This is a genomic window from Roseobacter sp. MH60115 (genome assembly GCF_015644665.1).
Taxonomy (GTDB): domain Bacteria; phylum Pseudomonadota; class Alphaproteobacteria; order Rhodobacterales; family Rhodobacteraceae; genus Roseobacter.
Genome location: NZ_JADOBQ010000004.1, coordinates 118,635 through 175,282, shown reverse-complemented (window position 1 = coordinate 175,282; position 56,648 = coordinate 118,635). Strand labels below are relative to the sequence as shown.

General features: G+C 61.3%; 56 protein-coding genes (3 of these 56 running past the window's edge). 15 read left to right on the top strand and 41 right to left on the bottom strand.

Going from position 1 to position 56,648, the window contains the following annotated elements; translation table 11 throughout:
• Positions 1-395 carry the final stretch of a caspase family protein gene (locus tag ISX84_RS13910; protein WP_195820980.1) on the top strand. Its footprint begins 853 nt before the window's first position, so the window shows 395 of its 1,248 coding nt (coding positions 854-1,248); its start codon lies off the left edge, out of view; its stop codon occupies positions 393-395.
• Positions 396-538: 143 nt separating this feature from the next.
• A complete protein-coding gene (locus tag ISX84_RS13905; RefSeq protein ID WP_195820979.1) occupies positions 539-1,393 on the top strand; it encodes an NAD(P)-dependent oxidoreductase in 855 nt (284 codons plus the stop codon).
• Between the two features lie 3 nt (positions 1,394-1,396).
• Here ISX84_RS13905 and ISX84_RS13900 read toward each other — a convergent pair whose 3' ends face one another.
• On the bottom strand, positions 1,397-2,221 hold the full coding sequence (locus ISX84_RS13900) for an ABC transporter permease (protein WP_195821317.1): 825 nt from the start codon (positions 2,219-2,221) through the stop codon (positions 1,397-1,399).
• A 118-nt stretch (positions 2,222-2,339) separates the two neighbouring features.
• On the opposite strand from ISX84_RS13900, the gene cysQ reads away from it, so the two are divergent.
• From cysQ to ISX84_RS13870, 6 genes are all read left to right on the top strand, one after another.
• Complete coding sequence (gene cysQ / locus ISX84_RS13895) at positions 2,340-3,137, top strand: 3'(2'),5'-bisphosphate nucleotidase CysQ (protein WP_195820978.1); 798 nt, start codon at positions 2,340-2,342, stop codon at positions 3,135-3,137.
• Complete coding sequence (locus ISX84_RS13890; protein WP_195820977.1) at positions 3,137-3,937, top strand: 3-deoxy-manno-octulosonate cytidylyltransferase; 801 nt, start codon at positions 3,137-3,139, stop codon at positions 3,935-3,937. The genes cysQ and ISX84_RS13890 overlap by 1 nt, the downstream gene beginning before the upstream one ends.
• 256 nt (positions 3,938-4,193) lie before the next feature.
• Positions 4,194-5,087, top strand: coding sequence for a UTP--glucose-1-phosphate uridylyltransferase (locus tag ISX84_RS13885; protein WP_195820976.1), 894 nt, complete (start codon positions 4,194-4,196; stop codon positions 5,085-5,087).
• A 164-nt stretch (positions 5,088-5,251) separates the two neighbouring features.
• On the top strand, positions 5,252-6,322 hold the full coding sequence (locus ISX84_RS13880) for a glycosyltransferase family 2 protein (protein ID WP_326838739.1): 1,071 nt from the start codon (positions 5,252-5,254) through the stop codon (positions 6,320-6,322).
• A 204-nt stretch (positions 6,323-6,526) separates the two neighbouring features.
• Positions 6,527-7,513 carry a glycosyltransferase family 2 protein gene (locus ISX84_RS13875; RefSeq protein ID WP_195820975.1) on the top strand — a complete coding sequence of 329 codons (987 nt, stop codon included), beginning with the start codon at positions 6,527-6,529 and terminating at the stop codon, positions 7,511-7,513.
• A complete protein-coding gene (locus ISX84_RS13870) occupies positions 7,510-9,210 on the top strand; it encodes a DUF5927 domain-containing protein (RefSeq protein ID WP_326838738.1) in 1,701 nt (566 codons plus the stop codon). Before ISX84_RS13875 ends, ISX84_RS13870 begins: the two co-directional genes overlap by 4 nt.
• Before the next feature lie 20 nt (positions 9,211-9,230).
• Here ISX84_RS13870 and ISX84_RS13865 read toward each other — a convergent pair whose 3' ends face one another.
• The 34 genes from ISX84_RS13865 to ISX84_RS13700 all read right to left on the bottom strand — a co-directional run bounded on the left by ISX84_RS13865 (position 9,231) and on the right by ISX84_RS13700 (position 39,403).
• The gene (locus ISX84_RS13865; RefSeq protein ID WP_195820974.1) at positions 9,231-9,695 is read right to left on the bottom strand and encodes a PTS sugar transporter subunit IIA; all 465 of its coding nucleotides are present in this window, start codon (positions 9,693-9,695) and stop codon (positions 9,231-9,233) included.
• Between the two features lie 42 nt (positions 9,696-9,737).
• Positions 9,738-10,304, bottom strand: coding sequence for a ribosome hibernation-promoting factor, HPF/YfiA family (gene hpf, locus ISX84_RS13860; protein ID WP_195820973.1), 567 nt, complete (start codon positions 10,302-10,304; stop codon positions 9,738-9,740).
• A 251-nt stretch (positions 10,305-10,555) separates the two neighbouring features.
• Positions 10,556-11,314: an LPS export ABC transporter ATP-binding protein gene (lptB, locus tag ISX84_RS13855; RefSeq protein ID WP_195820972.1), complete on the bottom strand. Its 759-nt coding sequence runs from the start codon at positions 11,312-11,314 to the stop codon at positions 10,556-10,558.
• Positions 11,315-11,806, bottom strand: coding sequence for an LptA/OstA family protein (locus ISX84_RS13850; RefSeq protein WP_195820971.1), 492 nt, complete (start codon positions 11,804-11,806; stop codon positions 11,315-11,317).
• Positions 11,807-11,809: 3 nt separating this feature from the next.
• Positions 11,810-12,418, bottom strand: coding sequence for an LPS export ABC transporter periplasmic protein LptC (lptC, locus tag ISX84_RS13845; RefSeq protein ID WP_195820970.1), 609 nt, complete (start codon positions 12,416-12,418; stop codon positions 11,810-11,812).
• Between the two features lie 6 nt (positions 12,419-12,424).
• Positions 12,425-13,387, bottom strand: coding sequence for a KpsF/GutQ family sugar-phosphate isomerase (locus tag ISX84_RS13840; protein ID WP_195820969.1), 963 nt, complete (start codon positions 13,385-13,387; stop codon positions 12,425-12,427).
• Positions 13,384-13,998, bottom strand: coding sequence for a ribonuclease D (locus tag ISX84_RS13835; protein ID WP_195820968.1), 615 nt, complete (start codon positions 13,996-13,998; stop codon positions 13,384-13,386). Before ISX84_RS13835 ends, ISX84_RS13840 begins: the two co-directional genes overlap by 4 nt.
• Before the next feature lie 42 nt (positions 13,999-14,040).
• Entirely contained in the window at positions 14,041-14,817 is a 777-nt protein-coding gene (locus ISX84_RS13830; protein WP_195820967.1) for a PaaX family transcriptional regulator C-terminal domain-containing protein, read from the bottom strand.
• The gene (gene paaZ / locus ISX84_RS13825) at positions 14,807-16,837 is read right to left on the bottom strand and encodes a phenylacetic acid degradation bifunctional protein PaaZ (protein ID WP_195821314.1); all 2,031 of its coding nucleotides are present in this window, start codon (positions 16,835-16,837) and stop codon (positions 14,807-14,809) included. The genes ISX84_RS13830 and paaZ overlap by 11 nt, the downstream gene beginning before the upstream one ends.
• A gap of 21 nt (positions 16,838-16,858) precedes the next feature.
• Positions 16,859-17,923, bottom strand: a complete 1,065-nt coding sequence (locus ISX84_RS13820) for a 2Fe-2S iron-sulfur cluster-binding protein (protein ID WP_195820966.1) — start codon at positions 17,921-17,923, stop codon at positions 16,859-16,861.
• Positions 17,923-18,390 (bottom strand): 1,2-phenylacetyl-CoA epoxidase subunit PaaD, encoded by a 468-nt coding sequence (gene paaD, locus ISX84_RS13815; protein ID WP_195820965.1) that lies wholly within the window; start codon positions 18,388-18,390, stop codon positions 17,923-17,925. The genes ISX84_RS13820 and paaD overlap by 1 nt, the downstream gene beginning before the upstream one ends.
• On the bottom strand, positions 18,384-19,106 hold the full coding sequence (gene paaC / locus ISX84_RS13810; RefSeq protein WP_195821313.1) for a 1,2-phenylacetyl-CoA epoxidase subunit PaaC: 723 nt from the start codon (positions 19,104-19,106) through the stop codon (positions 18,384-18,386). The genes paaD and paaC overlap by 7 nt, the downstream gene beginning before the upstream one ends.
• A 29-nt stretch (positions 19,107-19,135) precedes the next feature.
• Positions 19,136-19,480 carry a 1,2-phenylacetyl-CoA epoxidase subunit PaaB gene (gene paaB, locus ISX84_RS13805; RefSeq protein ID WP_195820964.1) on the bottom strand — a complete coding sequence of 115 codons (345 nt, stop codon included), beginning with the start codon at positions 19,478-19,480 and terminating at the stop codon, positions 19,136-19,138.
• Positions 19,481-19,485: 5 nt separating this feature from the next.
• Positions 19,486-20,478 carry a 1,2-phenylacetyl-CoA epoxidase subunit PaaA gene (paaA, locus tag ISX84_RS13800; RefSeq protein ID WP_195820963.1) on the bottom strand — a complete coding sequence of 331 codons (993 nt, stop codon included), beginning with the start codon at positions 20,476-20,478 and terminating at the stop codon, positions 19,486-19,488.
• A gap of 3 nt (positions 20,479-20,481) precedes the next feature.
• Positions 20,482-21,684, bottom strand: a complete 1,203-nt coding sequence (gene pcaF, locus ISX84_RS13795; protein ID WP_195820962.1) for a 3-oxoadipyl-CoA thiolase — start codon at positions 21,682-21,684, stop codon at positions 20,482-20,484.
• 106 nt (positions 21,685-21,790) lie between these two features.
• Positions 21,791-22,525, bottom strand: coding sequence for a PAS domain-containing protein (locus tag ISX84_RS13790; RefSeq protein WP_195820961.1), 735 nt, complete (start codon positions 22,523-22,525; stop codon positions 21,791-21,793).
• A 190-nt stretch (positions 22,526-22,715) separates the two neighbouring features.
• The gene (locus tag ISX84_RS13785; protein WP_195820960.1) at positions 22,716-23,852 is read right to left on the bottom strand and encodes a Gfo/Idh/MocA family protein; all 1,137 of its coding nucleotides are present in this window, start codon (positions 23,850-23,852) and stop codon (positions 22,716-22,718) included.
• A 92-nt stretch (positions 23,853-23,944) separates the two neighbouring features.
• Positions 23,945-25,000, bottom strand: a complete 1,056-nt coding sequence (locus ISX84_RS13780; protein ID WP_195820959.1) for a sugar phosphate isomerase/epimerase family protein — start codon at positions 24,998-25,000, stop codon at positions 23,945-23,947.
• A 1-nt stretch (position 25,001) separates the two neighbouring features.
• Complete coding sequence (locus ISX84_RS13775; RefSeq protein ID WP_229884319.1) at positions 25,002-26,078, bottom strand: LacI family DNA-binding transcriptional regulator; 1,077 nt, start codon at positions 26,076-26,078, stop codon at positions 25,002-25,004.
• Positions 26,079-26,088: 10 nt separating this feature from the next.
• Positions 26,089-27,720: a dihydroxyacetone kinase subunit DhaK gene (locus ISX84_RS13770; protein WP_195820958.1), complete on the bottom strand. Its 1,632-nt coding sequence runs from the start codon at positions 27,718-27,720 to the stop codon at positions 26,089-26,091.
• A gap of 13 nt (positions 27,721-27,733) precedes the next feature.
• Positions 27,734-28,729, bottom strand: coding sequence for an ABC transporter ATP-binding protein (locus ISX84_RS13765; protein ID WP_195820957.1), 996 nt, complete (start codon positions 28,727-28,729; stop codon positions 27,734-27,736).
• A complete protein-coding gene (locus ISX84_RS13760) occupies positions 28,722-29,819 on the bottom strand; it encodes an ABC transporter ATP-binding protein (protein WP_195820956.1) in 1,098 nt (365 codons plus the stop codon). The genes ISX84_RS13765 and ISX84_RS13760 overlap by 8 nt, the downstream gene beginning before the upstream one ends.
• Positions 29,812-30,183 (bottom strand): bleomycin resistance protein, encoded by a 372-nt coding sequence (locus tag ISX84_RS13755; protein WP_195820955.1) that lies wholly within the window; start codon positions 30,181-30,183, stop codon positions 29,812-29,814. Before ISX84_RS13755 ends, ISX84_RS13760 begins: the two co-directional genes overlap by 8 nt.
• Positions 30,183-30,377 (bottom strand): hypothetical protein, encoded by a 195-nt coding sequence (locus tag ISX84_RS13750; protein ID WP_195820954.1) that lies wholly within the window; start codon positions 30,375-30,377, stop codon positions 30,183-30,185. The genes ISX84_RS13755 and ISX84_RS13750 overlap by 1 nt, the downstream gene beginning before the upstream one ends.
• A 277-nt stretch (positions 30,378-30,654) precedes the next feature.
• A complete protein-coding gene (locus ISX84_RS13745) occupies positions 30,655-31,593 on the bottom strand; it encodes a carbohydrate ABC transporter permease (RefSeq protein ID WP_195820953.1) in 939 nt (312 codons plus the stop codon).
• On the bottom strand, positions 31,590-31,775 hold the full coding sequence (locus ISX84_RS13740; protein WP_195820952.1) for a hypothetical protein: 186 nt from the start codon (positions 31,773-31,775) through the stop codon (positions 31,590-31,592). The genes ISX84_RS13745 and ISX84_RS13740 overlap by 4 nt, the downstream gene beginning before the upstream one ends.
• A complete protein-coding gene (locus ISX84_RS13735) occupies positions 31,775-32,722 on the bottom strand; it encodes a carbohydrate ABC transporter permease (RefSeq protein WP_195820951.1) in 948 nt (315 codons plus the stop codon). The genes ISX84_RS13740 and ISX84_RS13735 overlap by 1 nt, the downstream gene beginning before the upstream one ends.
• Positions 32,723-32,811: 89 nt before the next feature.
• The gene (locus tag ISX84_RS13730; RefSeq protein WP_195820950.1) at positions 32,812-34,131 is read right to left on the bottom strand and encodes an ABC transporter substrate-binding protein; all 1,320 of its coding nucleotides are present in this window, start codon (positions 34,129-34,131) and stop codon (positions 32,812-32,814) included.
• A gap of 288 nt (positions 34,132-34,419) precedes the next feature.
• A complete protein-coding gene (gene arfB, locus ISX84_RS13725) occupies positions 34,420-34,842 on the bottom strand; it encodes an alternative ribosome rescue aminoacyl-tRNA hydrolase ArfB (protein WP_195820949.1) in 423 nt (140 codons plus the stop codon).
• Between the two features lie 7 nt (positions 34,843-34,849).
• Positions 34,850-35,212 (bottom strand): VOC family protein, encoded by a 363-nt coding sequence (locus ISX84_RS13720; protein WP_195820948.1) that lies wholly within the window; start codon positions 35,210-35,212, stop codon positions 34,850-34,852.
• A 326-nt stretch (positions 35,213-35,538) separates the two neighbouring features.
• Positions 35,539-36,159 carry a queuosine precursor transporter gene (locus ISX84_RS13715; RefSeq protein WP_195820947.1) on the bottom strand — a complete coding sequence of 207 codons (621 nt, stop codon included), beginning with the start codon at positions 36,157-36,159 and terminating at the stop codon, positions 35,539-35,541.
• Between the two features lie 90 nt (positions 36,160-36,249).
• Positions 36,250-37,167 carry an esterase-like activity of phytase family protein gene (locus ISX84_RS13710; protein ID WP_195820946.1) on the bottom strand — a complete coding sequence of 306 codons (918 nt, stop codon included), beginning with the start codon at positions 37,165-37,167 and terminating at the stop codon, positions 36,250-36,252.
• Positions 37,146-38,075, bottom strand: coding sequence for a penicillin-insensitive murein endopeptidase (gene mepA, locus ISX84_RS13705; protein ID WP_195820945.1), 930 nt, complete (start codon positions 38,073-38,075; stop codon positions 37,146-37,148). The genes ISX84_RS13710 and mepA overlap by 22 nt, the downstream gene beginning before the upstream one ends.
• Positions 38,072-39,403 (bottom strand): MFS transporter, encoded by a 1,332-nt coding sequence (locus ISX84_RS13700; RefSeq protein WP_195820944.1) that lies wholly within the window; start codon positions 39,401-39,403, stop codon positions 38,072-38,074. The genes mepA and ISX84_RS13700 overlap by 4 nt, the downstream gene beginning before the upstream one ends.
• A gap of 153 nt (positions 39,404-39,556) precedes the next feature.
• Here ISX84_RS13700 and ISX84_RS13695 point away from each other — a divergent pair, with 153 nt between their 5' ends.
• The 3 genes from ISX84_RS13695 (at position 39,557) to yaaA (ending at position 42,831) form a co-directional block, all read left to right on the top strand.
• Complete coding sequence (locus ISX84_RS13695; protein ID WP_195820943.1) at positions 39,557-39,844, top strand: YggT family protein; 288 nt, start codon at positions 39,557-39,559, stop codon at positions 39,842-39,844.
• A gap of 111 nt (positions 39,845-39,955) precedes the next feature.
• Positions 39,956-42,001 carry a DNA helicase RecQ gene (gene recQ, locus ISX84_RS13690; RefSeq protein WP_195820942.1) on the top strand — a complete coding sequence of 682 codons (2,046 nt, stop codon included), beginning with the start codon at positions 39,956-39,958 and terminating at the stop codon, positions 41,999-42,001.
• 50 nt (positions 42,002-42,051) lie between these two features.
• On the top strand, positions 42,052-42,831 hold the full coding sequence (gene yaaA / locus ISX84_RS13685) for a peroxide stress protein YaaA (RefSeq protein WP_195820941.1): 780 nt from the start codon (positions 42,052-42,054) through the stop codon (positions 42,829-42,831).
• Here the strand turns inward: yaaA and ISX84_RS13680 are convergent.
• From ISX84_RS13680 to ISX84_RS13660, 5 genes are all read right to left on the bottom strand, one after another.
• Positions 42,816-45,092: a response regulator gene (locus tag ISX84_RS13680; RefSeq protein ID WP_195820940.1), complete on the bottom strand. Its 2,277-nt coding sequence runs from the start codon at positions 45,090-45,092 to the stop codon at positions 42,816-42,818. The genes yaaA and ISX84_RS13680 overlap by 16 nt on opposite strands.
• 135 nt (positions 45,093-45,227) lie before the next feature.
• Entirely contained in the window at positions 45,228-47,270 is a 2,043-nt protein-coding gene (locus tag ISX84_RS13675) for a glutamine amidotransferase (protein ID WP_195820939.1), read from the bottom strand.
• Positions 47,267-50,044 (bottom strand): DUF4159 domain-containing protein, encoded by a 2,778-nt coding sequence (locus tag ISX84_RS13670; RefSeq protein ID WP_195820938.1) that lies wholly within the window; start codon positions 50,042-50,044, stop codon positions 47,267-47,269. Before ISX84_RS13670 ends, ISX84_RS13675 begins: the two co-directional genes overlap by 4 nt.
• Entirely contained in the window at positions 50,041-50,919 is an 879-nt protein-coding gene (locus ISX84_RS13665; protein WP_195821311.1) for a DUF58 domain-containing protein, read from the bottom strand. Before ISX84_RS13665 ends, ISX84_RS13670 begins: the two co-directional genes overlap by 4 nt.
• Positions 50,920-50,942: 23 nt before the next feature.
• A complete protein-coding gene (locus ISX84_RS13660) occupies positions 50,943-51,950 on the bottom strand; it encodes an AAA family ATPase (protein ID WP_195820937.1) in 1,008 nt (335 codons plus the stop codon).
• 69 nt (positions 51,951-52,019) lie between these two features.
• On the opposite strand from ISX84_RS13660, the gene ISX84_RS13655 reads away from it, so the two are divergent.
• The 3 genes from ISX84_RS13655 to ISX84_RS13645 all read left to right on the top strand — a co-directional run bounded on the left by ISX84_RS13655 (position 52,020) and on the right by ISX84_RS13645 (position 53,731).
• Positions 52,020-52,595, top strand: coding sequence for a DUF1285 domain-containing protein (locus tag ISX84_RS13655; RefSeq protein ID WP_195820936.1), 576 nt, complete (start codon positions 52,020-52,022; stop codon positions 52,593-52,595).
• A 71-nt stretch (positions 52,596-52,666) separates the two neighbouring features.
• Complete coding sequence (locus tag ISX84_RS13650) at positions 52,667-53,410, top strand: hydroxypyruvate isomerase family protein (protein WP_195820935.1); 744 nt, start codon at positions 52,667-52,669, stop codon at positions 53,408-53,410.
• Between the two features lie 78 nt (positions 53,411-53,488).
• Positions 53,489-53,731, top strand: a complete 243-nt coding sequence (locus ISX84_RS13645; RefSeq protein ID WP_195820934.1) for a DUF2798 domain-containing protein — start codon at positions 53,489-53,491, stop codon at positions 53,729-53,731.
• A 138-nt stretch (positions 53,732-53,869) separates the two neighbouring features.
• On the opposite strand, the gene polA is transcribed toward ISX84_RS13645, so the two are convergent.
• On the bottom strand, positions 53,870-56,648 hold the 3' portion of the coding sequence (gene polA / locus ISX84_RS13640) for a DNA polymerase I (RefSeq protein WP_195820933.1). The gene runs 26 nt beyond the window's last position; 2,779 of the gene's 2,805 nt are visible here — the last part of the coding sequence; its start codon lies beyond the right edge, outside the window; the stop codon is at positions 53,870-53,872.
• Positions 56,636-56,648, top strand: partial view of a hypothetical protein gene (locus tag ISX84_RS13635; protein WP_195820932.1) — the beginning only. It continues 560 nt past the right edge of the window; only the first 13 of its 573 coding nucleotides appear in the window; it begins with the start codon at positions 56,636-56,638; its stop codon lies beyond the right edge, outside the window. The genes polA and ISX84_RS13635 overlap by 39 nt on opposite strands.

Sequence of the window (56,648 nt, the reverse complement as noted above, 5' to 3'; positions counted from 1 at the left end):
ATGGGTTTCTGGCCCTGCGTGCGGGCACCTACACCGGCGCCGTGCGTCTGGCGAAAATGACCGAAGGCACGCGGCTGCAGTTTCTGGGGCAGGACGGCGTATGGTTCCATGTGCGCACGGAAACCGGGCTGGAGGGGTGGGCGCATTCCAACTGGATCAGGTTCACCGGCGCCCAGACCGCTGCCGCCCAAACCACCTGCGAGGCGCTTTGGCAGCAGCGCAACGCGTATTTCCACCGGCGGGGATATTGCTTTCAGTCGGCGCGGGGACAAGCGGCATTTTCGAACCAGAACTGCATTCCCGGGTTCAGCGCGGCAAACGTGCCGTTGAGCTCTGCCGAACGGGCCGCGGTGTCGCAGATCAAGGCGCAGGAACGGGCGATGGGGTGTCCTTAGACCGGTTCGGCGGCAGAGCGTGGGGCGATGCCCGTGTCGACTCCGCAGAGATGTCGGCGTGACTGCCAGGTCAAATCTGCGTATGGGACATGCACATGTGCTTGGCGCCTGAATTCGGGCCTGCGGGCGGAGGAGAGTGTTGAATGGAGCGAATAGCTGTTGTCGGATTGGGCCGTATGGGCAGTGCCATCGCGCGCCGCATGTCCGCCATGGGTCATGCCGTGCAGGGGTGGACGCGCAGTGGCCGCGAGGTTGCCGGTGTCCAGAGCGCCCCGGATCTACAGAGCCTGGTGGCGCATGGCGACACCCTTGTCCTTAGCCTTTTTGATGACGCGGCGGTGGCCGAGGTGCTGGATGCGCTCTTGGCCTGTGATCTGACGGGCAAACAGATCATCGACACCAGCACTGTGGTGCCCGACATCCTCAAGAGCCGCTTGGAAGCCATCACTGCCGCCGGTGCCATGGCGGTTGATGCGCCGATATCCGGAGGGCCGGATCTGGTCACGGCTGGGAAATGCGGGATTTTCATCGGCGGTGAGGAAAGTGCGGCAGCGCGGTCGCAAGATACGCTTGCGGCGCTTTCCAGTCGCATCTTTCACGTGGGTCCGCTGGGGGCCGGTCTTGCGATGAAGGTCATCAATAACGGGATGATCCAGACCTATTTCAACGGTCTCGCAGATTTCATGCCCTTGGCGAAACGGGCCGGGTTGCCGCTGGAGACAGTGCTGAAAATCCTTAGTGGCGGGCCTGCGGGGATGCCGATGGTCGCCGACCGCATTCCAAAAGTGCTGGGTCAGGACAAGGAGATCGGCTTTACGATCAACGCGACCTACAAGGACGCGGATGTCTTCCGGCGGGTCATGCAGTCTTTTGGCCTGCCATCACCGATGCTGGACAATTTTGCGCAGATGAGCGGTGAGGTCATCGCGGCTGGATTGGGCGAGGAGGATCCGGCGGCGTTTATCCGGTTTGCGTATGAGGACGATACTGGCTCCTGAGCCTCAGCGCCGCGCGCTCCAGCTGAGCGAGGCGTGCCGCCGCGTATAGAACTCACCCATCAGGCCGATCATCACCAGCACAATGCCGACCCACATGGCATAGTGCCAATCCGTATAGCGCGGGTTGTAGTTGATGAAGACAAACCCCCGCGCCTGATCAATGGCGTGAAACAGCGGGTTCCAGTCGAACATCGACAGCATGAATCCGGGCAGGCTGTTGGCCACGAACATCTTTCCCGACGCAATCATATTGGCGCGCTGGTAGATGGTTGAAAAGATGCTTACCACCTGGGGCATCCACGGTTTCAAGGCGAGCAGCACGAGGCCCAGAGCCACCCCGGTAAACCAGGATACGATCAGCATGCCAAAGGCCGCTGCCGGTTCTTCTATGACCACCGGGGCAATCGCCACGTGATAGCCAAAGAGGATGATGCCCAGCGAGAGCACCTGAATATAGAGCGCGCCGATGGCGGCAGAGGCGATGGCAATGATCGTGTTCATCGGCGCATGCTGCATCATCGGGCTGGCGGGCCCTTCCGACCCGACGACCGCGCTCATGGATTTTGTGTGCGTGATGAAGAGGAAGATGCCCGACATGATGTAGAGCAGGAAATCGCCCCGAATGGCGGAGCCGCGCAGCCCGAGGATGGAGAACATCAGGTAGAAGACCAGCACGAAGATCAGCATCTGCAGCACGTTGATGAAGATCGCGGCAAAGGCGTTGTTATGCGTCTTGCGCACGGACCGGACCACGGAGTGATAGATCAGCTCCAGAAGCGTCAGGGCGGAGGAAATTCCGCCATCGGTGCGTTTTGTCGCCTGAAACATGACCGCCTTGCCCATTGATCGTGTCTAGTTTCGCACGGAATTCTTGCTGTTCCGTTAGAGCTTGACCATAAGGGGCATCGTTTTGAACATCAATGATCGTGGAATGGATGAGAGCGTCATGGATTATGTGAAACTGGTTGAGGTGATGCGTCGCCTGTCGATCGAGGCGGGCGCGAAGATCATGGAGATCTACCAGGCGGATGATTTCGACGTGAAGGTGAAATCCGATGACAGCCCGGTCACGGCAGCGGACGAAGCCGCGGATGCGTTGATTTCGGCGGGCCTGCGCGCGGCGTTTCCCGATGTGATGCTGGTGACGGAGGAGCAATCGGCCACCCACGAGACTTCGGGCGATACCTTCCTGATCGTCGATCCACTGGATGGCACCAAGGAATTCATCCACCGGCGCGGCGATTTTACCGTGAACATCGCATTGGTCGAAGGCGGCGTGCCGACACGTGGGGTTGTCTATGCGCCTGCCAAGGGCCGGATGTTCTACACGGATGCTGACGGTCAATCCGTCGAGGAAACCGGTGATCTGGCGCTGGATCAGGTGGGCCCGCTGACGCGCATGTCGGTGTCGCAGGCCGACAATGCCGCGCTGATGGTGGTGGCGTCGAAATCGCACCGGGATCAGGCCACCGATGATTACATCAACAAATACGCCGTGAAGGACATGAAAAGCGCGGGCTCATCGCTCAAGTTCTGCCTTGTGGCGACCGGCGAGGCGGACCTTTATCCGCGTCTGGGCCGCACGATGGAATGGGACACGGCGGCAGGCCACGCGGTTCTGTCGGGTGCGGGCGGCTCGGTTGTGCGTTTCGACGATCTGACACCGCTGCGATATGGCAAGGAGGGATATGCAAATCCTTTCTTCATTGCCTATGCGCCCGCTGTTGATCTGAAGGACAGCTGATGTCCGTTCTCATCGTGATCCCGGCGCGCTACGCGTCCAGCCGCTATCCGGGCAAACCCCTTGTGGGTCTCAAAGGCGCGTCGGGTCAGTCCCGCAGCCTGATCGAGCGCAGCTGGCTGGCCGCGCAGAGCGTTGAAGGTGTTGCCCGTGTCGTCGTGGCGACGGATGACGACCGCATCCGCGAGGCGTCCGAGGCTTTTGGTGCCGAGGTGGTCATGACCTCACCTAATTGGGTGAACGGCACGGAACGCTGCGCCGAGACCCACGAGATTCTGGGCGGCGGTCATGAGATTGTCGTCAACCTGCAGGGCGATGCGCCGCTGACGCCGCAGTGGTTCATCGAAGACCTGATCACCGGGCTTCGGGCAGCGCCGCAGGCCGAAATCGCGACGCCGGTGCTGTGCTGCGACGGGGCCACGCTGAACGGCTTCCTGTCTGACCGCAAGGCGGGCCGCGTCGGCGGGACAACCGCCGTTTTCGATACAACCCGTCAGGCGCTCTACTTTTCCAAGGAGGTGATCCCCTTCACCTCCCGCACCTACGGTGATGACGAAGAGACACCGGTGTTCCACCATGTCGGTGTCTATGCCTACCGCCCCGAGGCGCTCGCTGCCTACCCGTCCTGGCCCGCCGGTCCGCTGGAGCAGCTTGAAGGTCTCGAACAACTGCGGTTCATGGAAAACGGCCGCGCCGTGCTCTGTGTCGAGGTTGCCGCAAAAGGGCGTCATTTCTGGGAATTGAACAACCCCGAGGATGTGGCAAAGATTGAAAACATGATGATGCACATGGGATTGGATTGATCCTCGGGTCAGGCGGATTTCAGAAATCATCTTAATCTCTGAAAATATTGAGGAAACGCGCAACCGGTTACAGGATTGCTCAATTTTGTGTCTGGGGCATGCGCAGACTGGCGAGACTCCGCTATATTTCGTAAAATGGAACCAGTTATGCTCAAAAATAGCTTTAATTGACGGGCAAGTCGTGTTTTTGACGCATTCGAGTGCTAGCTTGGCGCTCGTGGGGTGCGATTGATTTTTTAATTGTGAGGGCAACAGTATGAAACGCAAGGTGACCAAGGCGATTTTTCCCGTGGCTGGCATGGGTACGCGCTTTCTTCCCGCGACCAAATCGGTTCCCAAGGAAATCATGACACTGGTGGATCGCCCGTTGATTCAATATGCGATCGACGAGGCGCGCGCTGCAGGCATCAAGGAATTCATTTTCGTGACGTCCCGTGGCAAGGGCGCCCTGGAAGACTACTTCGACCACGCGCCACAACTGGAGCAGGAGTTGCGCAAGAAGGGCAAGGACGACCTTCTCGAAGTGCTCGAAACAACGAATATGGACAGCGGTGCAATTGCCTATATCCGCCAGCACAAGGCGCTGGGCCTGGGCCATGCTGTCTGGTGTGCCCGCCGTCTGATCGCCGACGAGCCCTTTGCGGTCATCCTGCCGGATGATGTGATTGCCGCCGACAAACCCTGCCTTCAGCAGATGGTCGAGGCCTATGCCGAAACCGGGGGCAACATGGTTGCGGCCATGGAGGTCGCACCGGAGAAATCGTCTTCCTACGGCATGCTGGATGTCTCCGAGGACATGGGCTCGATGGTCAAGGTCAGAGGTATGGTCGAAAAGCCCGCGGTTGAGGAATCGCCGTCCAACCTTGCGGTGATCGGGCGCTATATCCTGTCGCCGTCGGTGCTGACAAACCTGAACAAGATGAAATCGGGTGCCGGGGGTGAAATCCAACTGACCGATGCAATTGCACAGGACATCGAGAAAAAGGACAACGGCTTCGGATACCGGTTCCGTGGGCAGCGTTTCGATTGCGGCTCCAAATCCGGCTTCCTGCAGGCGACGGTGGCCTTTGGTCTCGACCGCGATGATCTGCGCGAAGATCTGTCCGCCTATCTGCACGATGTGGTCAGCATGGGCAAAGCTGCGGAGTAGCGGCGCACATCGGTTGACAAGAATGGCTTAGGGACGGCGCAGAGATATCTCTGCGCCGTTTTTCTTTGCCCTGCGCGGACCTGTTGTTGCCCAAAGCGAGGCCAGCAGTAGCCAATGCCTATCGGGGAAAGGCTTGGCGGCGCGATCAATTCGGGCAATATGGCGTGAAGATCGTATCGGCTTTGCCCGTACGGCCCTCGGTTCTGAAAGGTCGCGTGATGGCGCCGCCCACGCTTTGGTCCAGATATAAGTTGCGGCTGCGGCGCAAACGACTGCTGTGGCGCGGGTTTCGCAGCCGCCACAAGCTGACCCCTGTGCAGAACCATACGCGGCAGATTGCACCGGCGGACATCCTGCTCTTCGCGACGGTGCGCAACGAGGCCCTGCGGTTGCCCTATTTTCTGCAGCACTACAGAGCGCTGGGCGTGCGCCATTTTCTGATCGTGGACAACGGCAGCGATGACGGCACGCTGGACCTGCTCAAAGCGGCATCGGATGTCTCTGTGTGGCAGACGGACGCGCCTTATAAATCAGCGCGTTTCGGCATGGACTGGCTCACCTGGCTGCTCATGCGGTACGGACATGGCCACTGGACCGTGACGGTGGATGCGGACGAACTGCTGATCTATCCGCAGTGGGAGACCCGGGACCTTACCGTGCTCACGACACAACTGACATCGGAGGGTCACCGCAGCCTTGGAACCCTTATGCTCGACCTCTATCCCAAGGGGTCACCGGATTCCCAGCGGTACCATGCAGGCGAGGACCCTCTCCCGATCCTGCCCTGGTTTGATGGCCACGGATATTGGTGCGAGCGGCGCGGCCAACATCAATCCGTTTCGGTTTTAGGGGGGGTACGGGCGCGCATGTTCTTTCAGAGAGCTCCGGAGTTCGCACCGGTGCTCAGCAAAGTGCCACTTGTGAAGTGGCACCGGTCCTATGTCTACTTCAGTTCCACCCATGTGGCTTTGCCGCAGCTTCTGAACGCGCACCATGATTTGGACGGCAGGGAACGGCTTACAGGGGTTTTGTTGCACACAAAGTTTTTGCCGGGAACGGGAGCGCGGGCCAGAACCGAGAAGGCGCGCGGCCAACAATACACGCGCGGGTCGGCACATGATGCGTACTACGACGCTTTGGCGGAGGCGCCTGACTTGTGGGTGCCCGAGTCCATAAAATTCACCGGATGGCGACAGCTGGTGGACATGGGGTTGATGTTCCGTGGGCCCTGGTAAACCGGTGAAAATCGCCCAAATCACTTAGAACCATTCAAATTCGTTGTGAGGGCTACGTTTTTGAGCAATAAAATATCAATAAGTCGCGATTAACCAATGAAGCGACACAAGATCGACCGCAGGAAGATGGGACAGGGGTCCTTTGAGCACCGGCGGTGGGGCGGTGGAGAGGGCTGAAGCTTGGGTGTTCTGGGATCTTACCGGATGCGTCTGGCGCGAAAGCGTCTGCGTATACGCGCGCGCCGCAAGAGCTTTGAGCTAAAGCAGATTACCGACAGAACCGCGCAGGTGCGCACCGATGATATTCTGCTGTTTTCCACGCAGCGGAACGAGAAGGTGCGCCTTCCCTACTTTCTGGAATACTACCGCGACATGGGCGTGTCCCATTTTTTCATCGTGGACAATGACAGCACAGACGGATCAGCGGACTACCTGGCCGATCAGCCGGATGTCTCCCTGTGGCGCACCAAAAGCAGCTACAAGAATGCGCGCTATGGCGTCGATTGGCTGAACTATCTGCAAAGCAAATACGCGCATGGACATTGGTGCGTCGTTGTCGACCCCGATGAATTTCTGCTTTATCCATTCTGTGATACACGACCGCTCCGGGCGCTGACGGATTGGCTCGACAGCTGCTCCATCCGCGCCTTTTCGGCCATGCTGCTGGATATGTACCCCAAGGGCCGGCTGGAAGATCAGCAATATCAGCCTGGTCAGAACCCGATCGACATCGCCTGCTGGTTTGACAGCGGCAACTATACAATGTCGCGCAACCCTCTTTACGGTAACCTGTGGATTCAGGGCGGGCCGCGCAGCCGCGTGTTCTTCCCGAAGGAGCCGACGCGCGCACCTGCATTGAACAAGGTGCCTTTGGTCAAATGGAACCGGCGCTACGCTTATGTGAATTCAACGCATATGCTGCTGCCGCGCGGATTGAACCTTGTCTATGATCAAAGAGGTGGGGAGAAAGCATCCGGCATTCTGCTGCATGCCAAATTCCTCGATACTTTTGCGGATAAGGCCAGCGAAGAAATTGAACGCCAGCAGCACTATGCGGGATCCTACGAATATCGGGCCTATGCGCAGGGTCTGACGGAAGACACGGAGCTCTGGTGCAAGTGGTCTGAGAAATACATCAACTGGCGACAGCTGGAGATCCTGGGTCTGATGTCCAAGGGGAACTGGGCGTGAGCGTCGGGGTTGTCATGCTGGTGCACACTGCCTTCGGTCGTGCGGAACAGGTCGTGCGTCACTGGTCGGCCGCGGGTTGTCCGGTGGTGATCCACGTTGACAAGAACGTGTCGCGCAAGGCCTTTGGTGCGTTCCGGCAATCGCTGGCAAATGTGCCCGACGTCTCATTCTCCAAACGCTACAGATGTGAATGGGGCACATGGGGGATCGTGGCCGCGACGCAAACGGCGTCAGAACAGATGCTGGCCAGCTTTCCGGATGTGCGCCATGTCTATCTTGCATCCGGGTCCTGCCTGCCGCTGCGCCCGGTGCAGGAGTTGGTCGACTATCTGGCGGACCGGCCGAAAACCGACTTCATTGAAAGCGCGACAACGGCTGACGTTCCCTGGACGGTGGGTGGTCTGGACGCGGAACGGTTCACCCTGCGGTTCCCTTTTTCCTGGAAACGGCAGCGGGTTCTGTTTGATTGCTATGTGGCGCTGCAGCGGCGGTTGCGCGTGAACCGACGCGTGCCCGGTGGCTTGCTGCCGCATATGGGATCGCAATGGTGGTGCCTGACCCGGCAAACGCTGTCGGCGATTCTGCAGGACCCAGCGCGGGCAGAATATGATCGCTACTTCCGTCGCGTCTGGATCCCGGACGAGAGCTACTTTCAAACACTGGTGCGCCAATACGCGATCAAGATCGAAAGCCGGTCGTTGACGTTGTCGAAGTTCGATTTTCAGGGCAAGCCGCATATTTTCTACGATGATCATTTGCAGCTGTTGCGCCGATCGGACTGTTTTGTCGCGCGCAAGATATGGCCGCATGCGCACCGTCTTTACGATGCATTCCTCACCGACCCGTCCGGCGCAATGAAAAAGAGCGAGCCTAATCCGGGCAAGATTGACCGCATTTTTGCCAAGGCGGTGCAGCGCCGGACCCGCGGTCGTGCCGGTCTTTACATGCAAAGCCGTTTCCCGCGCGAGGATTGGGAAAACGAGGTGACCGCCGCGCCCTATTCCATGTTTCAGGGGTTCGCCGAGCTTTTCGAGAATTTCGAGCCATGGCTTGCCAAGGCAACGGGCGCGCGGGTGCACGGCCATCTCTTTGCGCCGGAACAGGCTTATTTTGCAGAGGATCAGACCGTGATGAACGGCGCGCTGAGCAACAGTGCGACCTTGCGCGACTACAACCCGCATGGTTTTCTGACCAGTCTGATCTGGAACACCCGGGGAGAGCGGCAGTGTTTTCAGTTTGGTCCGCGTGACAACCAGGCGATCAACTGGCGCATCGCAACAGACCCCAATGCTCAGATTTCCGTCATCAGCGGGGCATGGGCCGTGCCGCTCTTCCGGTCAAATGCGAACTTCCTTGATCTGCGCAAGGCAGCGGCGCAGCTGCAGCGCACGGAAAGCGAGCATCTCGATGTCTTGCGGTCCACCTGGATCAAGGCGCGCGTGCGCATTTGGACCATGGCCGACTTCATCGAAGCGCCGATGGAGCCGCTGCAGACAATACTGGATGAGATCGGGCCGACAGCCCAGCATCGCCTGTCCGAAGTGCCCCGCATGGTGGATCTGAACGGCTTTGGGCAATTCTTGCAGAACCTCAAGAACCAGGGCATGCACCCCTATCTGATGGGGGATTTTCCGGTGGAGCAGGGCGACGCGGTCGTCGACCGGGACAGGCCGCGCAAACCCTATCTGGTCCGGTGAGCGGGCCGCCCAAGAGCGTCTCAGGCCGCCTGTTCGGATTCCGCTGACGTCAGGATGGTATGCAGCGTGCTGGGGTTCGGGTTTGCCCGCAATTTTGCGCAAATACCCGGATCACGCAGGGTCCGTGAGACCAGCGCGAGCGCCTTGAGGTGCTCTACACCAGCATCCTCGGGGGCAAAGAGCGCAAAGGCGACATCAACCGGCTGCCGGTCCACCGCATTGAAGTCGATGGGTTTGTCGAGCAGAACGAAGGCGCCCACAACCGTGTCCAGCCCGTCAAGCCGCGCATGGGGCAAGGCGATGCCATGTCCAACACCGGTGGGCCCCAGCGCCTCGCGCGCCAGCAGCGCGTCGAGGACGTGGCCCGATTTCAGCCCATATGCCTGTTCCGCAAGATCGCCAAGATCCTGCATGAGGCGTTTTTTACTTGAGGCGGAGGTCAATACCTTCACGGCCTCAGGCTTGAGGAGTTTGTTAAAATCCATTCTGCTCGCACTTTCGGGAGGCTCAATCGCCTCGAAGAAATCCTACTGGGGGTCTATCCAGCCAATGTTCCCGTCATCGCGGCGGTATACGACATTCAGGCCTTCTTTGCCCTCGTTTCTAAAGACCAGAACCGGTGCACCAGCGAGTTCCATCTGCATCACGGCTTCACCTACGGAGAGAGAGGGAATCTTGGTTTCCATCTCGGCGACGATGATCGGTTGCAGTGTCTCTGGTTCCTGCGCTTCTGAGTCGGCATCTGATGCGAGGATATAGGAGGACGCGCCGTAGATTTCAACCGGTTCGGCCCGATCTTTGTGATGATCTTTCAACCTACGCTTGTAGCGGCGCAGTTGTTTTTCCATTTTGTCGCAGCACGAATCAAAGGCGGCATAAATCTCGGTCTGATGCGCTTTTGCCTGTGCTGTCAGGCCGGTAGACAGGTGAACGGTCGCCTCGCAGACAAACTCGTGCGCCGACTTGGAAAACACCACAACCGCTTCGGTTGGGCGTTCGGCATATTTTTTCACTGCTTCACCCAATTCTTCTTTCACGTGGGTTTGCAGCGCTTCGCCGATGTCGATCTGTTTGCCGCTGATTTGATACCGCATAGTCTCTCCTTCGAATGGTTGATCCTGCATCGGGTTTCCGGGCGCAGAGACGCCGGGGAAGCGGGTCAGAGGATCACGGAAAATGGCGTTCCATATGATGATTGTCTTCCGGGCCTTGGCAGGCAGGCTGATGCGCGGTCAGACAGAAACTGGTACGTGCCATGGCTTCATTGAGCCCGATAACCGACACCAGAGTCAAACAAAAGCGGGTCGCGTGCGCGGAAAAAAGCGTTAACGCGCGCGCGGCTGGATCAGGAGATTTTGAAGTTGTCGCCGAGGTAGACGCGGCGCACGTTTTCGTTCTCGACGACCTCGTCCGGGGTGCCGGACATCAGCACACGCCCCTCGTGCAGAATATAGGCGCGGTCGACGATTTCGAGCGTTTCGCGGACGTTGTGATCGGTGATCAGCACGCCGATGCCGCGTTTTTTCAGGTCGGCGACGAGGTGCCGGATATCCCCGACAGAGATCGGATCAACCCCGGCAAAAGGTTCATCCAGAAGCAGGTATTTGGGATTGGCGGCGAGACAGCGGGCGATTTCGACCCGGCGCCGTTCACCCCCCGACAGGGCCAGCGCAGGCGCACGTCGCAGATGTTCAATGGAGAATTCGCTGAGCAGCTCTTCGAGCCGTTCGCGGCGCTTGTGACGGTCCGCCTCGGCGATGTCGAGGATGGCGCTGATGTTGTCTTGTACGGACAAGCCCCTGAAAATGCTCATCTCTTGTGGGAGATAGCCGATGCCCAGCCGGGCGCGACGATACATCGGCAAGGCCGTGACATCCTGCCCATCAATCAGAACGGTGCCGCCTTCAGGCGTGACCAGCCCGGCCACCGCGTAAAAGGTGGTTGTCTTGCCGGAGCCGTTCGGGCCCAGCAGAGCCACCACTTCCCCGCGCTCCAGATACATGGAAAAATCGCGGATCACGGTTTTCTTGCGGTAGGATTTGCGCAGGTGCTCTACGTGCAGCCCGGCGGAACCTTCGGAGACGGTCAGGGTGGGTCGTGCCATTTAATTGTCGCCGGTCTGCAAAATGGTCTTTACCGACCCGGCCATCTGGGCGGTGCCAGTGTCGAGCTGCACGGTCATTTTGTCCGCCGTCAGGGCAGAGGGTCCCTGGGTCAGCAGCACGTTGCCGGTCATCACGATCGTGCCATCGTCAATATTGTAATCTGCGCGTTCCGATTCGGCCGCATCCGGACCGGACACCAGTACCACATCGCCGGTGGCCTCCATCCGTTCGATCCCTTCGGTGTCTTCGCGGTAGACGACAAGCAGCCGTTTGGCAGACAGCCGCATCGCACCCTGACCGACCACGACATTGCCTGTGAACACGGCCTCTCCGGTGCCCTGATCAACCGCGAGATTGTCCGCGGTGACTTCCACTGGCAGGCCGGTGTCTTGTTGCAGGCTGCCGAAGGCGACCTGGGTTCCCTGCGCAAGCAATGCCGGGGCGGTGGCCAGAAGGAACAGGGGCAGGATAAATATTCTTAACAATGTCACGGATCAGTCTTTCGCCTGTTTGGGCTGATATATCAGTTTCACGCCATTTGTGAAAACCAATTGCGCCGGTGCGTCCGGTTCGGGGGACATCAGCCGCATGGACCCCGCAGTTAGCTCGCCTGCGGGGGTGGTTGCAAAAACCGTATCGGGGGAACGCAGGTCCAAGGCGGCAATTCTCGCTATCAGCGCTTCGCTGGTGATGATGTACCCTTGGGACGTGGTGATCACCACATTGCCGGTCAAGTCCGCGACATCCTGACCTATGTTGACCCGTGCCTTGTTCGACGTGACGTTTACCGTGGTGCCGCTGACCATCTCGATTTTCACAAAGACATCTTCGGCCCGGTTGGCACCGCCCAGGCCGTTCGGCGTCAAGACTTTCTCCGCGACAAAGGCGATCTGGTCGCCGTTCGCCGTCGTGCCCGAATAGTAGGGGCCGGAGATCTGCTGGTTCAGCAGACGGTCCTGCACTTCGGTGTCGGCAAAGGGGATCGATTCCGTGGGATCGACCACGCGCGACAACAGAAACAGGGTCGACAGCAGGCCAAGGGCTGCAAGGGGCAGGGCCACTTTCAGCCAGGCCACCATGCGTGAATACCGATCTCCGCGCATCCCGGCCTATCCCAGACCGACGCGCAGACAATCATGGATGCGGATCAGGCCAAGCGGTGTGGCTGGCCCGCTGGCGTCGACCACAAAGAGGCTGGTGATCTGGCGGGCCTGCATCATGGCGACGGCCTTTTCGGCCAGTGCACTCGGTTCGATGGTCACGGGCGAGGGCGTCATGACGTCTTGGGCGTTCAACGACAAAAGCCCCTCCATATGGCGCCGCAGGTCGCCGTCGGTGATGATCCCTGCGAGCAACCCCGCCTGATCGGTCACACCGACAACGCCAAACCCCTTCTGGCTGATCTCGATTAGCGCGTCCGACATCGGCGTTTCCGGGTGGACCAGGGGCAGCTGATCCCCGCTGTGCATCAAATCCGACACCCGGCTGAGCTGGGCGCCCAGTTTGCCGCCGGGGTGAAAGTCGCGAAAGTTTTCGGGTGTAAAGGCGCGGTGCTCCATCAGCGCGATGGCCAGCGCATCGCCCAGTGCCAGCGTCATCGTTGTCGAGGAGGAGGGGACAACGCCGGTGCCGCAAGCTTCCCCCAGTTTTGGCAGCAACAGCACCACATCGCATTCACGGCCAAGGCTGGAGCCTTCGGCGCTGGTGATCCCGAGCAACGGAATGTCAAACCGGCGCGCGTAGGCCAGCAGGTTGGCAAGCTCCGGCGCCTCGCCCGAATTGGAGATCGCCAGCACCACATCGGCGCTGGTGATCATGCCGAGATCGCCGTGGCTCGCCTCTGCCGGGTGCACGAATTGCGCGGGCGTGCCGGTGCTGGCCATGGTGGCGGCGATCTTGCGCGCGATATGGCCGGATTTGCCAATGCCGGTGACGATCACGCGGCCCTTGCTGTTCAGCAGCAGGTCGATGGCGTCGCGAAACCGCGCATCCAGCCCCTCGGCCAGCGTGGTGAGCGCATCGGCCTCGGTCCGGATCACCCGGCGGGCCGTATCAAGAAAGGGCGTGCTCATGAATGTGCAAAGATGTCCGTGTCGGGCCAGCCTTCGAGGTCCAGCCGCGCCCGGATCGGCAGGAAATCAAAGCAGGATTGCGCCAGCTCCATACGCCCTTCCCGTTCCAACATCACGTTCAGCGCCTCCCGCAGCCGGTGCAGGTAAAGCACGTCAGAGGCTGCATAGTCGACCTGCGCATCTGTCAGCGTGTCCGCACCCCAGTCGCTGGATTGCTGTTGTTTAGAGATGTCGATGTTCAGCAATTCCTGCAGCAGCTTGGCCAGCCCGTGCCGGTCGGTGAAAGTCCGCACGAGGCGGCTGGCGATCTTGGTGCAATAAACCGGTGATGCGGTCGCGCCGAAGGTGTTCAGCATCGCGGCGATATCGAAGCGCCCGAAGTGAAAGAGTTTGAGCACAGCCGGATTTTCCAGCAAGGCGCAGAGGTTCGGTGCGTCGGTCTGGCCCATGGCGATCTGCACCAGATGCGCTTTGCCGTCGCCGCCTGACAGCTGCACGACGCAGAGCCGGTCACGGTGTGGATTGAGGCCCATCGTTTCGCAATCGATGGCAACAACAGGCCCCAGATCAAGCCCGTCCGGAAGGTCATTTTTATATACGCTATGTGTCATGTGCTCCCTATAGCCTGCCTTATTGGCTTGGGAAAGCACAGGTTACGCGGCGAGATCGGCGAGGTCTGGCCGTGGAAATCTGTGCAGCAGCGCGGTCACCAGCGCGCGACACTCTTGTTCGCGCCAGTCATCGGTGTAGAGGGCGGCGGGCAGGTCGGGGTGTTTCAACACCAGCCGCCGCCAGTTGTGCACGATCAGGCAGCGCAGCACGGCACAGTCAACCGGCGACAGATCGGCACCGTTTGGCAAGGCGCTGTCGATCTCGGTCAGGATACGGTGCAGCTTGCTGTAATCCGCGCAAAGCGTCTCGGGTGTCAGCTGCCGGCGCAGCCAATCCGGCACCGCATCACCGCTCAGCGCCAGCGTGTTATCCGGCACTGTGCGCCCGGCGGGGCCGATGTAGACCCGCGGCATCATCTGCGTGAACCCCGCAGTTTCCAGCAGGTTGCGCCGGTCGCCATTTGCCTCTTCGGTCAGCAGAACCACCCATCCGCCGGGCATGTCATCTGGTGCGGCATAGATGCGGCGGCTGGCCTGAATGGTTTCGCGGCGCCCGTGTTCCGTCAGGCTGTGGCGGCTGGTGCGTCCCGATTTGGCGGAGGTGATCCAGCCGTCGTTGCGCAGCCGGTGCAGGGCCACGCGCGTTGCTTCCGCCCGGACGTTCATCCGCCCCATGAGCGTGGACAGCACCGGCCCGTCGATGCCTGCGCCCGCGTCCGGCACAAGATCACCGAAGACGGTCACCAGCAGGGACCAGACCCGCTGGCCCCCTAGGTCGGTCAGGGCGGTTGTTAGGTGGTCCAATGGATCAGAAAGCATTCATCGTCAGCAATTCATACTCGGCAACGGCTTCGTCGTCCTGATTGGTCAGGGTCACGTGCCAGCGTATTTCGCCGTAGTCTTCGTTGCGCGGGGTCTTGGCCTTGACGGTCAATCGCACGTTGATGCTGTCCCCCGGCTGCACCGGCGCCATGAAACGCAGGCTGTCGAGGCCGGTGTTGGCCAGCACCGGGCCGGGATCGGGTTGCACGAACATGCCCGCCGCAAAGCTGAGCAGCAGATAGCCGTGGGCAACGCGCCCTGGAAAGAAAGGGTTCGCCGCCGCCGCGTCGTCGTCCATATGGGCGTAAAAGGTATCGCCGGTGAAATGGGCGAATGTCTCGATATCCTCAAGCGTGATCTCGCGCGGCCCGGCGTTCAGGGTGTCGCCGATCTGCAGGGCGCCAAAGCGACGGGTGAAGGGATGCGCGGCGTTCTGGTTTTCCGCCGCCCCGGGCACCCATTGCCCGGTGATCGCCGACAGCACATCCGGGCTGCCCTGTATCGCCGTGCGCTGCATGTAATGCATGACGCCGCGAATGCCGCCCAGCTCTTCGCCGCCACCAGCGCGGCCCGGCCCGCCATGCACCATATGGGGCAGCGGGGAGCCGTGACCGGTCGCTTCTTTCATCGATGTCCGATTGTTGAAATAGAGCCGCCCGTGGAAGGCGGCGGCACCCATCGTGATCTCTGTCGCGACCTCCGGGTCGTTGGTGATGACAGAGGCCACAAGTGAGCCTTTGCCGCGGTTGAGCAGATGGGTGGCGTGGCCCGGGTCGCGGTAGCCCATGATGGTCGAGACTGGTCCGAAGGCTTCGGTATCGTGCAGCCGTTGCGCGCTGTCCGGGTCTGCGCAGTGAAACAGCATGGGCGGCAGGAAGGCACCCTTGTCCGGGTCCGCGCCCTGTACCTCGAAATCCGTCGGGTCACCAAAGACGCGTTCGGCTTCCTGCGCGATCACCTCCGCCTTCTCCAGAACGTCCCGTTTCTGCGCGTTAGAGACCAAAGCGCCCATGCGCGAGGTCTCCAGGCGCGGATCGCCAATCGTGGTTTTGGCCAGTTTGTTGGAAAGGGCAGCGATGACGGCATCGACCTGTGGTTGCGGGACCATGATGCGCCGGATGGCAGTGCATTTCTGCCCGGCCTTGGCGGTCATTTCGCGGTGCACCTCTTTCACGAAGAGGTCGAATTCAGGGGTGCCGGGCGTGGCATCCGGGCACAGAACCGAGGCGTTGAGACTGTCCTGCTCCGCCATGAAGCGCACGGAACGCTCCAGCAGATGCGGGTTGGCGCGCAGTTTCAGCGCCGTCTCCGCCGACCCGGTGAAGCTGACCGCATCCTGACAATCAAGATGGTCCAGCATGTCGCCCAAGCCCCCCGTGACCAGTTGCACCGCCCCCTCAGGCAACAGACCACTGTCGAGCATCAGACGTACGCAGCGTTCCGTCACATAGCAGGTTGCGGTGGCCGGTTTGACGATGGCGGGAACCCCTGCCAGCAGGGTGGGGGCCAGTTTCTCCAGCATGCCCCAGACGGGGAAGTTGAAGGCGTTGATGTGCACTGCGACGCCCTGCAGCGGGGTTGCGATATGGCGGCCAACGAATTGCCCGTGACGGCCCAGCTGCTCGACCGGCCCGTCGAGATAGACCCGCGCGTCCGGCATCTCGCGGCGCCCCTTGGAGGCAAAGACCAGCATCGTACCGATCCCGCCGTCAACGTCGATCATGTGATCCGATTGCGTGGCCCCGGTGTCAAAGCTGAGGTCATAGAGGGTTTGTCTGTGGTCCTTCAAATACAGCGCCAGCGCCTTGAGCATGCGCGCGCGGTCGTGAAAGGTGAGCTTGCGCAAGCCTGGCCCACCAACGTCGCGGGCGTAACCAAGCATGGCCTGCACATCCAGCGCATCATTGCCCGCAGTTGCGATGACCTCGCCCGTGATGGCGCTTGCGATCGACCGCGCGCCCGCGCCTGGACCAATCCACTGCCCGGCGGCAAAGCTCATGACATCGCGCAGGTTCATATCCTTGGGCATGGGGGCTCCTTAATGGGTGTCGTATTCCACGACGATTTTGTCACTCAGCGGGTAGCACTGGCAGGTCAGCACCATGCCCTGTTCCACCTCGTAATCTTCCAGCGCGTGGTTTGAGAGCATCTCGTACTCGCCCTCCAGCACCCGCGCCTTGCAGGTGGAACAGACGCCCGCCTTGCAGGCAAAAGGTGCGTCCAGCGCATTGTCGAGCGCGGCTTCGAGCACCGATTGATCCTTTGGCATGGTGAAACGGCGCGTCACACCTTCGACGGTAACCTGCGCCTCGGTGCCTTTCTGGTCGGCGGCACGCGCTGCGATTTCCTGCTTTGCCAGACGTCCCTGCTGGCTCTCGGTGAAAAGCTCGAATTTGATCTGATCAGGCTCTAACCCGTGGGTTTTCAGGCTATCGGCAATGGCCAGCATCATCGGTTCGGGTCCGCAGATGAAGGCGGTATCAACCGATGTGACGTCGATCCAATGCTGGAACAGCTTGTCGCACTTCTCTTGATCGACACGCCCAGTGAAAAGCTCCATGTCTTGACCGGATTCGAGAATGTGGATGATCGTCAGCCGCCCCATATAGCGGTTTTTCAAATCTTCCAGCTCCTCGCGGAACATGATCGTGTTCACCGCGCGGTTCGCATAGACCAGCGTGAAAGTCGCGTGCGGCTCCCGGTGCAGCACGGTTTTCAGGATCGACAAGACCGGCGTGATGCCGGAACCACCGGCAAACCCGAGGTATGATTTCGCGGTATCAGGCTCTAACCGGGTAAAAAACGATCCCGAAGGCGGCATGGCCTGCAGGGTGTCACCAACTTTCAGCTGTGTGTTCGCAAAGGTGGAGAACGCCCCGCCGTCGACCCGTTTGATCCCGACCTGCAGCACGCCGTCGTCAAGCCCGGCGCAGATCGAATAGTTGCGCCGCACCTCCGTGCCGTCGAAATCCTGCTTGAAGGTCAGGTATTGGCCTTGGGTGAATTTGAACGCCTCCGGGCTGTCCGGTTTCAACGTCAGCACCACCGCATCGCGGATGGTGTGGTGGATGTCTGTCACGGTGAGGGGATGAAATTGGGGCATCAGATACACTTGAAATAGTCGAAGGGTTCCAGGCAGCTCTGGCAGCGCCACTGGGCCTTGCAGGGGGTGGAGCCGAACTGGCTGATCCGTTCGACATGACTTGATTTGCAAAGCGGGCAGTGCTGCGGGCCACCTGCCGGTTGTGGTGGCGCAATCCCATACCCCTCAAGCCGCTCTTTGCCGCGTTCCGTCAGCCAATCGGTGGTCCAGGCCGGGGAAAGCTGCGTTTTCAGCGTCAGTTTTTCGATACCGCGGTCGCGCAAGGCAGTTTCGATGTCGAGAGTGATGATGCGTGTGGCGGGGCAGCCGGAATAGGTCGGCGTTACGGTCACCTCTAGCGTATCACCCACCCATTCGACATTCCGAATGATGCCCAGATCGGTCAGGCTGATCGCCGGAATCTCCGGGTCGGGCACGGCATCCAGCCATTCCCAGATCACCTCGGTCGTGGGTTTATCGGTCACCATGTCGCATCCGGGTAGGCACGCTGCAACCATTGCATCTGGCTGAGCATATGGCCCAGATGTTCCGAGTGTCGCTGCCCTGATTTTCCGCCCTTATGCGCAAAATCACTCGTGGGTCTGATCAGCGTCGCATCAGAGAGAACCTCGTCCAGTCTCGCATCGAAAGCCGGGCGCAAATCTGCGGGATCGGGCGCGATACCCTCGGCCATCATCGCGGTATCGATGGCGTCAGAGACAAACATCTCTCCGACAAATGGATAGAGCCTATCAAGGGCGTTTTGCATGCGATCATGGCTTTCATCCGTCCCGTCGCCCAGCCCCACCACCGTGTCGGTGGTGCGTTCCAGATGATAGGTCACCTCCTTGAGCGACTTCTCCGCAATCGCGGCAATCTGGTCGTGGCTGCTGTCCTGCAAAGCGGTTAGCATGCCCTTGTGCCAGAGGTCGAACAGGAATTGCCGCATCATGGTCTGGCCGAAATCACCGTTGGGTTGTTCGACCAGAAGCACATTGCGAAACTCCCAGACGTCCCGGCGAAAAGCGAGCGCATCGGCATCGCGGCCTTTGCCCTCGACCTCGCCCGCGAGATTCAGCCAGAGCGTCGTCTGCCCGATCAAATCCAGCGCGGTATTGGCCAGTGCGATGTCTTCTTCCAACACAGGCGCCACGCCGCACCACTCCGACACACGGTGCCCCAGCACCAGCGTGTTGTCCCCCATGCGGCACAGGAATTCGAAAAGCGGTTCACTCACATCGCACCTACGTCGTCTGGGATGTCGAAGAAGGTCGGGTGGCGGTACACCTTGTCATTGGATGGCTCGTAGAGCGGGCCTTTTTCCTCGGGGGAGGAGGCGGCGATGGCGGCGGCTTCGACCACCCAGATGCTAACGCCCTCGTTGCGACGGGTATAGACATCGCGGGCGTTCTTGATCGCGCTTTCGGCGTCCGCTGCATGCAGCGAGCCGACATGCCGGTGGCTGAGGCCGTGCTGACCCCGGATAAACACCTCCCACAGGGGCCATTCGGTGGCGCGGGGCTTGCCATGCGGGGCGGCTTCGGTGGCGTCATAGGATCCGGATTCAGGGCTGCTCATATCAGTTACTCCGCTGCCATTTTGCGTGCGCGTTTCTTCTCCGCGTGGGCCAGGAGGCCCTCGCGCACCCAGCGCCCGTCATCCCAGGCCTTGTTGCGCGCTTCCATGCGGTCAACCGAACACGGGCCGTTACCTTGCAGCACGTCAAAGAACTCCTCCCAATCGGGTTCCGAGAAATCATAGGATCCGCGCTCTTCGTTCCACTCCAGATGCTCATCCGGGATGGTCAGGCCCAGATAAGCGGCCTGCGGTGCTGTTTGATCGACGAATTTCTGGCGCAGTTCGTCATTGGTGTTCATCTTGATTTTCCACGCCATCGACTGGGCGGAATGCACCGACTCCTTGTCGGACGGGCCAAACATCATCAGCGAAGGATACCAGAAGCGGTTGAGCGCATCCTGCGCCATCTTGCGCTGCGCCTCGTTGCCATTCGCCATCTTCATCATGATGTCGAAACCCTGCCGCTGGTGGAAGGATTCCTCCTTGCAGATGCGCACCATGGCGCGGGCATAGGGCCCATAGGAGGTGCGCTGCAGCGGCACCTGGTTCATGATTGCCGCGCCATCGACCAGCCAGCCGACCGCACCCATATCCGCCCATGTCAGGGTCGGATAGTTGAAGATGGAGGAGTATTTCATCTTGCCTGAGAGAAGGTCGCGCGTCAGCTGATCGCGGCTCACCCCCAGCGTTTCGGCAGCGCAATAGAGGTAGAGCCCGTGTCCCGCCTCGTCCTGCACCTTCGCCAGCAGGATTGCTTTGCGCTCCAGCGTGGGGGCGCGGGTGATCCAGTTGCCCTCGGGCAGCTGGCCGACGATTTCGGAATGCGCGTGCTGGCCGATCTGGCGGATCAGCGTCTTGCGGTAGCCGTCGGGCATCCAGTCCTTGGGTTCGATCTTGCCGCCTGCGTTGATCCGCTCCTGAAAGGCGCGTTCTTCAGGGTCCATCTCGTCGAGCGATTTGACGCCCTTGCCGGTCGATTTGATCATCTGTGCATACATCGTTCAAACCCTTTCAAGTATAAGCGCCACGCCTTGACCGACCCCCACGCACATCGTGCAAAGCGCATAGCGCCCGTCGGTGCGTTTGAGTTGATAGGCCGCCGTCATCACCAGCCGCGCGCCGGACATGCCCAACGGATGCCCGATCGCGATGGCGCCGCCGTTTGCGTTCACATGGGGCGCGTCATCCGCCACACCCAGCGCGCGCAAGGTGGCGAGCCCCTGTGAGGCAAACGCCTCGTTCAATTCTATCACATCCATCTGCTCAATGCTCAGCCCCGCGCGTTTCAGGACTTTTTCACAGGCCGGGATCGGGCCAATGCCCATGATCCGTGGCGCGACACCCGCTGCGGACATGGCCACCACGCGGGCCATTGGCGTCAGGCCGTGGGTCTCGGCGGCTTGCTCCGACGCGATGAGCAAAGCGGCGGCGCCGTCGTTGACGCCGGAGGCATTCCCAGCGGTCACGGTCAGCTCAGCGCCATTGATCCCCCGCAGCTTGCCTAGTTTTTCTGCTGTCGTATCTGGGCGCGGATGTTCATCCCTATCGACGACAATGGCCTCGCCTTTGCGCTGGGGGATGGTGACAGGAGTGATTTCTTCGGCAAACACGCCCGCCGCATGGGCTTTGGCCCACCGAGCCTGGCTGCGCGCGGCAAACGCATCCTGATCCGCGCGGCTGATCCCATAGTCCTCCGCCACATTGTCTGCGGTCTGCGGCATGGAATCGATACCATACTCGGCTTTCATCTTCGGGTTCACAAAGCGCCAGCCGATGGTCGTGTCATAGACCTGACCTGTGCGCGAAAACGCGGTTTCGGCCTTGGGCATCACAAAGGGCGCGCGGCTCATGCTTTCGACACCCCCTGCGATTGCCAAGTCGATGTCGCCCGCACGGATTGCCCGTGCCGCCGACCCAACAGCATCCATGCCGGATGCGCAGAGGCGGTTTATTGTCGATCCGGGGACGTCCACCGGCAAACCCGCCAGAAGCGCGGCCATCCGTGCTACGTTGCGGTTATCTTCGCCGGCCTGGTTGGCGCAGCCGTAAATCACATCATCCACGCGCGACCAGTCGACCGACGGGTTGCGGGTGATGAGGGCCGCAATCGGCGCGGCGGCCAGATCATCCGCGCGCACCATCGACAGGCTTCCGCCATAGCGCCCGATGGGCGTACGCTGCGCGTCACAGATGTAAGCCTGCATAGAATCCTCCCGTTGAGAGAGGAACCTACGTCAGGTGCGGATTCGGTTCAATCAAAATGTTACGGACTGGTGCAAAAATTCAAATTTGTGTAACGCTTTGGAAGTGTCACGATACTTCCTCCGCACTCTTATACAGCGCACGCAAAGTGCTGGACCCAAGATCGTTCAGCATGGCCCGCGCGTTGTTTTCCGTCGCGGCAGTCTCCGGATGCGCGCGGCGCACGGTTTCCCGGATGTCTTCAACCGATCGCTGTACAGAGCGACAGACACTGCACAGTTGTGCCACCCTGTTGGCACTGTCGTTATGAAACAGCCCCTGGTCCCGCGCAGCTTCGAACATGGAGACGAGATTTTGCAGATGCATATCCGCCAGCGATGAAAAGAACCGGATGTTGTCGAAAGTCATGCGTGTGCCTTCGGCGTGCCGGTCATCGGTAATCCTGAAACCGGTGCCGATCACACGATCCCCGCCACCTGCCAGCGGAACATGCTGGATCGACGTATCCCACCGCTGCACGCCATCGGGCAGGGTCAGCGTTTCCAGATAGCGGATGTTTTTCCGTCGGTTGGCACATTCGGTGTAGCGCGCGATGACGAAGGCTGCTTCACTTTCAGGCAACAGATCACGCAAGGCGACATTGCGCAAAGCGTCCTGTTGAAACCCTGTCGCCTCTGCATGAGCCTGATTGGTACAAATAATTTTAAATTCGCTTTGTGTGGATGGACGATCAGCCGCGAACATCGGGACTGTGAACTGGTCAAAAATCGCCGCAAGATGATCTGCGGAACTTGTATCTAACATTTTCTCTCTCAAAATTAACAAGTCGGAAGACTCGCGCAAATTGCTTACCAAGAGGTTTCAGAAAACAGGCGCTTTTTAGGCATTTTCCAAAATGCTGCATCTGCAAAGAAGGCGCGGCAAACTTTGCATCCTGAAATCCTATCCAGATCAAGGCGCTACCCGCCAGCTTGTAGCGCCAGCGAGTGCTTTTCAAAAAATCGTAAACAATCTGTTCACGGTCAAGGGCGGCCTAGTCCGGCAGGGTGACCCATGCGGCATTGCGCGCCGAGGACCGCACACAGGCGTCCACGAACTGCATGCCACGCACCCCGTCCAGCACGGTTGGATAGGTGACTGCAGCATCGGGTTGCTGACCGCGGCGATGGGCGACGATGGCCTCCGCCGCTTCGCTATAGATATTGGCAAAACCTTCCAGATATCCTTCCGGGTGACCCGGGGGGATGCGGCTCATCCGTGCCGCTGCGCCTCCGGCCCCGGCCCCGTTACGTGTGATCAGCCGCTTGGGTTCGCCGAAGGGAGTATACCAAAGGTGGTTGGGGTGCTCCTGCGCCCATTCCAGACCGCCCGTCTCGCCGTAGACCCGGATGCGCAATGCGTTTTCATTGCCTGGTGCGACCTGACTGGACCACAGCATGCCGCGCGCGCCACCCTCAAACCGCAGCATCACATGCGCATTGTCGTCCAGCTGACGACCAGAGACGAAAGCCTGCAAATCAGCGGCAAGGCTCTCGACGCGGAGCCCGGTCACAAAACAGGCAAGATTGTGCGCGTGGGTGCCAATGTCGCCGGTTGACCCACCGGCCCCGGATTGCGCGGGATCGGTGCGCCATACCGCCTGCTTGAAATCCTCGTGCTTGGTGAGCCAGTCTTGCGGGTATTCCACCTGCACCACGCGGATTTCACCAATGTCACCCTTGGCAACCATCTCGCGCGCCTGCCGCACCATTGGATAGCCCGTGTAGTTGTGGGTCAGGAAAAACAACGCGTCGGCCCGTTCAACCGCCTTTGCCATCTTGCGCGCATCCGCCATGGTCGAGGTGAGGGGCTTGTCACAGATCACGTGAATACCGCGTTTCAGGAACTCGCGCGCCGCGGCAAAATGCACATGGTTCGGCGTGACAATAGACACCGCCTCGATGCCGTTCTTTAGCCGCGCCTCACGGATAGCCATCTGTCTGAAGTCATCATAGGTGCGTGCCGGGTCCAACCCGAGTGCGGCCCCCGAGGCCTGCGCTTTCTCCGCCGTAGACGACAGCGCGCCCGCAACCAGTTCATACCGGTCGTCGATCCGCGCGGCGATACGGTGTACCGCGCCAATAAAGGCGTCATTGCCGCCGCCCACCATCCCAAGTCTGATCCGTGACATCTCGTTTCCTCCCGAGGCCCCGCCCCGCCTTCATTGTTCCAAAAATATGCATACACAACGGCCCGGCCAGGCGAGACCTTCCGGTGGTACGCTTAGCCGATCCCAAGCATCTTGCGATTGGCTGCCTCATCCGTGCCCCCATCTGCAAAATCGTCAAAGGCGCGTTCCGTGACGCGAATAATATGATCCTTGACGAATTGCGCTCCCTCGCGGGCTCCGTCTTCGGGATGCTTCAGGCAGCATTCCCACTCGACCACCGCCCATCCCTCAAAATCATTTGCCGCCAACTTGGAAAAGATGCCCGCAAAATCGACCTGACCATCGCCCAGCGACCGGAAGCGCCCGGCGCGGTCCACCCAGGGCTGATATCCTGAATAGACCCCCTGCCGACCCGTTGGATTGAACTCCGCATCCTTGACGTGGAACATCTTGATCCGCTCGGCGTAGATGTCGATGTGGTCCAGATAATCGAGACACTGCAGCACGAAATGCGACGGATCGTAAAGCATGTTGCAGCGGGCGTGATTGTCGACCCGCTCAAGGAACATCTCGAAGGTCACACCGTCGTGCAGGTCCTCGCCCGGGTGGATTTCGTAGCAGATGTTCACGTCATTGGCGTCCGCATGATCCAGGATCGGACGCCACCGCTTGGCCAGCTCGTCAAAGGCTGTCTCAATCAGCCCCGCAGGCCGCTGCGGCCAGGGATAGACGTAGGGCCAGGCGAGCGCGCCTGAGAAGGAGACATGGTTCTTGATGCCCATATTGGCCGAGGCGCTGATCGCTTTCATCACCTGATCCACAGCCCATTCCTGGCGGGCCTGCGGATTGCCGTGCACCGACGGGTCGGCAAAACCGTCAAAAGCTGTGTCATAGGCAGGGTGGACTGCCACCAGCTGTCCCTGCAGATGCGTGGAGAGCTCCGTCACCTCCACGCCGTTTGCCGCGGCCTGGCCTTTGAATGCGTCGCAATAGTCCTTGCTTGTCGCCGCTTTCTCCAGATCGAAAAGCCGCGCGTCCCAGCTGGGCACCTGTACACCTTTGTAGCCACAGTCGGCCGCCCATTTCGTGATGGCATCCCACGAGTTGAAAGGCGCGTCATCCCCTGCGAATTGCGCCAGAAACAGCGCCGGTCCCTTGATGGTTTTCATGTCATCCTCCCAATGTGCCGTCCGGATCGGGCGGCATGTTTTCCTTCAGATAAACGTCGATGCGAATGCGCTCCTGCGCCAGGTTGATCGGCGCGCTGTCGCTGTGGGCGCGCATGATGCGGATGGCGCTGCGCACCAGATGACCCGAATCCTGGCTGATCACGGCGTCAAAGAGCCCATCCGCCAGCGCCGCACGAGAGAGCGGTGTCAGCTCATGCGCTATGATCACAGGAGGCGCGACACCCTGTTGCTGGTCAAAGTGTCGGATCAACCCGGCATTGCCAGCCGCCGAGGAATAGATGCCCACGATGTCCCTAGTGCCTGCCAGCGCTTGCGGCAGCAGCCGTTCGATCAGATCGGGGTCGTCCCGCCCTTCGAGCGAGGCAAGCACGGCAAGGTTCGGGAAATCCCGCGCCATGACCTCGTCAAAGCCAAGGCGCCGTTCCAGGTGATCGCGGGCCAGCATCGATCCGGTCACAACCAGAACCTTTCCCGATACCGGACCCAGAAAGCGGCCCATCAGCTGTGCCGCCGTGCGCCCCGCTGCGATGTTGTCGATGCCGACATAGGCGTTGCGTTCGGAACTCGGGATGTCGGAGACCAGCGAAACGACCGACACACCATGCGCGCGCAGCCGCGAGATACTGTCCCGTACGGAGGGTGTCTCGGGACCGAAAATCGCAACCCCATCGACCTGCGCCGGATCCAGCGCGTTGATCGCCTCGGCCAGCGCCATGGGGTCAAAAGCAGGTACGCGGGTGCAGGCAACCTGTGTGCGTTCCCGTTTTAATCCGCCCGACAAATCGGTGATCTGCCGTTCGATCAGCGCGACGAATTCATTGTTGGTGGCCGGCAGAATGAAGAGAAACCGATAGACGCGCCCGCGCGCCAGATTGGCCGCTGCGGTATCCCGCACATATCCCAGATCGGCGATGGCGCGATTGACCTTTTCGACGGTCACCTTGCGCACGCCCGGACGTTCGTTCAGCACCCTGTCCACGGTCGCAAGGCTAACCTGCGCGACACGGGCGATGTCGTTCACTGTTGGGTTCAAAGGGGCGTCGCGGCTGACCTTCATGGTCCGATGTCTATCCTTTTAGTGCAACTGCCAGCCCTTCGAAGAGCCTGGCCACAGCTTCTGCGCCGGGATCATTGTGGCCGATGAGGTTCTCTTCGGGCACATAGGATGCCCGACCTGCCTTGGCTTGACCCATCGCGGCAGTACCATCCGCTCCCGTACGGGCAGCTTGCGCAGCGGCGCCAACGCCGTCGCTCAGGGCTTGCAGCGCCGGTTGCAGGGCGTCGATCATCGTGCGATCGCCAAGCCCCGCGCCGCCCACCTCACTGATCCGCTGCAAGCCGGTCTGCAAGGCCTCGGCGGTGGGTTTGCCGTTGGCACAGGCATCCCCCGTTGCGCCGAAGAAAATCGCAAGGATCACACCGGAGGAGCCGCCCATGGTCTGGCTCAACTCATTGCCAACCGCGCGAAAAAGCTGGGTCAGATCGGCCAAGGGCATGCGATCCATCGAACCTTTGAGCGCGCGCGCCGCCGTGGCCAGGGTGCTGCCGGTGTCGCCATCGCCTGACTTGGCATCGAGGCCATTGAGGTCCGCCTCCGCCGCGATCAGCAAATCGCAGCATGTCTCGATCAATGCACGTGTTGCGGGACTGTCCGACGGTATCGGCTGGATCGGGCTCAACCCATCCGGCAGGGGTTTGACAGTGACGGGGGAGAGCATGGTCATCCCCGGCCAGTCGGGCAAGGGGACATTACGGCCAAGCGCGGCAGTGCGGTCCGCTGTCAGCGGGAGCAGCGAGACGGAGAACCCGTGCATGTCCAGCGAGGTCATCAGGGGGGCAGGCCCGATCATTGCCGTCACGTTTTTTGCCTTGTCCGATGACGTCAACGCATGGGCAAGCACTGCCATTTCCAGCGGCGTTGTGGAGCCCAGATTGTTCAGGAGCGCAACACACTCCTGCCCCTTCACATGGGGCAGGAGCTTGTCCAGCACCATATCCATGGCCGAAATGGCACCGTCAAAGGCGACCTGTTGCACGCCGGCCTCCCCATGTATCCCGAGGCCCAGTTCCGCCATGCCCGCAGCGATCCGATCTTCTTTTGTCGATCCGGGCAGTGTGCAGGTGTCCAGCGACTTCCCGATGGAGGCCATATCGCGGACCGCGTCTTCCGCCGCCTTGGCCACTGTCTCCAGATCTGCACCGTCCTCCGCGAGGTGGCCCGCGATCTTGTGCACAAAGAGGGTGCCTGCCACGCCGCGTGCCTGTGGCAGATCGGGCAAGGCGATGTCGTCGTCGACAATGACCATCGCCACCTTCAAACCATACGCACGCGCACGTTCTGCGGCGAGACCGAAATTCAGCCGGTCGCCGGTGTAGTTCTTGACGATCAGCAGGCAGCCCGCTTCGCCGGTGACGGCGAGAATACCGGCGAGCACAGCGTCCACCGACGGGGAGGCAAAGACCTCACCGCAGACGGCGGCGGTCAGCATGCCCTCTCCCACGAACCCGGCATGTGCTGGTTCGTGCCCCGAGCCGCCCCCCGAGATCAGCGCAACCTTCGATTTGTCCCAATCGGTGCGGCAGACCACCTTGATGTGCGGATAGCCATCGAGACGGTGGAGTCTGCCTCCTGACGTCGCGAGGAGACCGTCGATTGCATCGGTGACAAGCCTGTCCTTGCCGTTGATAAACTGTGCCATCGTCTTCTCCTTTTCAGTAGATCCGGTCGCCTTGCGCGTCAAAGCAAAGCGGGTCTTTTGGGGCGATCTGCAGGGCGCTGCCGGGGGCATAGTCCGCGTGTGGGTCGGCCAGCGTGATGATGTCATGCCCGTCGAGGTGCAGATGCAGGCGGCTGTGATCGCCAAGATGTTCCACCCGCTCTACTTGCGCGGCCCGGCCTTCGCCTTGCGTGACGTGTTCCGGTCTCAGGCCAATCTGGTGGGCGCCTTTCGGAGCGGTACCAAAGAGATCGGCGGGCAGGATATTGATGCGCGGCTGGCCGAGGCGCGAGGCGACGTAGACGGAATTCGGGTTCTCGTAGATGTCGCGGGGCGTGCCGTATTGCACCAGGCGCCCTTCGTTCAGCACGCCCACATGGGTGGCCATGGTCATCGCCTCGATCTGGTCGTGGGTCACGTAGAGGATGGTCGCGCCGAGGTTGGCTTGAATGCGTTTGAGTTCGATCCTGAGATCCGTCCTCAGCTTGGCGTCCAGCGAAGAGAGCGGTTCGTCCATCAGGTAGACCTGAGGATCACGCACCAGCGCGCGGCCAATCGACACCCGCTGCATCTCGCCGCCGGAGAGGGCCGTCGCCTTGTTGTCGAGCTTGTGCGAAATTTGCAGAACCTCTGCGACCTCATTCACCTTGCGTGTGATTTCATTCTTGGGTGTGTTCAGGATCGGGGATTTCAGCGGAAATTCGAGGTTCTCGCGCACGGTCAGATGCGGATAGAGCGAGTATTGCTGGAACACCATCGCCACGTCGCGCTGGGCGGGGGTTTCGTCAGCGACATTCCGACCTCCGATGCGGATCTCGCCCGCGTCGAGTTTTTCAAGCCCGGATATCAGACGCAGGGTTGTGGTTTTGCCCGCGCCCGTGGGGCCGAGCAGAACGACAAAGGCACCGTCGGGGATGGTCATGTCGATGCCCACAACGCCCACTGTGTCGCCGAAGGATTTCGACACGCCTTTCAGGATGACTTCAGCCATGGGTCACGATCCCTTCATTCAGCTCGGAGCGCAGCGCACGGCCGGAGGTTTCGTCAAAGAGCGTGACGGCCTCACCCTTGAAGCTGAGACCAATTTTCTCGCCAACGGTGGCCACCTGTCCTGCGGGCGTGCGCGCTTTCAACGCGCCGTTCGGCGTATCCAGCGTGATGATTTGCGTGGTGCCAAGGTATTCGGTGGCCAGCACCTCGCCGCGGTAGGCACCGCTGTCGCTGAGCGTCACATGCTCAGGGCGGACACCGAAGACGAGTTTACCGGAAGCCCCCTGCATTTGTCGCGGGACGGTCATGGCGTGGCTCTGCATCTCCACGCTTTGCGCCCCTTCCGCCACCGACCCGTCGAACGTGAGGAAGTTCATGGAAGGGGAGCCGATGAAGTCGGCGACAAACATGGTCGCGGGCTTGTCGTAGATCTCCTGCGGGGTGCCGAACTGTTCGACCACCGCGTTGTTCATCACCACGATCTTGTCGCCCATCTGCATGGCCTCCAACTGGTCGTGGGTGACATAGACGGTGGTGGCCCCCATGCGGTCGTGCAGGGCGCGCAGTTCTTCGGACATGTGTTCACGGAACTCCGCATCCAGCGCGCCCAACGGTTCGTCCATCATGAAGGCCTTGGGGTCGCGCACGATGGCGCGGCCAAGGGCCACCCGCTGGCGGTCCCCCCCCGAGAGGCCACCCACGGGTTTTTTCAGGATGTCCTGGATGCCGAGGATGGTGGCCACGTCCTCGACCTTGGCCTTCACGTCCCGCCGCGCCATGCCCTGGCTGACCAGCGGGTAGCTGAGGTTTTTGTAGACGTTCATATGCGGGTAGAGCGCAAACATCTGAAAGACAAAGGCAATATCGCGTTGGCTGGGCGGCTTCTGGCTGATCTCTTCACCGTCGAGGTAGATCTCGCCCGAGGTGGGCAGTTCCAGCCCCGCAATCATGCGCAGGGTCGTCGTCTTGCCGCAGCCCGAGGGGCCGAGCAGCATGAAAAACTCGCCGTCCTCAATGGTAAAGCTTGATTCCTTCACTGCGGTGAAGTCGCCAAACTCCTTGCGCACGTTTTTGATCTGGATTTCAGCCATCGAGGTATTGTCCCACGCGCAAAAGGTGTCCGTCCGGGTCGAGAATGTGAAGCTCCCGCATGCCCCAGTGGCGGTCTTCTGGTCCATCCATGCGGGGAAAACCTTTGTCGGAGAGACCGAGAGCGGCAACCGCCTCGCCAAATCCGTCCACGTCGTCGCTGCGGATGTAGACAGCATGATCCGAGGTGTCCGCCTTGTGGTCGGGGTCATGGGCGAAGTGTAGTTCGACCTTGTCTATCGCGAAGATCAGGTATCCCCCGAAGTCATCCCATCGGCCCTGAAGGTCGAAGCCCAGCTTTTTGTAGAAAGCCACTGTTCGGTCCATGTCAGCGCTTGGCAGGATTGCGCAGGTTGAAAGGAGCATCAGTCGTCCTCCGGAAAGTGGCTGACGATGATGAACATCACCGTGCCGATGAGGGTGGTGATGAAGGAGTAGGTGAAGCCCCACATCACGAAAGGCTGCATCAGCATGAAGACCCCGAGCGCGATGAGGATGGTCGCGACCATCTCCCATGGGCCGCGGCGGAGGCGGAGAAGGCCGGAGATGAAATTGCTCATGGGGCTGCCTCCGGTGCTGAATACGCGGGGTAGCGGTTTGCATATTTTTGGAACAATGAAAGAGGTTTGTACTGGGCGACCTGAATGCCTTGAACACCTCGCCAGTGGCGGGTTGTGTCTCTTCGGGGTCGGTTTGCAAGCCGTAGCCGGGTGAGGGGCCGGGGCAGGAGTTCGGTATTGAACGTCCAAGATCGTTGGTGTGTCGCCTGCGTTCCATCGCTTGGCGCCTGTGTTGGGCCTCGGGTGAGGCAACGCACGGGTGGGCAGGATGTAGCCGTCATTTGCGTACCGCTCCGAAGGTTATGCCGCGCAGCAGGTGTTTGCGCAGGGCGACGGTGAAGATCATCACCGGCAGCAGGAAGATCGTGGCGCCTGCGGCCACGGCGGGCCAGTCGAGGCCACCGACGCCGATGATCGTCGGGATGAAGGGCGGGGCTGTTTGCGCGGTGCCGGAGGTGAGCAGCACGGCGAAGGCGTATTCGTTCCAGGCGAAGATGAGGCAGAAGATCGCGGTGGAAGCGATGCCGGTCGCGGCCTGGGGCAGCACGACTTTGTAGAAGGCCTGGAACCTTGTGTAGCCGTCGATGAGGGCGGCCTCTTCATATTCGCGGGGGATTTCGTCGATGAAGCCTTTGAGCAGCCAGACCGCGAGTGAGATGTTGACGGCGGTGTAGAGCAGGATCATGCCGAGGTGTGTGTCGCTGAGGCCCAGTTGCCGGTACATCAGGAAGATCGGGATGGCGACAGCGATGGGTGGCATCATCCGCGTGCTGAGGATGAAGAACAGCAGGTCATCCGCAAGAGGGATCTTGAACCGGCTGAAAGCATAGGCGGCAAGGGTACCAAGGAAAATGCTGAGGAAGGTTGAGCCGAAGCCGATGATGACCGAGTTCAGAAACCGCTCGCCGAATTTGGACGGGCCCGCGATGACCATATCGTATTGGCGCACGATCTCTTCGTACCAGGTCTCGGGCGGGTTGGCGGCGAGGAAGTCGTCTGTCTGCCGCGTGCGGGTGGTGAAGAGGTTCACGTAGCCTTCGAGCGTGGGATCGAAGATCACTTTGGGCGGGTAGCTGATCGCATCGGCCGGGGATTTGAACCCCGTCAGCATGATCCAGGCCAGCGGAACCAAGGTGATCAGCGCGTAGAGGATCACGAGGCTGCCGGCGAACCATTTCGAGCGGGCGCTGGGTTCGGTGACGGAGAAGCTGCTCATGACGGAGTTTCCGTGTCATCTGGCTGTGGATCGGCGATGCGCATGGCCTCCAGTTTGGCGGGTGCCAAATTGGTGTTCGCGTGATCGGCCAGAGACGCGAAGGCTAATGCCAGTGGCGTCAGCGGGGCGGCCCAGCGCGAGAGGTCGGCATCCTTGGGCAGGCGGATTTCACAGAATGACATCAGCGCTCCTTCACCTTGTTGAGGGCTTTCACGTAAATGCTGGCCAGGCCGAAGACCGTCACGAAGAGGATGATGGCATAGGCCGAGGCGTAGCCAGTGCGCCACTTCTCAAAAGCTTCGCGTTTGAGGTTGATCGAGGTGAGCTCGGTGGTGGAGCCGGGGCCTCCACCGGTGAGTTGCACGACGAGGTCGAACATCTTGAAGTTTTCGATGCCGCGGAAGAGCACGGCGAGCATGAGGAAGGGCAGCACCATGGGGATGGTGAGGGTGAAGAACTGGCGCAGCTTGGAAGCGCGGTCGATCTCGGCGGCTTCGTAGATGTAATCCGGGATGGAGCGCAGCCCGGCGAGGCAGATCAGCATCACGAAAGGTGTCCACATCCAGGTGTCCACGATCACGATGGACCACGGTGCGAGATCGACGGAGCCGAGCATCTCGAAGCTGGAGGGGTCCTTGCCGGTGAAGAAGGCTACGATGTAATTGAAAAGCCCAATTTGCGGCTGGTAGAGGAATTTCCAGAAGTTGCCGACCACGGCGGGCGAGAGCATCATTGGCAGCACGATGATCGTGGTCCAGAGGTCGTTGCCCTTGAATTTCTTGTTGATGAGATAGGCGAGGGTGAAGCCGATCAGCACCTGCAAAAGGATGGTCCAGAAGAGGAAATGCGCGGTGGCCTGCATGTTCAGCCAGATGTCGCTGTCCGTCAGGATGCGCTCGTAGTTGCGCAGGCCAACGTAGTCGACTTCGCGGTTGGGGCGGTTGGCACGGAAGTTGGTGAAGCTGAGGTTGATTGTCCAGATCAGGGGGAAGATGTTGATCGCCAACAGCAGGAAGATCGTGGGGCCCACGAAAATCCAGGCAATCGCCCGGTCGCTGAGGCCGCGAATCTTGCGTGCCATCGGGGGCGGTGTGGCCTGGGCGGCGCGGGTGATGGGGGTTTCGGTCATCTGGCACGACTTTCCCGGGGCAAGGTGGCCCGAAGGCCCACCCTACCTGCTGGTTGAGGGGTAGGGTGGGCTTCAGCCCACCGCTGCGTTCAGAGCTTGCCTTCGTCTTCGAAGGTTTCGGTCCAGTCCTCGATCAGCTTATCGAGGGCTTCCTTAGCCGTGCCCTGATCCGCGACCACGTAATCGTGGATGCGTTTCTGCATGGCGAGCAGCAGTTCAGCGTAGGCCGGTTCCTGCCAGAAGTCCTGCACAGCACCCATGGCTTCGAGGAAATCACCCGCAAAGGGGGCGCTGTCCTTGAAAGTCGGGCTTTCGAGCACGGCATTGTGCGCCGAATAGCCGCCCAGATCCCACCACTTCTGCTGGACCGCCGGATCGGCAAACCACTTGATGTATTCAAGGGCGGCGTCCTGCTTGTCGGAGTAGGCGACCACGCTGATGCCCTGACCGCCCAGCGTGGAGCCGGCCTGGTTCTGTGGCGGGTTCACGAAGAAGTCGATCTTGTCACCGCCCGTATTCGGGTCGGCATAGAGGCCCGGGAAGAAGGCGAACCAATTCATCGCCATCGCGACCTGTCCCGATTTGAACGCGTCAAGCGACTCGCCCATGTAGGAGTTTGTGTAACCCGGCGGTGTCGCGGTCTCGTAGAATTCTTTGTAGAATTCCAGCGCCTCAACCGCTTCGGGTGAATTCACCGCCCCTTCCATATCGTAGGATCCGGGGGTGTTTTCGTATTTAAAACCCCAGGGATAGAGCGCGCCGGTCACGCCCATGGTGATGCCTTCCGAGCCACGCTCGGTGAAGATGGCGGCGCCATAGACCGTCTGGCCGTCGATCTCGCGTTCCTGGAAGAATTGCGCGATTTCGAGCAGCTCTTTCTGGGTCTTGGGTTCCGCCAATTCGCGACCCGTGGCCTCTTTGAAAGCCGCCTTGATATCGTCACGTTCGAACCAGTCCTTGCGGTAGAACCAGCCGTTGGCGTCCCCCATGGCGGGCAGGGCGTAGTAGTTTTCCGACCCCTTGGGCCATGTGGAATAGGCATAGACGGTGGCATCGGCAAAGTCGCCCATGGAGATGCCTTCGGCGTCAAAGAAGTCGTTCAGCTTGACGTAGTGGCCGTTCTCCGCGCCGCCGCCGATCCACTGGCTGTCGCCGATCAGCAGGTCGCAGAGGTTACCGCCGGAGTTCAGCTCGTTCAGCATCCGGTCGGCGAAGTTGGGCCAGGGAATGAACTCGAAGTTCATGCTATGGCCGGATTGCGCTTCGAATTCCTTGCTGAGTTCGACCAATGCGTTTGCCGGGTCCCAGGCTGCCCAGCAGAGTGTCAGATCCTCGGCCTGTGCGGATGCCCCGAAGCCTGCCGCGGCAAGGCTGAGGGCGCTGACGGCCGTCAGTTTCGAATATGTCATGTGGTACCTCCCTAGTGGTCCTTCCCGATCGATCCTCGCCGATTCGGTTTCCGGACGCCCCAACGCTAGTTGAGGGGCGTACCTCATGTCGACATATTTTTGAGGGGCGTACCTCAAAAATATCCTATGTCAATGATTCAATAAGACATTAACTTTTGTGCCACATCCTGTGGCAGCACAGGGTCATCCGGTTTTCCGTGTGGGTTTGTGCGGTTTTGCCGCCTTCGCTTGCCGTACGGGCGCAGAAATTTACCGAATCTATCCGGAGGCCACGCCGTTGTGGACGTGTTATTCCGGATCGCGAACGGGGCCGCGCAGCGCCTTGACCTCTCCACGCACTTTCTTGGCCTTCAGGCGGCGCTTCTTCGAGCCGAGCGTCGGTCTGGTTGCGATACGGCGCTTTGGCGGGACCAACGCCTTTTGAATGAGATCCGCCAGCCGCCGGCGTGCGATGTCGCGGTTTCGGGCTTGGCTGCGGGTCTCGTCACATTGGATGATGAGCGCGCCTTCGATGGTCCAGCGGCGTCCGGCGAGACGCTTCAGCCGCGTTTTCACCGGGCCCGGCAGGGAGGGGGACCGCGCGGCCTCGAACCGCAACTCCACTGCCGTGGCGACCTTGTTGACGTTCTGGCCACCGGGGCCCGAGGCCCGTACGAAGGTTTCCGTCAGTTCCCAGTCCTGAATACTGATCTCGTCTGTGATCTGCAGCATGCGCGCGTCATTCCCTTGCCAAGCGACCCGACACGCTGACCGAATTGCCAGAGGGGTCCTTGGCGTTTGCAAATACATACCCATCTGCCGTGTGCAGTGGGCCAAAGTCCAGACCCGCAGCGGCGCGCGCCTCGCAGAAGGCTGCGACATCCGGCACGGTAAAGACCAGTTTCACGGCGGCTTGACCCTGCCGCGCGCCCTTGGCTGCCGGGTGCAACAGCAAGATGGTGCCCTGCGATTTTGGGCGCAGTTCGACGATCCGGTCGCCCGGCTTATCTCGTCGCGTGTAGTCGAAATGGTCGCAATAGAACGCGGCCATGTCATCGACGGCCTTGGTGTAGAGGATCAGGCTGGCAAGCATAGGTGACATGGCGGTCTCCTCGGATCAGCGGAACGAAAAAGGGCCGCACGTTGCGGTGCGGCCCAATCGAATGGTTTCAGGAGGGGGATCGGTTAGACCGATGTCCACTCGGGAGTTCTGCCCGTCAAGGGCTGCCTCAGCAGGCGACCTCCAAAGCTGTTCCGACACCTCGCTCCAATACCTTTCTTGACACTGGATCACCTCCTTTACCTATCTGTTGACGTTGACAGAATCGTCGCACAGGTTTTGGAAATCACCAAGTGTTTTTTCGTTAACGGCGCGCCGCCGCCGGTTTGCGGCCTGCATGCTTCATTGTTCCAAAAATATGCAAACCCTCAGGCCGCAGCTGTCAGGCGCGTCGTAATCATGCGGAACGGAACCAGCGCAAGTAAGGCCAGAGACAGTTTCACCATCCAGTCCGCCACGGTGAGCGACACCCAGAGCGGCGCTGCAGGACCAAGCCCGAGGATCGGCAGGACCTCTCCGGCCCAGCTGACGTCATTGGCGGGTTCGATGAAGACGAGGCTGGCTGAGAAAGCGATGGTGAAGAAAAGAGCCGTGTCCACAGTGCTGCCGATCAGGGTGGAGGCCAGCGGCGCGCGCCACCAACGCCCGTCGCGCAGGGCCGAGAAGATCGCCACGTCCAGCAGTTGCGCGGCCAGGAATGCGATACCGGAGCCAAGGGCGATGCGCAGGGTCACCAGCGGGCCGAATTCGCCCATGATCTGAGTGCCAATGAGCGAACAGACCAGCCCGACGATGAAGCCTACAAGGACCACGCGGCGCGCGGGTCCCGCCCCATAAACGCGGTTCATCACATCCGTCACCAGAAAGGCGAGCGGATAGGTGAACGCGCCCCAGGTCAGCCATTGGCCAAAGAGAAACTGAACGAGGATGTTGGAGGCAACCACGATGGCGGCCATGGCGAGAATGCCGGGGAGGTGAGCGCGTGTCATTTGATGTATCCGTTTTGACAAGGGTGCGGCACTTGGTCGGACCTTATGGCCGACGGGCGGTCTTTAGGCGCAAAGGCGCAGGCGCGCAAGTCAATCGTTGAGCCTGTACTCGGTAATCTCGGTGGGCAGGATCCACAGGAAATTGTCGTCGGAGATCATCGTGAGATGGATGCGACCGGTCTGATCCGCCCAGACGGCCAGCCCTTCGAGGTTACCATGCCTGCGCTGCGGTGTCTCCAGCACGGTTTCTATGTCTTCGATGCCGGTGGCCGTGATCGTCATAACCCGAACCCGACTGCGGAACCCCAGCCAGTGAAACGCGCGCTCCAGAAGGTAGAACCGGCCATCGGGGCCAAAGTCACCGCCAACGGGGTGGTAATCACCATCGACCGGTAGCGTGAACGGCTGGCGCCAGTCTTCGTTTGGCGTGCGGCGATAGACCAATGCGTCCGTCGCCCCGTATTGCACACCCTCCGGCAGGGTGAAGAGGACATTTCGCCCGTCAATGGCCAGTGCTTCCAGACCTCTGTTCACATGCAAAGCGCCCCACGCCCGCGTGGAGGACGGTGGCTCTGGACCCGCGTCCCACGCCGGATATTCCACGACCCGTTGTGCGCCCTCGAAAGAGACAAACAGATGTCCGTCGGCGTTCAGGGCCAGCCCCTCGGCATCGTTGTGGGTGGCCCCGGGTATTACATCCTCCGGGCCTACGAGTGGTTTGTGGGCTGCGATCTCTGTCTGCGTGATCTGGCCGCTTGTCCGTTGCAGGCGCCCCTGCACAAGATAGCCCTTATCGGTCGCGGCATAGAACATCTGCCCGTCATCGGTAATCTCGATGCCGGAAAACCCGCCGAACCAATCGGCCTCATGCGTCCAGCGATGGGTCGAGACATGCTGCGCAGGCTGATCCTCAGGTGCCACCACCGGCGGACCGGGGGGCGGCAGGGTGAAGAACAGCAGCGTGACGCCCAGAAGGCAAAGGGCGACTACTGCAAGACTTGTGCGCATTGTTGGGGCAAATCGGCGAGCAATATCTGCCGCTTGGGTCTGGGAGGTGGCGCGTTGGGATCAGGCGGGGGCGGGTTCAGAATGTTGTTCACCCAGGCCTGCGCATCGGCACAGCCGTCGCCTGCCGGGGGCGCGGCCTGATCAATGCAGCCTTTCGCGCCGGAGGGACAGGCAAGCCGGACGTGGAAGTGGTAGTGGTGGCCGTACCAAGGCCGGATTTTGCGCAGCCAGCTGCGGTCGCCCGTGGCATCCTTGCACATTTGCACCTTGGCCCCGGGAAAGATGAAAATCCGGGCCACGCGCGGGTCCGAGGCGGCAGCTTTCAGAATTTCGTGGTGCTGGCGGGTCCAGTTCTCGTTCACGAAGGCTCCCTTGTTACGGCGCAGGGAGATGGACGAAATGCTCTCACGCTGGGCGACGGAAAGTGCGAGATTATCTGCCGGGCGCAGCCAGATATCGGCGTCCAGACCAATCTGGTGACTGGCATGACCCGACAGCATGGGCCCCCCGCGCGGCTGGCTCAGATCGCCCACGTAAAGGCCGTTCCAGCCTGGTTGTTGCGCCGCTTTGCGGCTGAGATCCATCACGTAGTCGACCGTTGCAGGATGCGCCCAGTTGCGATTGCGCGACAGGCGCATGGCTTGCCACGTGGGGCCGGTTTCAGCCAGTTGCGCGGCGCCTGCGACACAGCCCTTGGCATAGCTGCCGAACGGCGCGGGCGTGCCGGGCGACCCGCTCCGCTTTGCGCCGAAAAGCTGCTTGGCCGGTTGATTGCTTTTCGCGTGGCCGGATGTGCCGATGGTCGGCAGGATCGCAGAGGCCTGTGGTGTCGATTGCGGCGTGCCATCCGAGCAAGCGGCCAGTCCCAACAGCAGGAGTGCAAGCATGGCAAAAGGGCGGAGGGTCATGTGCTGAAATCTCCTTTTGGCTTGACCCACGCTAACAGGATCAACCCTAGGATGAACAGCCCGATTATCGGCGTGACGCCGATTTGCTGTGATCCGCTGATGGCGGTGACGGTGCCGATCAATAAGGGTGCGAGAAAGCTCGTGGCCTTGCCGGACAGCGCGTAAAGACCAAAGGCTTCGGTCATGCGGTCCGGATTTGCCTGATGCACCATCATCGACCGGCTGGCCGACTGCAATGTGCCGCCCGCCGCGCCGATGAGGGCACCTAGGACATAGAAGGCGATATCGGGGGTGCGGCTGCCGGCCTCCAGCGCGATGCCAAAGACGCTGTCGCGGGATACAAAGACAATTGCGATGGCCACTCCAAGCAAGACGGTGATGGAGGTTTTGATCACCGCATTTGGGCCAAAACGGACGTCCGCCTTGCCGCCCAGCCAGGCGAAGAGCGCGCCGGTGATAATCGCAATGATGCCAAAGACGCCGGTGTCGACGACGGACCACCCCAGCACGCCCTGCGCGTAGATGCCGCCGAAGGCATACATGCCGTTCAGCGCGTCGCGATAGAACATTGAGGCGCCGAGATATGAGAAGAGTGACGGGGTTTTGGGTAGGCGGCGCAGCGTGGCGGCAAGACCCTTGAGTGCCTTCCCCACAGCACCCTTCGCGCTTTTCACGGGCTTTGGATCGCGCACCCAGACAAAAAACGGAATCATGAAAAGGATGTACCAGAGTGCGGTCAGAGGGCCGACAAACCGCGTCCCCTCCCGCAGGTCGGGATCAAGCCCGAAGACCGGGGGAATCCCGATGAAGGTCTTGCCGGTGGCCGCACTCTCCGCAAAGAAAAACAGCATGATCACAAGGGTGACCAGCCCGCCCAGATAGCCAATGGCCCAGCCGGTGCCGGACAGCCGTCCGATCTGGTCGCGTGGTCCCAGATCGGGCAGCATCGCATTGGTGAAGATGGTGGCAAATTCCATGCCGACGAGCCCGAGCGCAAAGAGAAAAAGCGTGAGCGGCAGATTGAAGCCCTCGGGGCTTGCCCACCACAGGCCGAAACTACCAACGACATAGAGCGCGGAGAAAAGCCAGATATAGCGCAGTCGATTGCCGGAGGAATCCGCCAGCGCCCCGAGAATGGGTGCCAGCAGTGCGATCGTGATCCCTGCCGCGCTGATTCCAAACCCCCAGGCGGCCTGTGCGCGGGCGCCGTCCTGCATCAGTTCTCCCACATAGGGGGCGAAGATGAAGGTGATGAGCAGCGTATTGTAGGGCTGGCTGGCCCAGTCAAAGGAGTACCACCCCCAGATGCGTTTGCGCGCGCTGATCATTGCTGTGCCCGTTCCTGCCTTGCGCAAGGTAGATCAGCCCGGTAGCGATCAGGCAAGTAAAGCTTTGGGCTTCATCAACCAACAGATGGCGCGCAGCCTTGCGTATCGCGGGTGGCTTGCTTAACTGGAGCAGACACAAAGAGAGGTTTGCCCATGCAATCGCTGTTCCAAATCGTGATGCTGCTGCTGGACGTGCTGTGGTTCATCATCATCGCGCATGTGATCATGAGTTGGCTGATCAACTTTCAGGTGCTGAATACGCGGCAGCAACTGGTTGCGCAGATCTGGTACGGGTTGAACCGTTTGCTTGAACCGATCTATGGCCCGGTCCGGCGAATTCTGCCGGCCATGGGGGGGATAGATTTGGCGCCTTTGGCGGTTCTGCTGGGGGTTGCGGTGTTGCGCATCGTGCTGATCAATAACGCGGGGCTTTTCCTCTGATTTCTTGCCTCCGGCGGGCATATTTTTGGAACAATGAAGCTTGGGGCTTGTTCACGAATCCTTAGTATGTGACTCTGCAAGAAAGAGCAGAGAACGCATAAAGGGACTTGGATGTCAGGCGCCGCCAGACTGTTACAGGACGTCTTTGGATTTGATGATTTTCGCCCCGGTCAGGGGGAGATTGTCGAGGCGGTGACCGCCGGCGAAAACGTACTTGCGATCATGCCGACCGGTGGCGGCAAATCCTTGTGTTTTCAATTGCCTGCCTTGCTGCGTGAGGGAGTCACCGTGGTGATTTCTCCGTTGATTGCCTTGATGCGCGATCAGGTGCGGGCGTTGCAGGAAGCCGGAGTGGCTGCTGGGGCATTGACGTCCGGTAACACGCCCGAAGAAACCGATGCGGTGTTCGAGGCCCTGGAGGCGCGCCGGCTGAAGCTTTTGTACATGGCGCCGGAACGGCTGGCGGCGGGGTCGGCCATCGGTTTGTTGCGACGGGTCGGTGTATCGTTGATTGCCGTGGATGAGGCGCATTGTGTGAGCCAGTGGGGTCACGACTTTCGTCCTGACTATTTGCGGATCGGTGCTTTGCGGCGCGATCTGGGGGTGCCGCTTGCAGCTTTCACCGCAACGGCGGATGCGGAAACCCGAGCGGAGATTGTCGAGAAGCTTTTTGACGGGGACGCGCCGCGCGCCTTCCTTCGCGGATTTGACCGCCCCAACATTCATCTGGCTTTTGCGGCCAAGGATGGCCCGCGCCGTCAGATCCTGGATTTTGCCGCCGCGCGCAAAGGGCAGTCCGGCATCGTCTATTGCGGCACCCGCGCCAAGACAGAGGCGCTGGCAGGGGCGTTGCGGGAGGCGGGGCATGCCGCGCTGCATTACCATGGCGGGATGGAGGCCGAGGATCGGCGCAATGCCGAGACCCGATTCCAGCGCGAGGATGGTCTGATCGTTGTCGCTACGGTGGCGTTCGGCATGGGCATAGACAAGCCGGACATCCGCTGGGTCGCGCATGCGGATCTGCCGAAGTCGATAGAGGCCTACTATCAGGAGATCGGGCGCGCGGGGCGGGACGGGGCGCATGCGGAGACGCTGACGCTTTTTGGTTCAGAGGACATTCGCCTGCGGCGCGCGCAGATCGATGAGGGGCTGGCCCCGCCGGAACGTCGTGCGGCGGATCATGCGCGCTTGAATGCGCTCTTGGGACTGGCCGAGGCCTTGGAATGCCGCCGCAAGACCTTGCTGGGGTACTTTGACGAAAGCAATGTCAGCTGTGGCCATTGCGATCTGTGTGATCGCCAGGCGGAGGTGTTTGACGGCACCACTGCGGTGCGCAAGGCGCTTTCGGCCATTTTGCGCACGGAGGAATGGTTTGGCGCCGGTCATCTGATCGACATTCTGATCGGCAATGAGACGGACAAGATACGTCAGCGTGGACATCAGGACCTGCCGACATTTGGGGTTGGCACCGAGTACGACCGGCGGCAATGGCAGGCGATTTTCCGGCAGATGATGGGGCATGATCTGGTGCGACCCGATCCGGAGCGGCACGGCGCGCTGCGCATGACGGACGCCGCTCTGCCAATTCTGCGCGCAGAGGCTGAGATTACCTTGCGGCGCGACAGTATTCGTGCCGCGGCAGCCACCCGGCGTCCGGCGGTCAAGGCGATGGTGTCCGAGGAAGATGCGCCTTTGCTCTCGGCATTGAAAGCAAAACGCCGCGCCTTTGCCGAAGCGGCCAAGGTTCCGGCCTATGTGATCTTTAATGATCGGACGCTGATTGAAATGGCGGAGATGCGCCCTCAGTCGTTGGATGAAATGGCGCGCGTCGGTGGGGTCGGTGCCAAGAAGCTTGAACGCTACGGTGATGCGTTTCTGGAGGTCATCGTCGGGGAGGCGCAGCAGATGCACCCCAGCCGCCGCAAATTGGCCGGACACACGGCCGGGTCGGTCTACGACCGGTTGCTGGCGGTGCAGGCGGATCTGGCACGCGGCGCGGATGGGGTGGAAAAACCGCTGAGCTGCTCCGCGTCCCTGCTGGCGAAGGTGGCGCAATTGCGTACCGCGGATCCGTCCGCGCTTGAACGGTTGCTGGGTGACCGACGCGCGGAAAGATTTGGGCCTGCTTTTCTGGACGTGTTGCGGCAGGCGAGCTAGATCGCGCGTCAGGCAATGTGGGTGCGTGGACACGCGATGGGGGATAAAAGATGTTGGTGGTCATTTCACCGGCCAAGCGGCTGGATTGGGCGAAGCGGGACGTTCGGGCAACCGCGCCCGATTTTCAGGAGGATGCAATCCGCCTGGTAAAGACCGCGCGCAATCTGACGCTCGGAAAGCTGAAAGGGCTGATGGACTTATCGGATGATCTGGCGCGGCTCAATCGGGACCGGTTTGCGGCTTTCGAGGAGGTTCCGGACGCGGAACGCACGCGCCCTGCCGCGCTTGCCTTTGCGGGCGATACCTATCAGGGGCTTCAGGCCGGGTCTCTGTCCACAGATGATATGAATTGGGCGCAGGATCATTTGCGCATTCTCTCCGGGCTCTATGGATTGCTGCGACCGCTGGATGCCATCCAGCCCTACCGGCTGGAAATGGGCAGCCGGATGAAAACCCGCCGGGGCCAAACCCTGTACGATTATTGGCGCGATGGATTGTCCAAGGCGTTGAATGCGCAAGCTGAGGCGGTGGGGGCAGAGGTTTTGATCAATTGCGCGAGCCAGGAGTACTTTGGGGCGGTTGCGCCCAAGGCCCTGAAACTGTGCGTGATTACACCCTCCTTCATGGAAGACAGGAAAGACGGCAAAGGCCCGAAAATCGTCAGCTTCTTTGCCAAGAAAGCACGGGGCGCCATGGCGCGATACGTGATCCAGAACCAATTGACAGACGACCAAGATCTTCAGGGTTTTGACTGGGAGGGATATCGCTATCGCGCTGATCTATCGGCCTCTGATGCGCCGGTTTTTATCCGCGATTACCCGGCTGCCTGACTGGGCGCGTCGCTGCGCGGCGGAACTGCCCCCGCCGGGCAGTAGTCCAGAATGTGTTGATGCATCTCTGCCTTGCGCACGGGTTTCGACATGTAATGGTCCAATCCCACCGCAAGAATATCAACGTTGTCCCCCTCCATCGCGTGGGCGGTCAGGGCGATGATCGGGACGTGCCGGCCTGTCTCTTCTTCCTTTTTGCGAATTTTCTGGGTCGCCTCCTTCCCATCCATGCGCGGCATGGAGATATCCATGAAGATCAAGTCAGGGTCGAAGGCGGTATGGGCCTCCACCGCCTCTAGCCCGTCATTGGCAAACTTCAGATCAACGTCGAAATCCTTGAGCATCTTGCGAAGGACCAGCTGGTTGGTCTTGTTGTCCTCTGCGGCCAATACACGCATCTTGCGTGGTTCGGCAGCGGGTGCTTCCTCGATTGCCGGTGCCGGGTCGTCCGCCGTTGCGGCAGCTGCATCACGGTGGGCAAAGGCTGGGTCCCCATCGTTCTCGACAGAGTCTTGCGTCTTACCCGGCGCATCGGGCCGCCCCTCCCAGGACGCGAGCCAGTGCAGCATGTCGCGGCGCGGATAGGGACGTTGCGAAATGACATCCACGTTTTCTCTTGCTGCATCTGCCTGCGCGTAGCCAACGTTTGAACTGAGCAGATGTATCGGCATGTTGTGTCCGGCATCCCGCGCGGTCTTGGCAAATTCGAGCCCGTTCATCTCGGGCATGATGTGGTCCGCCAGCACAAGATCCACGCTGCGATCCAGGAGCGCCAGAGCCGAGGCGGCGTCGGCGCAGGAAGTGACCTTGAGCCCCAATTGCTGCAATTGCAGGGAGAGCACTTCGCGATTTGGTTCGAAGTCGTCGATCACCATGACATGGCGCAGCCGTTCGGGCAGATCCGGATGTTCAAGCTGCATCCCGTCGGCTGCCTTGAGGGTGACCTCGAAGCCGAAACAAGACCCGACGCCCTCCTCTGATGTTAGCCAGACGCGGCCCCCCATCAGTTTCACCAGATGACTGGTAATCGCGAGGCCCAGCCCGGTGCCGTCAAACTGGCGATTACGTTCGTTTTCAACCTGGTTGAATTCGCCAAAGACGTGTTCGATCATATCTTCGGCGATGCCGATCCCGGTGTCCTCTACCGTCACAGAAAGAGCGATTTCTCCAGTGGCGTCGTCGGGCTCTCCCCGCACCTTGACTTTGACATGGCCTTTGGCCGTGAATTTGACGGCGTTGCCCATCAGGTTCGTCAGAATCTGGCGCATGCGTCCGCGGTCGCCCACAAACGACGAGGGTAGGAAGAGATCGTAATCCAGCATCAGATCCAGTCCCTTGTCCCGCGCGGAGGATTGCAGGAGCATGATGATCTCAAGCACGGATTGCTCCAGATCGAAGGGTTCAAGGTGCAGTTGCAACCGTTCGGCTTCGATCTTGGAATAGTCCAGCACGTCATTGATGATAACCAACAGCGCCTCGCCGGAATTCTTGATCGTATCGACATAAAGCCGCTGCTCTTCGGTCAGCGGCGTGTCCACAAGCACGTCCGCCATTCCGACAACACCGTTCATCGGGGTTCGGATTTCGTGGCTCATATTCGCGAGGAAGGCGGATTTTGCCCGGTTGGCGGTTTCGGCACTCTCGCGCGCGGCCTTGAGTTTCTTTTCGTATTCAACCGTCGCGGTGATGTTGAGACCCAGCGAAATGATGTCCCCATCCGGGCCCCGCTGGTCGATCACCTTGATGTATTCGCCATTCCACAGCCGGATGGTGACAGGTTCGGGCTCCGGGCTTTGAACCCGCTCAATCATCTCCTGACGCCAGGCCGCAGGGGTTTTATCGCCAACGTTGACGATACCCTCATCGGTTAACACCTGCAGGATCGTGACATAGCTGACCCCTGGCTTGATCTCTTCGAGCTTGTCGAAGACCGCAAGATACGACCGGTTGGCCATGATCATCTGCAGATCGGGCGTGAAGAAGGCAAAACCGTCATTGATGGTTTCGATGGAGTGCCACAGGCGTCGCTCCACCAGTTCGATTTTTTCGTGGGCTGCGGAAAGGTCGGATTTCACCTTTTGGTTTTCGTTGCGCACGGTCGCGACTTCGGCACGGGTTTCCACGATTTCATGGGACAGCGCCTTGGCATGTTCGCCAAGTTTTCGGTTTGCAGCAAAAAGCTCCGCCTGCTTCAGTTCAAGCAGGCGTTCTGCGGCTAGTCGTCCACGGCGCTCCTCTGCCAATCTGTTGGCGATACTCATCCGGCCACCGGCATTCTTCTGACCCTTTTGGCGGCACTGTCTACCGATGTGGTGAACATCTGTTTAACCGGAGCTTATCGGACGCTGAAAACGCGCCCGATTTGCCGAAGAAATTCGGAAAAACATGGCAATGTGTTAACGTCGACCCTCGCGCAACCACGCGCCAATCAGCAGGGCAGAGGACAGGAGCAGCACCAGCCACCCCGGTAGCAGGTTGGTTTGCCGCACATCCCGCGTTTCAAAAGCATCCCGTGGCGTCAGGCCGATCCAGCCCCGTCCGGCGGCAGGGCGGCCAATGCGCACATTCCGCAGCCTGGGCAGACCATCTTCCAGAGCAATGGCGCCGCCACGCAGGCCCGCGATTACCGGCGCAAGGATCTCCGACGTGGCGATTGTCTGTTCAAACTCGCGAGGGGCCGCGGGGCCGAGACCGATGACCGCGTTCTGATCGCCGTTGACCAACCGGTAGAGCCCGATTTCCGGCCCTTCGAACACACCTTCAAACACACCGGGGCTTGTCTCTGTCAGGTTCAGCTCGGCGGTATTGCCCGATGGGTCGGTCAAGGTCACCGGCGGCACGTCGTCAGACAGGGTGCGCCGCTTGATCCGCATGGTCTGGCCCGTGGCCTCGGCGGTCAGCGATTCCTCTTCCAGTTCCGGCTCTTTCATCATCCAGTGGGCAAGCCGGCGCAGCAGTTCCAGCTGCGGCCCGCCGCCTTCGTATCCGCGATTCCAGAGCCACGCATGATCGGAGGCCAGCAGGGCCACGCGTCCCTCGCCCACCCGGTCGAGAATGAGCAGGGGGCGGTCATCGACGCCGGACATCACCGTGTTACCCTGCGGTTGCGCCACGTCGATCTGGCGCAGCCAGCGGCCCCAGTCGCCGCCACCGGGCAGCCCGGTCGTGACCGGGTGACGTTTGCCCAGATCGGTCACAATCGGCCGGTAGGGTTCTTCAAGCACCCGTGCGGTCGGCTGGGCTGGCAAAACCTCACCCAGGGGGGAGCGATAGATGCTGTCTGCGCCTGCAAAATCCGCGCCTGCTGCCACCAGAACCGCGCCGCCTTGCCGGATGTAGTTGGCCACATTGTCGAGGTAGAGCGCAGGCAGGATCCCACGCCGTTTGTAGCGGTCAAAGATGATCAGGTCGAAGTCATCGATCTTTTCGAGGAAGAGCTCCCGCGTTGGAAACGCGATCAGGCTGAGCTCGCTCACCGGCACGCCATCCTGCTTTTCAGGGGGGCGCAGAATGGTGAAATGCACCAGATCGACGGAGCTGTCTGATTTCAACAGGTTGCGCCAGGTGCGCCCGCCCGGGTGCGGCTCGCCCGAAACCAGCAGGACACGCAACCGGTCGCGCACGCCGTTGATCTGCACGAGCGCGGTATTGTTGCGGTCGGTCAGTTCTCCATCGGCTTCGGGTACAGTGAACTGGATGACGTTGCGCCCGCCGTGCGGCAGGGTGATCGGCAGTTCGATGTCCTGCCCCAGAGGCACCTGATAGCTTTGCGGGGTGTCCCCATCGACGGAGATTTCCAGCGGCGCCATGCCGGAGCCCTGCGGCGTGGCGCCCATATCCTCCACTCTGAGCGTCAGCGTCACCGGCTCGCCGATGATCGCAAAGGCGGGCGCGTTGCGGATCTCAAGACGGCGGTCCCAGTCGGTGGATTTCCCGGTCATCAGAAGGTGCATCGGGGCGGGCAGATCAAGCGGCAGATCGGCGTCATGCACCTGCCCGTCGCTGAAGGCGAGAATGCCTGCAACGCGCGCGCGCGGCTCTTCGGCCAGCGCGGCAGACAAGGCCGTCATCAATTCGGTTCCCGCGTCCCCTTCGCCATCCGGTACGGTGATGCGGCGGACTTCGGTATTGGGACGGGCGGCGATGCGGGTTGCCAGATCATCCGCGGCGGATTTGGCCTGCTCCGGCCGGTCCGAGAGCGTTTGGCTGGCGCTTTCGTCCTCCAGCAGCATCACGATATCGGTGAGGGGCGCGCGATCCTCGACCTGATAGGACGGGCCCGTCAGTGCTGCCAGAACAACCGCAGCGGCCAGGGCACGCAGCGCCCATCCGTTCAACCCGCGCACGGCGGCGAGCATCACGCTGATCAGGGCGATCATCCCGACCATGACCAACAGGGACCATGGGATAAGCGGGTCAAAGATGATGCTGCCCGTCATTGGCCCAACCTGTCGAGCAGCGCAGGCACGTGCACCTGATCGGATTTGTAGTTTCCGGTGAGCACATGCATCACCAGATTGACGCCGAACCGAAAGGCCAGTTCGCGCTGCCGTTCACCGGTGAAACCGCGACCGATGGGCACAAGCGGTGCGCCTGACGTGCCGACCGCCCAGGCGGACGCCCAGTCATTGCCGCCGATCACCACCGGGGTGACGCCATCGTTGAGATTGCGGAAGGGCATGCCTTCGACCTGTTCGGCATCGGGCGGCGCGGCCTCGACCCAGACATCGCGGCTGCTGTGCCGTCCGGGGAAATCCTGCAGAAGGTAGAAGGTGCGGGTCAACACGTGATCCGTCGGCAGCGGTTCCAGCGGTGGAATGTCCAGCGGGGCGGCGAGGTCTTGGAGTTTGCGTCCGTTGGGACTTGCCGCGCCGAACCGCGCCACATCCGCATCGCGCGTGTCAAACAGGATCAGGCCACCCGACCGCAGGTATTCGTTGAGCTTGCCATAGGCTTCGGCAGAGGGGCGCGGCTGATCGGGTGTGATCGGCCAATAGAGCACCGGAAAAAACGCCAGTTCATCCGTCTCCAGATCCACGCCCACCGGGGCGGCGGGTTCAACGGACGTGCGGAAGAAGAGCGTATCCGACAACCCGCGCAGGCCTGCGTCCGACATCTCGTCAATACTGCGGTTGCCCGTCAGCACGTAGGACAGCGCCAGCTCGGCGGTGGCGTTCAGCGCAAAGGCGTCCTCGTCGGCGGTTTGCGCCTGCGCGTCCTGCGGTAGCCCCAGAGGCAGTGCAGCCAGCATCGCGGCCATTGCGGCGCGGTTTACGCGGCCCAGCAACCTGCCGGACAGAGACAGCGATGCAACGACATCCGCGAGCAACAGCAGGATTGCCAGGCTCAAAAGCCACCCGGCCACGGGCTGTTCCGGCGGAACGGCAAAACCTTTCACAGGAATGCGCGCGGGCCATGCAACCGGCGTCAGGGTGCTGTCCGCCTCAATCACGTTGCGCGCCAGGTGGCGATCCCCGGAGGTGTAGATGCCCGGCTGCATGTCCGGGCCGGGCGGCGCCGTCATCAGGTCCGCGCCGGGAACGCCGGGCAGGTTGCCTGCATCGCGCAGGGTGCCGAAGCCGTCCATCACCTGTTCTGGCGTCCATGTGGTGCCCTCCAGCTGCGCAGCGTCCGGGCGCGAGGAGGAGCTGGAGATCGCCAGGCGTTCCAGCATCTGCACGAACAGGCCTGAAAGCGGCAGCGTGGACCAGTCTGCCGTTGCCGTAATGTGGAAAAGCACGATCTGCCCCTGCTCGCGGGCTTTCCGCGTCACCAGCGGGGTGCCATCGGTCAGCTCGGCGATCACGCGTTCGGCCAATGTTGGATCGGGCTGGGCCATGACCTGGCTGGTGATCTGCACATCGTCCGGAATGCTCAGCCCGAAGAAGGGAGAGGCTTCGCGAAAGGGGGCCAGCGCCTTGGGCGCGCCCCAGCTCATGGCACCGCCAACCGTGCGCCCGCCCGTGCGCAGGCGCACCGGCATCATCGGGTCCTCGTCAATGCGGCTGACGTCGCTTGCCGCCACGCGCGGCCCGGCAAAGCGGACCAGCATGCCGCCCTGATCAATCCAGGCCCCGAGGCTTTCGGTCTCGGACGGCGACAGTGTGGCCACATCCGCCAAAACGATCACATCCGGGTTGGCAGGCAGCACATCGCTGAGCGCGCCGTGGATCAGATCCGCATTCGGGGCGAGGGCCTGTTCGATATAATGCAGCGGCGACAGCAGCTCCAGACCTTCGCGGCCTTCCCGGCCCGCGATCAGGGCCACCTCGCGGCGGCGCAACCCATCGTCGGCCAGTGTCGTGGCGCCGGCGGACCTTTGTCCCTGCAGATCGAACCGGGTGATGCGCGCGCGCAGCTCTGACGGCAGCGACAGCGCGGTGGAGGTTGTGGTTTCGCCATCACCAAAGGTGGCCGTGGCCGTGGCGAGGATGCTGGCATTGCCTGCCGGATCACGTCCCTGCGCCTGCACGACAACTTCACGCTCCGGCCCCGGCGCCGCGCGAAGTGCCGTCAGCTGAACCGCACCATCCTCAAAGCCTGCTGGTGCCATGGCCACGACATTCGCCGCTGTCTGATAAACCTCAACGCTTCCCTCTGCTTCAAAGGCGGCAAGCGCCCTGTCGCGCCCCGGATAGTCGAGCCCATCGCTGAACCACAGCGTGTCAAAGCCGTCCGTCTCTGCGACAAAGGACAGGGCGAGGGCGGTCCGCGCCGCATCCGGCTGCCATGGGGCTGGCCGGAAGCCCGGCAGGCGGCTGCGCCAGACATCCGCCGTCTGGAACACGGGCGGCTGCGGGCGGGCCATGTCAAGGAAGGCAACCGTGCGCCCGGCGCGGCTGGCACGGGTCAGCTGTGCGGCAATGGCCTCTTCCTGTTCGGACCAGCGGGTTGCCCCGGCCCAGCTGCCATCCAGCACGATCAGCAAGGGCCCGGTGCCCTGCGCCTGATCTTCGTTCGGGTTCAGGACCGGTCCGGCAAGGCCCAGAATGATGGCAGCAACCGCCAGCATGCGCAGCAGCAGGAGCCACCACGGCGTCCGGTCGGATACGGTTTCATCGTCCTTGAGACCCAGCAGGAGTGCCACGCCCGGAAAACGCTGCCGAATGGGCGCAGGGGGCACGGCCCGCAGGATCAGCCAGAGGATTGGCAGGACCAGAAGCGCCAGCAAGAGCCAGGGCGCGGTGAAGCCGATGCCGCCCAGAACCGTCATCGCGTGCCCCCGGTGTCCAGCGCCCGGTAGAGCCAGAGCAAGGCCGATTGCGCCGAGGCATCCGTGTGGTGCAGCCCGTATTGCCAGCTGGTCAGCGCACAGAGCTTTTGCAGCTCCTCTTTGCGGGCGGCCAGCCGGTCCAGATAGCGATCCCTCAGATCATTTGCTTTCAGGGTTTCGTGGCGCAGGCTGCCGCCGACGCTCTCAAAGATGGTGCGCCCGCGAAAGGGAAAGGCCTCTTCCGAGGGGTCAAGCACATGCAGCAGAACGCCGCGCACACCTCGATCAGCGGCCTTGGTGAGCGCCAGTTTGACTTCTTCGACGTCGCCCATGAAATCCGAGATGAAGAGCGCCCGCGCCGACGGGATCATCGCACGGTGCTCGGGCGGGGCATAGTCTTCGGCCGCATCCGTGGTGAAGGCTTCGGCCAACCGCAGGATCTGGGTATTGCCACGCCGGGGCGGCAGGGTGGTGCCCGTCAGCCCCACGCGTTCGCCACCGCGCACCAGCAGGATCGCACAGGCCAGCCCCAAGAGCCGCGCCCGATCTGCTTTCAGGGGCAGATCATCGGTGCTGGCAAAGCGCATGGAGGCTCCTTGGTCGATCCAGAGCATGACCGATTGGGCAATCTGCCACTCGCGTTCGCGCACGAATTCCGTGTCACCCCGGGCCGAGCGGCGGTGGTCGATCAGCCGTCGGCTGTCGCCGCTTTGCGCCGGACGGTACTGCCAGAAATCATCGCCCATGCCAGCCCGCCTGCGCCCGTGGTCCCCCAGCAGCACGGCCCCCGCCAGATGTTCCGCACGTGCCAAAAGCGCCGGCAAGGTTGCCGCCTGCGTCTCGGCTGCGGCGCGCAACGTGGTCGGCTGGGTCACGTAGGGAAGGGGCGTTGCTGGGGTCACGCGGCGGCCTTCGCCCCGGCCAGCTCTGCAGCGGTTGTGTCGATGAGACCTGCGAGGCTGTCACCGCGGGCCCGTGCCGCGAAGTTCAGCGCCATCCGGTGGCTGAGCACCGGGCGCGCCATATCGAGCACATCCTCAGCGGACGGCGCCAGACGGCCCTGCAGCAGCGCGCGGGCGCGGACGGTCAGCATCAGCGCCTGTGCCGCACGAGGGCCCGGCCCCCAGGCGACGGTCTCCCGAACCTGTTGCGAGGCGCCTTCTTCCTCTGGCCGGAAGGCGCGGACCAGATCGAGGATCATCTCGACCACGCTTTCGCCGACCGGCATCCGCCGCAGCAACTGCTGCGCCTCCAGAAGCTGGACGGCTGTAAAGACCTCGGTGGATTCTTCCTCGGCATCCCCGGTGGTGGCCAGCAGGATATCGCGTTCGGTATCGCGATCCGGATAGGCCACATCGATCTGCACAAGGAAACGGTCCAGCTGCGCTTCGGGCAGCGGATAGGTGCCTTCCTGTTCAATCGGGTTCTGCGTGGCCAGCACGTGGAAAGGCACGCCCAGCGTGCGGTTTTCGCCTGCAACCGTGACTGTTTTCTCCTGCATCGCCTGCAGCAGCGCCGATTGTGTCCGGGGCGAGGCGCGGTTGATTTCATCGGCCATCAGCAACTGGCAGAAAATCGGCCCCTGAATGAAGCGGAAGGCGCGGGAGCCATCGGCCGCAGTATCCAACACCTCCGAGCCCAGAATATCCGCCGGCATCAGGTCCGGCGTGAACTGCACGCGGTTGCCATGCAGACCCATCACGGTCGACAGCGTTTCAACGAGCCGTGTCTTGCCGAGGCCCGGCAGACCGATCAGAAGTCCATGCCCGCCGCACAGCAATGCCGCAAGCGTTAGCTCCACCACGCGTTCCTGCCCGATGAAGCGCTTGGTGATTGACGCCTTGGCCTCACCCAGCCGCGTGCCAAGGGCTTCGATCTCCGCGACCATGTCTTCTGCTTCGCTCATGACAACGTGCTCCAAAGAATTATATGTTCGAATGTAACTCTAACGTGCGCATGGGAAATGGCAAAAGCAATGAGTGGACAAAAAACCGTGACACCGTCGGCAGAAAGTCTTGCGGCATCGTTAACTGCCGCAAAAACACGCGGATTGCCGCCCGTGCATCTCTGGAATCCGCCGTTTTGCGGGGATCTGGATATGCGGATCGCGCGGGACGGGACGTGGTTTTACCAGGGGACACCCATTGGCCGACCGGGATTGGTGAAACTCTTTTCATCGATTCTCAAGAAGGAAGGGGAGAAATACTTCCTCGTGACCCCGGTCGAGAAGGTTGGGATCACGGTGGATGATGCGCCTTTCGTGGCGGTGGATTTCGAGGCCAGCGGCGCGGGCGAAGATCAGGTGCTGACCTTTGAGACCCAGGTTGAGGACAGGGCAGTGGCAAGCGCGGATCTGCCCATCCGGGTGGTACGTGACCCGGAGACCGGTGAGCCATCGCCTTACATTCGCATACGCGCCGAGCTTGAAGCGCTGATCGATCGCAAGAGCTTTTATCGGCTGGTGGATCTGGGCGTGCATCACGACAATTGGTTCGGGGTGTGGTCGAAAGGCACCTTCTTCCCGATCATTCCAAGCGCGGAATTGCCGTGAGACGAAAGCGGTTTGCGGTGGCCGCAACGGCACCCTACGGTCGCGCCTGAAAGCTGACACCGGATCACCACATGAAGTTTGCTGCGAACCTGAGCGCGCTCTGGCCTGACCTGCCCTATCTCGACCGTTTCGAAGTGGCGGCGGAGGCGGGATTTGATGGGGTCGAGGTGCTTTACCCCTATGAAATGCCCGCAAAGGAGACGCAGCGCGCCCTGCTGCGCGCGGGGCTTTCGATGGTGCTGATGGCGGCACCGCCTCCAAACTACACGGGCGGTGCGCGTGGATTTGCGGCCGTGCCGGAGGCGGCGGACCGGTTCAAGTATGATCTGCGGCGGGCGATACGCTATTGCGCGGCGCTGCGCACGCCAGTGCTGCAGCTTTTGCCCGGCGTGGCCGAGGGGGATGCGGCGCGTCAGACCCTGATCCAGAACCTGCAAGCAGCGGCGGAGGCCGCACCGGAAGGTCTGCTACTCACCATCAGCCCGGCCAATGCGGACGACCTGCCCGGCTCCTTTCTGAACAGCTACGACCTCGCGGCTGAGATCCTGAACGAGGTTGATGCGCCGAATGTGGGCCTGCAGTTCGACAGCTATGAAGCGGAGGTGATGCACGGTGATCCGGTCGAGGTGCTGGAAACCCACGCCAAGCTGATCCGACAGGTGCAGGTTTCTGACGCGCCGGGTGGGTCTGCCGATCTGGAAGCGCTGTCGACGGGTCTGATGGACATCGCCTATGATGGATGGGTGGGTGTCGGTAATGATCCTATGGCGGCGCCGGAGGTGCATCGGCGCAATCTCGACAGGCTGCGCTGGTAGCGGGCGATCTGTGCGTGGCTGCACGTGTCAAACCACGGGGATATGTCTATGGTCTGGCGGCCTGCAATGGAGAAGCTGATGATCCCAGCCCGCTATCAACATGTTCTTTTTGGCCTGATCCTGTCGGGGTTGATGTCTTTCATCGTCTCGGGCATCGCCACGCTCCGCACCGTGGGCTGGATCGATGGTTTCATTGGTTTATGGATGAGCAATTGGCTGCCCAGCTGGGCGGTGGCCTTCCCCACGGTTCTGGTCGTGGCGCCCATCACCCGCCGCCTCGTGGCGCGGTTGGTCCGGCAAGACACGCAAACGCAGGTTTAAGCGCGGACGCACTGCAACTCTGTACCGCGGGTATCTGGAGTTGAGGGAGCGCCCTTACCCCCATCGAAGGGGGGCGGGCGCTGCCCGGCGGTGCCCGCCGGGCGGGACAGCGGCACCCGGTGTGGGAGGATTTCAGCCTTAGTGTGCGACGGCCCAGTTGGCACCTTGTCCTGCATCGACGCTGAGCTGCACGTCGAGCTTCACCACCGGGTCGCAGGCGGCTTCCATGATATCCCGGGCCGCTTTGATCAGGTCGTCTTCGGCGCCCTCATCCACTTCGAAGAGCAGTTCGTCATGCACCTGCAGCAGCATCTTGGCAGGCAGCTTTTCGATGGCGGCGGGCATGCGCACCATGGCGCGGCGGATCACATCTGCGGCGGTCCCCTGAATGGGCGCGTTGATCGCGGCGCGCGCGGCAAAGCCTGCATGCGGGCCCTTGGCGCCGATGTTGGGCGTGTGAATGCGCCGACCAAAGAGCGTCTGCACATAGCCGTGCTCTTTCGCGAAGGCCTTGGTGTCATCCATATAGGTGCGGATGCCGGGGAAGCGTTCGAAATAGCGGTTGATGAACTCCTGCGCCTCGCCACGCGGGATGCGCAGGTTGCGGGCCAGACCAAAGCCCGAGATGCCGTAGATCACGCCAAAGTTGATTGCCTTGGCGCGGCGGCGGATTTCGGGCGTCATCTCGTCCATGGGCACGTCGAACATTTCCGAGGCGGTCATGGCATGAATGTCATCGCCGCGCTTGAAGGCCTCCTTCAGCGCGTCGATATCGGCAATGTGCGCGAGGATGCGCAGCTCGATTTGACTGTAGTCGAGCGCCACCAGCGTTTTGCCTTCTTCGGCCACAAAGGCCTCGCGGATGCGGCGGCCTTCCTCGGTGCGGATCGGGATGTTTTGCAGGTTTGGATCGGTGGACGCTAGTCGCCCTGTTGACGCACCGGCAATGGAATAAGACGTGTGCACACGGCCCGTTTCAGCATTGATGTGATCCTGCAGCGCATCGGTGTAGGTCGATTTCAGCTTGGAAAGCTGCCGCCAGTCCAGAACGCGGGCGGGCAATTCATGCTCGGTCGCGAGGTCTTCGAGCACATCTGCGCCGGTGGCATAGGCGCCGGTCTTGCCCTTCTTCCCGCCAGGCAGGGACATCTCGTCAAAGAGAATCTCGCCCAACTGCTTGGGACTGCCGACGTTAAAGCTGCGACCTGCCAGCTCGTGGATTTCCGCTTCCAGCCCCGCCATACTCTGGCTGAAGGCGTTCGACATGCGGCTGAGCGTATCGCGGTCCACCTTGATGCCCGTCCGTTCCATCTGCGCCAGCACCGGCACCAGGGGCCGTTCGAGGGTCTCGTAAACGCGGGTGACCTGGGTGCGGTGCAGCGAGGGTTTGAACTGCTGCCAGAGCCGCAGGGTGATGTCGGCGTCCTCAGCGGCGTAAGGCACCGCATCCTCCAGCGGCACCTTGTCGAAGGTGATCGCGGATTTGCCAGAGCCCAGCAGCGGTTTGATCGGGATCGGCGTGTGGTTGAGGTAGCGGTCCGACAGCGTGTCCATGCCGTGATTGTGCAGCCCGCCATGCATGGCGTAGGACATCAGCATGGTGTCATCGATGGGGGCGACGGTGATGTCGTGGCGGGCAAAAATCTTCAGATCGTACTTCATATTCTGCCCGATCTTGAGGATCGACGGATCCTCCAGCATCGGTCTCAGCATCTCAAGCGCCTCATCCACGGGCAATTGCCCCTCGGCCAGATCATCGGAGCCGAAAAGACCGTCTCCACTGTCTTTTTTGTGAATGAGCGGCACATAGCAGGCCTGCCCCGATTCGACGCAGAGCGAAATGCCTACCAGATCGGCTGTCATCTCATTCAGCCCGGTGGTTTCCGTGTCGACGGCAACATAGCCGCGCTCGTAAATCTGGTCGATCCAGGCCTGCAGCTCCTCGGCGGTGCCCACCTTGGAATAGCCTGCACGGTCAAACGGCACCTCTTCGATCTCAGGCGCGTCCGGAGCGGAGGCCGGCGTGTCGTCGATCTCCGGCGGCTCGACATCCAGCTTCTCGGCAATGCGTTTGGTGAGTGTGCGGAATTCCATTTCCGCAAGGAACGGCATCAGCTGGTCGGGGTCCGGTGTGCGCACCTCCAGATCGTCGAGCGTGAAATCCAGCGGGGTGTTTTCGTCCAGCAGCACCAGCTTGCGGGAGAGGCGGATTTGCTCGGCGTGGTCGATCAGGGTCTGCCGGCGCTTGGGCTGTTTGATCTCTTCGGCGCGGTCCAAGAGCGCGTCGAGATCACCGTATTCGTTGATCAGCAAGGCGGCGGTCTTGACGCCGATGCCGGGTGCGCCGGGCACATTGTCGACACTGTCGCCGGCCAGCGCCTGCACGTCGACCACGCGGTCGGGGTAGACGCCGAACTTCTCAAACACCCCATCGCGGTCGATGCGCTTGTTCTTCATCGCATCGAGCATCTCGACCCCGTCGCCCACCAGCTGCATCAGGTCCTTGTCGGAACTGATGATGGTGCACCGGCCCCCCGCAGCCCGCGCCTGTACGGCGAGCGTGGCGATGATGTCATCGGCCTCAAAGCCTTCCTTCTCTTCGCAGGCGATGTTGAAGGCGACCGTGGCGCGGCGAGTCAGGGGTATCTGCGGGCGCAGGTCTTCGGGCATGGCCTCGCGGTTGGCCTTGTACTGGTCGTACATCTCGTTGCGGAAGGTATGGCTGCCCTTGTCGAAGATCACTGCCACATGGGTCGGGGCATCGTCCCCGGTGTTGGTTTCCACGTAGCGCTGCAGCATGTTGCAAAAGCCCGACACGGCCCCGATGGGCAGCCCGTCGGATTTGCGTGTCAGCGGCGGTAACGCATGGTATGCGCGAAAGATAAACGCTGATCCATCGATCAGATGCAGGTGACAG

Coding starts and splice junctions, on each gene's coding strand:
- pcaF (WP_195820962.1), bottom strand. CDS start 21,684: ATGCAGGCTTACATCTGTGACGCGCAGCGTACGCCCATCGGGCGCTAT.
- recQ (WP_195820942.1), top strand. CDS start 39,956: ATGTCAGGCGCCGCCAGACTGTTACAGGACGTCTTTGGATTTGATGAT.
- ISX84_RS13695 (WP_195820943.1), top strand. CDS start 39,557: ATGCAATCGCTGTTCCAAATCGTGATGCTGCTGCTGGACGTGCTGTGG.
- ISX84_RS13900 (WP_195821317.1), bottom strand. CDS start 2,221: ATGTTTCAGGCGACAAAACGCACCGATGGCGGAATTTCCTCCGCCCTG.
- ISX84_RS13675 (WP_195820939.1), bottom strand. CDS start 47,270: ATGACGGGCAGCATCATCTTTGACCCGCTTATCCCATGGTCCCTGTTG.
- paaC (WP_195821313.1), bottom strand. CDS start 19,106: ATGGGGGACAACACGCTGGTGCTGGGGCACCGTGTGTCGGAGTGGTGC.
- paaD (WP_195820965.1), bottom strand. CDS start 18,390: ATGGTGACCGATAAACCCACGACCGAGGTGATCTGGGAATGGCTGGAT.
- ISX84_RS13660 (WP_195820937.1), bottom strand. CDS start 51,950: ATGAGCGAAGCAGAAGACATGGTCGCGGAGATCGAAGCCCTTGGCACG.
- ISX84_RS13770 (WP_195820958.1), bottom strand. CDS start 27,720: ATGGCACAGTTTATCAACGGCAAGGACAGGCTTGTCACCGATGCAATC.
- ISX84_RS13655 (WP_195820936.1), top strand. CDS start 52,020: ATGAGTGGACAAAAAACCGTGACACCGTCGGCAGAAAGTCTTGCGGCA.
- paaB (WP_195820964.1), bottom strand. CDS start 19,480: ATGAGCAGCCCTGAATCCGGATCCTATGACGCCACCGAAGCCGCCCCG.
- ISX84_RS13865 (WP_195820974.1), bottom strand. CDS start 9,695: ATGGATTTTAACAAACTCCTCAAGCCTGAGGCCGTGAAGGTATTGACC.
- ISX84_RS13755 (WP_195820955.1), bottom strand. CDS start 30,183: ATGCTCCTTTCAACCTGCGCAATCCTGCCAAGCGCTGACATGGACCGA.
- lptC (WP_195820970.1), bottom strand. CDS start 12,418: ATGCGCGGAGATCGGTATTCACGCATGGTGGCCTGGCTGAAAGTGGCC.
- paaZ (WP_195821314.1), bottom strand. CDS start 16,837: ATGAACCTGCGCGATGTCATGAGCTTTGCCGCCGGGCAGTGGATTGGT.
- yaaA (WP_195820941.1), top strand. CDS start 42,052: ATGTTGGTGGTCATTTCACCGGCCAAGCGGCTGGATTGGGCGAAGCGG.
- cysQ (WP_195820978.1), top strand. CDS start 2,340: ATGGATTATGTGAAACTGGTTGAGGTGATGCGTCGCCTGTCGATCGAG.
- ISX84_RS13735 (WP_195820951.1), bottom strand. CDS start 32,722: ATGACCGAAACCCCCATCACCCGCGCCGCCCAGGCCACACCGCCCCCG.
- ISX84_RS13710 (WP_195820946.1), bottom strand. CDS start 37,167: ATGCGCACAAGTCTTGCAGTAGTCGCCCTTTGCCTTCTGGGCGTCACG.
- ISX84_RS13780 (WP_195820959.1), bottom strand. CDS start 25,000: ATGAAAACCATCAAGGGACCGGCGCTGTTTCTGGCGCAATTCGCAGGG.
- ISX84_RS13905 (WP_195820979.1), top strand. CDS start 539: ATGGAGCGAATAGCTGTTGTCGGATTGGGCCGTATGGGCAGTGCCATC.
- ISX84_RS13840 (WP_195820969.1), bottom strand. CDS start 13,387: ATGAGCACGCCCTTTCTTGATACGGCCCGCCGGGTGATCCGGACCGAG.
- ISX84_RS13650 (WP_195820935.1), top strand. CDS start 52,667: ATGAAGTTTGCTGCGAACCTGAGCGCGCTCTGGCCTGACCTGCCCTAT.
- ISX84_RS13820 (WP_195820966.1), bottom strand. CDS start 17,923: ATGCCCCAATTTCATCCCCTCACCGTGACAGACATCCACCACACCATC.
- ISX84_RS13890 (WP_195820977.1), top strand. CDS start 3,137: ATGTCCGTTCTCATCGTGATCCCGGCGCGCTACGCGTCCAGCCGCTAT.
- ISX84_RS13885 (WP_195820976.1), top strand. CDS start 4,194: ATGAAACGCAAGGTGACCAAGGCGATTTTTCCCGTGGCTGGCATGGGT.
- ISX84_RS13750 (WP_195820954.1), bottom strand. CDS start 30,377: ATGAGCAATTTCATCTCCGGCCTTCTCCGCCTCCGCCGCGGCCCATGG.
- ISX84_RS13680 (WP_195820940.1), bottom strand. CDS start 45,092: ATGAGTATCGCCAACAGATTGGCAGAGGAGCGCCGTGGACGACTAGCC.
- ISX84_RS13875 (WP_195820975.1), top strand. CDS start 6,527: ATGCGTCTGGCGCGAAAGCGTCTGCGTATACGCGCGCGCCGCAAGAGC.
- ISX84_RS13645 (WP_195820934.1), top strand. CDS start 53,489: ATGATCCCAGCCCGCTATCAACATGTTCTTTTTGGCCTGATCCTGTCG.
- ISX84_RS13785 (WP_195820960.1), bottom strand. CDS start 23,852: ATGTCACGGATCAGACTTGGGATGGTGGGCGGCGGCAATGACGCCTTT.
- ISX84_RS13835 (WP_195820968.1), bottom strand. CDS start 13,998: ATGACACATAGCGTATATAAAAATGACCTTCCGGACGGGCTTGATCTG.
- ISX84_RS13700 (WP_195820944.1), bottom strand. CDS start 39,403: ATGATCAGCGCGCGCAAACGCATCTGGGGGTGGTACTCCTTTGACTGG.
- mepA (WP_195820945.1), bottom strand. CDS start 38,075: ATGACCCTCCGCCCTTTTGCCATGCTTGCACTCCTGCTGTTGGGACTG.
- ISX84_RS13720 (WP_195820948.1), bottom strand. CDS start 35,212: ATGTCACCTATGCTTGCCAGCCTGATCCTCTACACCAAGGCCGTCGAT.
- lptB (WP_195820972.1), bottom strand. CDS start 11,314: ATGGCACGACCCACCCTGACCGTCTCCGAAGGTTCCGCCGGGCTGCAC.
- ISX84_RS13730 (WP_195820950.1), bottom strand. CDS start 34,131: ATGACATATTCGAAACTGACGGCCGTCAGCGCCCTCAGCCTTGCCGCG.
- ISX84_RS13830 (WP_195820967.1), bottom strand. CDS start 14,817: ATGCTTTCTGATCCATTGGACCACCTAACAACCGCCCTGACCGACCTA.
- ISX84_RS13745 (WP_195820953.1), bottom strand. CDS start 31,593: ATGAGCAGCTTCTCCGTCACCGAACCCAGCGCCCGCTCGAAATGGTTC.
- ISX84_RS13670 (WP_195820938.1), bottom strand. CDS start 50,044: ATGACGGTTCTGGGCGGCATCGGCTTCACCGCGCCCTGGCTCTTGCTG.
- ISX84_RS13740 (WP_195820952.1), bottom strand. CDS start 31,775: ATGTCATTCTGTGAAATCCGCCTGCCCAAGGATGCCGACCTCTCGCGC.
- ISX84_RS13775 (WP_229884319.1), bottom strand. CDS start 26,078: ATGAAGGTCAGCCGCGACGCCCCTTTGAACCCAACAGTGAACGACATC.
- ISX84_RS13715 (WP_195820947.1), bottom strand. CDS start 36,159: ATGACACGCGCTCACCTCCCCGGCATTCTCGCCATGGCCGCCATCGTG.
- ISX84_RS13760 (WP_195820956.1), bottom strand. CDS start 29,819: ATGGCTGAAATCCAGATCAAAAACGTGCGCAAGGAGTTTGGCGACTTC.
- ISX84_RS13765 (WP_195820957.1), bottom strand. CDS start 28,729: ATGGCTGAAGTCATCCTGAAAGGCGTGTCGAAATCCTTCGGCGACACA.
- paaA (WP_195820963.1), bottom strand. CDS start 20,478: ATGTATGCACAGATGATCAAATCGACCGGCAAGGGCGTCAAATCGCTC.
- arfB (WP_195820949.1), bottom strand. CDS start 34,842: ATGCTGCAGATCACAGACGAGATCAGTATTCAGGACTGGGAACTGACG.
- hpf (WP_195820973.1), bottom strand. CDS start 10,304: ATGCGGTATCAAATCAGCGGCAAACAGATCGACATCGGCGAAGCGCTG.